53 protein-coding genes (1 of these 53 running past the window's edge) are annotated in these 56,405 nt (G+C 64.9%); 28 read left to right on the forward strand and 25 right to left on the reverse strand.

All coding sequences use genetic code 11. The features are described from left to right. From groL to ACKTEK_RS01665, 3 genes are all read right to left on the reverse strand, one after another. A partial coding sequence (gene groL / locus ACKTEK_RS01655; RefSeq protein ID WP_409163499.1) for a chaperonin GroEL occupies window positions 1-1,633 on the reverse strand: 1,633 nt, incomplete at its 3' end. A 134-nt stretch (window positions 1,634-1,767) separates the two neighbouring features. Beyond that, window positions 1,768-2,085 (reverse strand): co-chaperone GroES, encoded by a 318-nt coding sequence (groES, locus tag ACKTEK_RS01660; protein ID WP_409163500.1) that lies wholly within the window; start codon window positions 2,083-2,085, stop codon window positions 1,768-1,770. 195 nt (window positions 2,086-2,280) lie between these two features. Further along, window positions 2,281-3,735 carry a sigma-54 dependent transcriptional regulator gene (locus ACKTEK_RS01665; protein WP_409163501.1) on the reverse strand — a complete coding sequence of 485 codons (1,455 nt, stop codon included), beginning with the start codon at window positions 3,733-3,735 and terminating at the stop codon, window positions 2,281-2,283. 304 nt (window positions 3,736-4,039) lie between these two features. Between ACKTEK_RS01665 and ACKTEK_RS01670 the strand changes: the two genes are divergently transcribed. Continuing rightward, window positions 4,040-5,329 carry an EAL domain-containing protein gene (locus ACKTEK_RS01670; protein ID WP_409163502.1) on the forward strand — a complete coding sequence of 430 codons (1,290 nt, stop codon included), beginning with the start codon at window positions 4,040-4,042 and terminating at the stop codon, window positions 5,327-5,329. A 51-nt stretch (window positions 5,330-5,380) separates the two neighbouring features. Beyond that, entirely contained in the window at window positions 5,381-6,241 is an 861-nt protein-coding gene (locus ACKTEK_RS01675; RefSeq protein ID WP_409163503.1) for a TIGR01459 family HAD-type hydrolase, read from the forward strand. 13 nt (window positions 6,242-6,254) lie between these two features. On the opposite strand, the gene ACKTEK_RS01680 is transcribed toward ACKTEK_RS01675, so the two are convergent. Together ACKTEK_RS01680 and ACKTEK_RS01685 are read right to left on the reverse strand one after the other, a co-directional pair. Continuing rightward, window positions 6,255-6,839: a protein phosphatase CheZ gene (locus ACKTEK_RS01680; RefSeq protein WP_409163504.1), complete on the reverse strand. Its 585-nt coding sequence runs from the start codon at window positions 6,837-6,839 to the stop codon at window positions 6,255-6,257. Window positions 6,840-6,854: 15 nt separating this feature from the next. Further along, on the reverse strand, window positions 6,855-7,238 hold the full coding sequence (locus ACKTEK_RS01685) for a response regulator (protein ID WP_409163505.1): 384 nt from the start codon (window positions 7,236-7,238) through the stop codon (window positions 6,855-6,857). 214 nt (window positions 7,239-7,452) lie between these two features. Between ACKTEK_RS01685 and ACKTEK_RS01690 the strand changes: the two genes are divergently transcribed. From ACKTEK_RS01690 to mutL, 10 genes are all read left to right on the forward strand, one after another. Further along, window positions 7,453-7,899 (forward strand): MaoC family dehydratase, encoded by a 447-nt coding sequence (locus ACKTEK_RS01690; protein WP_409163506.1) that lies wholly within the window; start codon window positions 7,453-7,455, stop codon window positions 7,897-7,899. 87 nt (window positions 7,900-7,986) lie between these two features. Next, entirely contained in the window at window positions 7,987-8,991 is a 1,005-nt protein-coding gene (locus ACKTEK_RS01695; RefSeq protein ID WP_409163507.1) for a bifunctional riboflavin kinase/FAD synthetase, read from the forward strand. A 5-nt stretch (window positions 8,992-8,996) separates the two neighbouring features. After that, window positions 8,997-9,962: a DMT family transporter gene (locus tag ACKTEK_RS01700; RefSeq protein WP_409163508.1), complete on the forward strand. Its 966-nt coding sequence runs from the start codon at window positions 8,997-8,999 to the stop codon at window positions 9,960-9,962. A 204-nt stretch (window positions 9,963-10,166) separates the two neighbouring features. Then, window positions 10,167-13,121: an isoleucine--tRNA ligase gene (gene ileS, locus ACKTEK_RS01705; protein WP_409163509.1), complete on the forward strand. Its 2,955-nt coding sequence runs from the start codon at window positions 10,167-10,169 to the stop codon at window positions 13,119-13,121. 5 nt (window positions 13,122-13,126) lie between these two features. After that, window positions 13,127-13,645 carry a signal peptidase II gene (gene lspA / locus ACKTEK_RS01710; protein ID WP_409163510.1) on the forward strand — a complete coding sequence of 173 codons (519 nt, stop codon included), beginning with the start codon at window positions 13,127-13,129 and terminating at the stop codon, window positions 13,643-13,645. A gap of 170 nt (window positions 13,646-13,815) precedes the next feature. Then, on the forward strand, window positions 13,816-14,502 hold the full coding sequence (locus ACKTEK_RS01715; protein WP_409163511.1) for a hypothetical protein: 687 nt from the start codon (window positions 13,816-13,818) through the stop codon (window positions 14,500-14,502). A gap of 166 nt (window positions 14,503-14,668) precedes the next feature. Then, on the forward strand, window positions 14,669-16,057 hold the full coding sequence (locus ACKTEK_RS01720; protein WP_409163512.1) for a M16 family metallopeptidase: 1,389 nt from the start codon (window positions 14,669-14,671) through the stop codon (window positions 16,055-16,057). A gap of 28 nt (window positions 16,058-16,085) precedes the next feature. Then, window positions 16,086-17,420 carry a M16 family metallopeptidase gene (locus ACKTEK_RS01725; protein WP_409163513.1) on the forward strand — a complete coding sequence of 445 codons (1,335 nt, stop codon included), beginning with the start codon at window positions 16,086-16,088 and terminating at the stop codon, window positions 17,418-17,420. Between the two features lie 147 nt (window positions 17,421-17,567). Further along, complete coding sequence (locus ACKTEK_RS01730) at window positions 17,568-18,851, forward strand: glucose-6-phosphate isomerase (protein WP_409163514.1); 1,284 nt, start codon at window positions 17,568-17,570, stop codon at window positions 18,849-18,851. 2 nt (window positions 18,852-18,853) lie between these two features. Further along, the gene (gene mutL / locus ACKTEK_RS01735; protein ID WP_409163515.1) at window positions 18,854-20,689 is read left to right on the forward strand and encodes a DNA mismatch repair endonuclease MutL; all 1,836 of its coding nucleotides are present in this window, start codon (window positions 18,854-18,856) and stop codon (window positions 20,687-20,689) included. A 6-nt stretch (window positions 20,690-20,695) separates the two neighbouring features. On the opposite strand, the gene ACKTEK_RS01740 is transcribed toward mutL, so the two are convergent. The 3 genes from ACKTEK_RS01740 to ACKTEK_RS01750 all read right to left on the reverse strand — a co-directional run bounded on the left by ACKTEK_RS01740 (window position 20,696) and on the right by ACKTEK_RS01750 (window position 23,116). Next, window positions 20,696-21,298 carry a pyridoxamine 5'-phosphate oxidase family protein gene (locus ACKTEK_RS01740; RefSeq protein WP_409163516.1) on the reverse strand — a complete coding sequence of 201 codons (603 nt, stop codon included), beginning with the start codon at window positions 21,296-21,298 and terminating at the stop codon, window positions 20,696-20,698. A 98-nt stretch (window positions 21,299-21,396) separates the two neighbouring features. Next, window positions 21,397-21,954, reverse strand: coding sequence for a 16S rRNA (guanine(966)-N(2))-methyltransferase RsmD (gene rsmD, locus ACKTEK_RS01745; RefSeq protein ID WP_409163517.1), 558 nt, complete (start codon window positions 21,952-21,954; stop codon window positions 21,397-21,399). Then, window positions 21,935-23,116 (reverse strand): pseudouridine synthase, encoded by a 1,182-nt coding sequence (locus ACKTEK_RS01750; protein WP_409163518.1) that lies wholly within the window; start codon window positions 23,114-23,116, stop codon window positions 21,935-21,937. Before ACKTEK_RS01750 ends, rsmD begins: the two co-directional genes overlap by 20 nt. A gap of 42 nt (window positions 23,117-23,158) precedes the next feature. Here ACKTEK_RS01750 and ACKTEK_RS01755 point away from each other — a divergent pair, with 42 nt between their 5' ends. Next, window positions 23,159-23,602, forward strand: a complete 444-nt coding sequence (locus ACKTEK_RS01755; RefSeq protein WP_409163519.1) for a nucleoside deaminase — start codon at window positions 23,159-23,161, stop codon at window positions 23,600-23,602. Window positions 23,603-23,627: 25 nt separating this feature from the next. Next, window positions 23,628-24,263, forward strand: a complete 636-nt coding sequence (locus ACKTEK_RS01760) for a YqgE/AlgH family protein (protein ID WP_409163520.1) — start codon at window positions 23,628-23,630, stop codon at window positions 24,261-24,263. A 27-nt stretch (window positions 24,264-24,290) separates the two neighbouring features. Here the strand turns inward: ACKTEK_RS01760 and ACKTEK_RS01765 are convergent, their stop codons facing one another. From ACKTEK_RS01765 to coxB, 12 genes are all read right to left on the reverse strand, one after another. After that, window positions 24,291-27,191, reverse strand: coding sequence for an EAL domain-containing protein (locus tag ACKTEK_RS01765; protein ID WP_409163521.1), 2,901 nt, complete (start codon window positions 27,189-27,191; stop codon window positions 24,291-24,293). An 88-nt stretch (window positions 27,192-27,279) separates the two neighbouring features. After that, window positions 27,280-27,873 (reverse strand): GNAT family N-acetyltransferase, encoded by a 594-nt coding sequence (locus ACKTEK_RS01770; RefSeq protein ID WP_409163522.1) that lies wholly within the window; start codon window positions 27,871-27,873, stop codon window positions 27,280-27,282. 39 nt (window positions 27,874-27,912) lie between these two features. Next, window positions 27,913-29,190 carry a M16 family metallopeptidase gene (locus tag ACKTEK_RS01775; RefSeq protein WP_409163523.1) on the reverse strand — a complete coding sequence of 426 codons (1,278 nt, stop codon included), beginning with the start codon at window positions 29,188-29,190 and terminating at the stop codon, window positions 27,913-27,915. Beyond that, entirely contained in the window at window positions 29,187-30,590 is a 1,404-nt protein-coding gene (gene thrC / locus ACKTEK_RS01780) for a threonine synthase (RefSeq protein ID WP_409163524.1), read from the reverse strand. Before thrC ends, ACKTEK_RS01775 begins: the two co-directional genes overlap by 4 nt. Window positions 30,591-30,661: 71 nt before the next feature. Next, a complete protein-coding gene (locus ACKTEK_RS01785) occupies window positions 30,662-31,390 on the reverse strand; it encodes an SURF1 family protein (RefSeq protein WP_409163525.1) in 729 nt (242 codons plus the stop codon). A gap of 2 nt (window positions 31,391-31,392) precedes the next feature. Beyond that, the gene (locus tag ACKTEK_RS01790) at window positions 31,393-31,773 is read right to left on the reverse strand and encodes a DUF983 domain-containing protein (protein ID WP_409163526.1); all 381 of its coding nucleotides are present in this window, start codon (window positions 31,771-31,773) and stop codon (window positions 31,393-31,395) included. Between the two features lie 84 nt (window positions 31,774-31,857). Then, the gene (locus ACKTEK_RS01795; RefSeq protein ID WP_409163527.1) at window positions 31,858-32,688 is read right to left on the reverse strand and encodes a cytochrome c oxidase subunit 3; all 831 of its coding nucleotides are present in this window, start codon (window positions 32,686-32,688) and stop codon (window positions 31,858-31,860) included. Between the two features lie 59 nt (window positions 32,689-32,747). Beyond that, window positions 32,748-33,371: a cytochrome c oxidase assembly protein gene (locus tag ACKTEK_RS01800; RefSeq protein WP_409163528.1), complete on the reverse strand. Its 624-nt coding sequence runs from the start codon at window positions 33,369-33,371 to the stop codon at window positions 32,748-32,750. A 16-nt stretch (window positions 33,372-33,387) separates the two neighbouring features. Next, window positions 33,388-33,588, reverse strand: coding sequence for a hypothetical protein (locus ACKTEK_RS01805; protein ID WP_409163529.1), 201 nt, complete (start codon window positions 33,586-33,588; stop codon window positions 33,388-33,390). Between the two features lie 2 nt (window positions 33,589-33,590). After that, window positions 33,591-34,544: a heme o synthase gene (gene cyoE, locus ACKTEK_RS01810; protein WP_409163530.1), complete on the reverse strand. Its 954-nt coding sequence runs from the start codon at window positions 34,542-34,544 to the stop codon at window positions 33,591-33,593. A gap of 202 nt (window positions 34,545-34,746) precedes the next feature. Beyond that, window positions 34,747-36,342: a cytochrome c oxidase subunit I gene (gene ctaD, locus ACKTEK_RS01815; protein ID WP_409163531.1), complete on the reverse strand. Its 1,596-nt coding sequence runs from the start codon at window positions 36,340-36,342 to the stop codon at window positions 34,747-34,749. Between the two features lie 70 nt (window positions 36,343-36,412). Next, window positions 36,413-37,324: a cytochrome c oxidase subunit II gene (gene coxB / locus ACKTEK_RS01820; protein ID WP_409163532.1), complete on the reverse strand. Its 912-nt coding sequence runs from the start codon at window positions 37,322-37,324 to the stop codon at window positions 36,413-36,415. Between the two features lie 416 nt (window positions 37,325-37,740). On the opposite strand from coxB, the gene ACKTEK_RS01825 reads away from it, so the two are divergent. From ACKTEK_RS01825 to ACKTEK_RS01840, 4 genes are all read left to right on the forward strand, one after another. Beyond that, window positions 37,741-38,280: an invasion associated locus B family protein gene (locus tag ACKTEK_RS01825; protein ID WP_409164868.1), complete on the forward strand. Its 540-nt coding sequence runs from the start codon at window positions 37,741-37,743 to the stop codon at window positions 38,278-38,280. 25 nt (window positions 38,281-38,305) lie between these two features. Then, window positions 38,306-39,730, forward strand: coding sequence for a metalloprotease TldD (gene tldD / locus ACKTEK_RS01830; RefSeq protein ID WP_409163533.1), 1,425 nt, complete (start codon window positions 38,306-38,308; stop codon window positions 39,728-39,730). A gap of 680 nt (window positions 39,731-40,410) precedes the next feature. Continuing rightward, entirely contained in the window at window positions 40,411-41,094 is a 684-nt protein-coding gene (locus tag ACKTEK_RS01835; protein ID WP_409163534.1) for a DUF937 domain-containing protein, read from the forward strand. A gap of 97 nt (window positions 41,095-41,191) precedes the next feature. Next, a complete protein-coding gene (locus tag ACKTEK_RS01840; RefSeq protein WP_409163535.1) occupies window positions 41,192-42,754 on the forward strand; it encodes a putative bifunctional diguanylate cyclase/phosphodiesterase in 1,563 nt (520 codons plus the stop codon). Window positions 42,755-42,862: 108 nt separating this feature from the next. Here ACKTEK_RS01840 and ACKTEK_RS01845 read toward each other — a convergent pair whose 3' ends face one another. After that, the gene (locus ACKTEK_RS01845) at window positions 42,863-43,189 is read right to left on the reverse strand and encodes a DUF1127 domain-containing protein (RefSeq protein WP_409163536.1); all 327 of its coding nucleotides are present in this window, start codon (window positions 43,187-43,189) and stop codon (window positions 42,863-42,865) included. A 235-nt stretch (window positions 43,190-43,424) separates the two neighbouring features. Between ACKTEK_RS01845 and ACKTEK_RS01850 the strand changes: the two genes are divergently transcribed. Next, complete coding sequence (locus ACKTEK_RS01850) at window positions 43,425-44,294, forward strand: LysR substrate-binding domain-containing protein (RefSeq protein ID WP_409163537.1); 870 nt, start codon at window positions 43,425-43,427, stop codon at window positions 44,292-44,294. 26 nt (window positions 44,295-44,320) lie between these two features. Here ACKTEK_RS01850 and ACKTEK_RS01855 read toward each other — a convergent pair whose 3' ends face one another. Both ACKTEK_RS01855 and ACKTEK_RS01860 read right to left on the reverse strand, forming a co-directional pair. Continuing rightward, a complete protein-coding gene (locus ACKTEK_RS01855; RefSeq protein WP_409163538.1) occupies window positions 44,321-45,691 on the reverse strand; it encodes a glutamate--cysteine ligase in 1,371 nt (456 codons plus the stop codon). Between the two features lie 123 nt (window positions 45,692-45,814). Next, on the reverse strand, window positions 45,815-46,609 hold the full coding sequence (locus tag ACKTEK_RS01860; protein ID WP_409163539.1) for a 16S rRNA (uracil(1498)-N(3))-methyltransferase: 795 nt from the start codon (window positions 46,607-46,609) through the stop codon (window positions 45,815-45,817). Between the two features lie 17 nt (window positions 46,610-46,626). Here ACKTEK_RS01860 and ACKTEK_RS01865 point away from each other — a divergent pair, with 17 nt between their 5' ends. Together ACKTEK_RS01865 and ACKTEK_RS01870 are read left to right on the forward strand one after the other, a co-directional pair. Further along, window positions 46,627-47,088 (forward strand): GNAT family N-acetyltransferase, encoded by a 462-nt coding sequence (locus ACKTEK_RS01865; RefSeq protein ID WP_409163540.1) that lies wholly within the window; start codon window positions 46,627-46,629, stop codon window positions 47,086-47,088. 60 nt (window positions 47,089-47,148) lie between these two features. After that, window positions 47,149-47,781, forward strand: coding sequence for a hypothetical protein (locus tag ACKTEK_RS01870; protein WP_409163541.1), 633 nt, complete (start codon window positions 47,149-47,151; stop codon window positions 47,779-47,781). A 19-nt stretch (window positions 47,782-47,800) separates the two neighbouring features. Here ACKTEK_RS01870 and ACKTEK_RS01875 read toward each other — a convergent pair whose 3' ends face one another. Further along, complete coding sequence (locus tag ACKTEK_RS01875; RefSeq protein ID WP_409163542.1) at window positions 47,801-49,237, reverse strand: methyl-accepting chemotaxis protein; 1,437 nt, start codon at window positions 49,235-49,237, stop codon at window positions 47,801-47,803. A gap of 143 nt (window positions 49,238-49,380) precedes the next feature. On the opposite strand from ACKTEK_RS01875, the gene ubiA reads away from it, so the two are divergent. From ubiA to ACKTEK_RS01895, 4 genes are all read left to right on the forward strand, one after another. Further along, window positions 49,381-50,319, forward strand: a complete 939-nt coding sequence (gene ubiA / locus ACKTEK_RS01880; RefSeq protein ID WP_409163543.1) for a 4-hydroxybenzoate octaprenyltransferase — start codon at window positions 49,381-49,383, stop codon at window positions 50,317-50,319. An 83-nt stretch (window positions 50,320-50,402) separates the two neighbouring features. Continuing rightward, window positions 50,403-51,518 carry a peptidase C39 family protein gene (locus tag ACKTEK_RS01885; RefSeq protein WP_409163544.1) on the forward strand — a complete coding sequence of 372 codons (1,116 nt, stop codon included), beginning with the start codon at window positions 50,403-50,405 and terminating at the stop codon, window positions 51,516-51,518. A gap of 1 nt (window position 51,519) precedes the next feature. Further along, entirely contained in the window at window positions 51,520-52,980 is a 1,461-nt protein-coding gene (locus ACKTEK_RS01890; RefSeq protein WP_409163545.1) for a RimK family protein, read from the forward strand. Between the two features lie 32 nt (window positions 52,981-53,012). Further along, a complete protein-coding gene (locus ACKTEK_RS01895) occupies window positions 53,013-53,357 on the forward strand; it encodes an antibiotic biosynthesis monooxygenase family protein (RefSeq protein ID WP_409163546.1) in 345 nt (114 codons plus the stop codon). A 12-nt stretch (window positions 53,358-53,369) separates the two neighbouring features. On the opposite strand, the gene ACKTEK_RS01900 is transcribed toward ACKTEK_RS01895, so the two are convergent. Continuing rightward, a complete protein-coding gene (locus ACKTEK_RS01900) occupies window positions 53,370-53,939 on the reverse strand; it encodes a DUF6101 family protein (RefSeq protein ID WP_409163547.1) in 570 nt (189 codons plus the stop codon). A gap of 232 nt (window positions 53,940-54,171) precedes the next feature. Here ACKTEK_RS01900 and ACKTEK_RS01905 point away from each other — a divergent pair, with 232 nt between their 5' ends. The 3 genes in view from ACKTEK_RS01905 to ACKTEK_RS01915 are tightly spaced (at most 22 nt apart) and all read left to right on the forward strand, a layout consistent with a single transcriptional unit that may run on beyond the window. Next, window positions 54,172-55,524 carry a TldD/PmbA family protein gene (locus ACKTEK_RS01905; RefSeq protein WP_409163548.1) on the forward strand — a complete coding sequence of 451 codons (1,353 nt, stop codon included), beginning with the start codon at window positions 54,172-54,174 and terminating at the stop codon, window positions 55,522-55,524. Continuing rightward, window positions 55,511-56,323 (forward strand): 3'(2'),5'-bisphosphate nucleotidase CysQ, encoded by an 813-nt coding sequence (locus ACKTEK_RS01910; RefSeq protein ID WP_409163549.1) that lies wholly within the window; start codon window positions 55,511-55,513, stop codon window positions 56,321-56,323. Before ACKTEK_RS01905 ends, ACKTEK_RS01910 begins: the two co-directional genes overlap by 14 nt. 22 nt (window positions 56,324-56,345) lie before the next feature. Continuing rightward, a protein-coding gene (locus ACKTEK_RS01915; protein WP_409163550.1) for a DUF4170 domain-containing protein crosses the window boundary here: on the forward strand, window positions 56,346-56,405 show its start. It continues 195 nt past the right edge of the window; the window shows 60 of its 255 coding nt (coding positions 1-60); it begins with the start codon at window positions 56,346-56,348; its stop codon lies beyond the right edge, outside the window.

Consider the following 56,405-nt stretch of genomic DNA (forward strand, 5'->3'; position numbering starts at 1 on the left):
AGAAGTCCATGCCACCCATGCCACCGCCCGGCATAGACGGAGCGCCGCCATCCTTCTTCGGCACCTCTGCAACCATCGCCTCGGTGGTGATGAGCAGGCCGGCAACCGAAGCTGCGTCCTGAAGGGCAGTGCGAACGACCTTCGCCGGGTCGATGATGCCCATCTTGATCATGTCGCCATATTCGCTGGTCTGGGCGTTGTAGCCGTAGTTGGCCTTGTTCTCTGCGAGAACCTTGCCAACGACCACGGAGCCTTCGTCACCGGCGTTTTCGGCGATCTGGCGGATCGGAGCCTGCAGGGCACGGCGAACGATGTTGATGCCGGCTTCCTGGTCTTCGTTGGCGCCCTTCGACTTGATCTGGGTGGAGGCACGCAGCAGCGCGATGCCGCCGCCGGGAACCACACCTTCTTCAACGGCTGCACGCGTGGCGTTCAGCGCATCGTCGACGCGGTCCTTCTTTTCCTTCACTTCGATCTCGGTGACGCCACCCACGCGGATGACCGCAACACCGCCGGCGAGCTTCGCCAGGCGTTCCTGCAGCTTCTCGCGGTCGTAGTCCGAAGAGGTCTCTTCGATCTGCGCACGGATCTGGCCGACGCGGCCTTCGATGTCTTTCTTGGCACCATTGCCGTCGACGAGCGTGGTCTCTTCCTTGGTGATCTGCACCTTCTTGGCGCGGCCGAGCATGTCGAGCGTGACGCTCTCAAGCTTGATGCCGAGATCTTCGGAAACGACAGTGCCGCCGGTCAGGACAGCGATGTCTTCGAGCATGGCCTTGCGGCGATCGCCGAAGCCCGGAGCCTTGACGGCAGCGACCTTCAGGCCACCGCGCAGCTTGTTGACGACGAGGGTCGCCAGCGCTTCGCCTTCGACGTCTTCTGCGATGATGAGCAGCGGGCGCGAGGACTGCACGACGGACTCGAGCACCGGAAGCATGGCCTGCAGGTTCGAGAGCTTCTTCTCGTGCAGCAGGATGTACGGGTCTTCCAGCTCGCAGATCATCTTGTCGGCGTTGGTGATGAAGTACGGCGACAGGTAGCCGCGGTCGAACTGCATGCCTTCGACGACTTCCAGCTCGGTCTCGGCGGTCTTGGCTTCTTCAACCGTGATGACGCCGTCGTTGCCGACCTTCTGCATCGCCTTGGCGATCATGTCGCCGATTTCCTTCTCGCCATTGGCGGAGATGGTGCCGACCTGCGCGACTTCCTCGGAGGTCTTGATCTTGGTGGACTTCTTCTGGATTTCGGCCACGACCTCGGCAACGGCGAGATCGACGCCACGCTTCAGGTCCATCGGGTTCATGCCGGCGGCAACGGCCTTGGCACCTTCCTTGACGATGGACTGGGCCAGGACGGTTGCCGACGTGGTGCCGTCACCGGCGATGTCGTTGGTCTTGGAGGCAACCTCGCGCAGCATCTGCGCGCCCATGTTCTCGAACTTGTCTTCAAGCTCGATTTCCTTGGCGACGGTGACGCCGTCCTTGGTGGTGCGCGGTGCGCCGAACGACTTGTCGATGACAACGTTACGACCCTTCGGGCCGAGCGTCACCTTGACGGCGTTGGCGAGGATGTCGACGCCGCGCAGCATGCGGTCGCGCGCGTCGGTTGAGAATTTAACTTCTTTCGCAGCCATGTTACTGGTCTCCGTGCGTTACTTGCGGTTTCGGCTGGCGGCCATCAGGGATGTGCCGGCGTGTTCCGCAACTTGAAAGTTCGCGTAATCGTGTCAGGCGGCGGCTGATGCGCCGCGCTGTTCGTCGCGTGGCGTCAGGCGGCTTTCTTCTTGCCGGACTTCTTCGCCTCAACGACACCCATGATGTCGGACTCTTTCATGATGAGAAATTCGGTACCGTCGAGCTTCACCTCGGTGCCCGACCACTTGCCGAACAGGATGATGTCGCCGACCTTGACGTCGAGTGCGATGCGCTCGCCCTTTTCGTCACGATCGCCCGGGCCGACGGCCACGACTTCGCCCTGCTGGGGCTTTTCCTTGGCGGTGTCGGGAATGATGATGCCGCCGGCGGTCTTGGTGTCTTCGTCGGTGCGCTTGACCACCACGCGGTCATGCAGGGGACGGAAGTGCATGGGAGACGTCTCCTCTGAAACTGTCAAATAAGCCGAAATCGGATGAGAAGACTGATTAGCACTCTCTTGAGGTGAGTGCTAACAGCTGGTCGCCGATGTAAGATCGGTGCCGCAAACTGTCAAGGGATTGCAATCGGAAAAGATCGGGCCGGTTAACGCGTCACGCGCCTTAAAACGGCGGTCCGCTGCCGGTTGTCAGGCGCTCAGCGCCGGTTCGCCGTCCCATGCCATCTTCTTGCGATAGATGGTCGAGGCGCTGATTCCGAGCGCGGCTGCTGCCTGCCCCACGTGCCCGCCGCAGGCTTCGAGCGCCTGTTCTATGATGCGCTTTTCCTGCATCCAGAACGGCTCGATGGGGTCCGATGCCATTTGCGGCATGTGGCCGCTTGCCGGTCCGCCGCCGTATCCGCCGACCACCCGCAAGGGCGAAAGTTCGGCGCGGGTGGCGTCATACAGGGCAGGGGCCGATGCCGCAACACCTTCACCGGTATGGGCGAGTGCCAGCGGGATCATGTCCTCGGCCACGGTCTCCCCGTCATGCATGACGACGATGCGGTGCACGAGGTTTTCCAGCTGGCGCACGTTGCCGGGCCAGTCGTAGGAGGCCAGGAACCGTTCCGCCTGGGGCGAGAAGCCCGAGAAGTGCCGGTTTTCCTCTTGCGCAAAACGCGTCAGGAAGGCGCGCGCCAGTGTGAGGATGTCGTCGCCGCGTTCGCGCAGCGGCGGAATGTGCAGCGGCAGCACGTGCAGCCGGTAGAACAGGTCCGGCCGGAAGCGCCCGTCGCGCATCTCGGTTTCCGGGTTGCGGTTCGTGGCGCACACGATGCGCACGTTGACGGCTTCGTCCGCCGTCGCGCCGACCCGTCTCACCGCGCGGGTTTGCAGCGCGCGCAGCAGCTTGGCCTGCAGCGAGAGGTCCATCTCGCAAATTTCGTCGAGGAACAGCGTGCCGCCGTCGGCCAGCTGCATGGCGCCGGGCTTGTCGTCGCCGGCGCCGGTAAACGCACCGCGCACGTGGCCGAAAAGTTCGCTCTCCATCAGTTCGTGCGGGATGGCGGCACAGTTGATGGCGACGAACCGCTCCGGGTCGCGGCCGGAATTTTCATGCAGGGCACTGGCGCACAGTTCCTTGCCGGTGCCGCTTTCGCCGGTGATGAAGGCCGGTGCGCTGGACGGCGCGATGCGGGCGATCTGCTTGTAGAGGGAGACCATGCCCGGGGCGCCGCCGATGAAGGGATTGCGCATCTCGCCGCTGGCGCTGGCAGGACGTGCCGCCTGGTTGCGCGCCGCCGGGACGGTTTTCGGCTTGTCGCCGAGGCGCTTGAACAGGCGCTGGACGAGGGTGTCGGCCTTGGCGGGCTGGAGAATGAAGTCGCTCGCGCCGCGGCGCATGGCATCAACGGCAAGGTTCACCGATCCGCCCGCTGCAAGCGCCACCGGGCTGGTGCCGAGCTCGACGAGTTTTTCAAGCAGCAACAGGTCGCGTTCACGCCCGGCCTCGATCTGAACGAGGACGATATCGGCCTCCAGGCGCGGCAACATGGCGATATCGGCCGGGCGCACGGTCATGAGGTCGATTGAGGCAGGCGCGGTGGCAGCCTCGATCCAGCGTTCCATAGCCGGGTCCAGTGTCACCAGCGCGAGGCGCATATTTTTCGCTTGCGAAGCGGAAATCATCCGCGATCTTTCTCTCGATTATGCGCAACCCGCTGAATTCCGGGCTTTTCGCGTTGTGCTTTTGAAAGAATGACCAAACAGGGTAAAGAAACGGTTGTCTGAGCCGCATCCTGACGCGTTTTTCGTTACCGCCTGTTCCACTTGTGACTGCCGTGGTTTACTCGTGGCGCGGGTGCAGTCCGGCAGCCAAGTGCGCTAGATTGCGGCTGAGGCTCGATTCGCGGCGCACGCTCTTGCCAGCAGCGCCGGCAATTCAGGTGGGGTTCGGGACACCAACATGGCACGGTTCATGCCCTGGCTTGTCGCCATGTCGATAGTCGTCATCGCTGCATCGCTTTCGGCTGTGCTTTATACCTCCGCCGGCCTTGGCATGGTCGAGGCCGCATGGATCGGCGTCGGCGTCTTCCTCGTGCTCGTCGTCGTCCAGTTGATGGCGACCCGCAGCAAGGATGCTTCCACCCTAACCAACCGCATCGACGATATCGGCGGCGCCTCCGGCAAGGTGCTGCGCGAGATCGAGAGCCTGAGCCTGCGCATTGCCGACCTCGAGGTCGCGATGGCCCATCGCATCGACGACACCTTGCAGGAACGCCTGACCCCGGTCGTCGAGGAACTGTCCCGCGTGTCGGACCAGCTGACGATGGTCTCCGTCACCCAGCGCACCCCCGCAGACATTGCCGCCGACACGGCCGATGCCGTTGACCGCGACATCGCCGAGGCGACCCGCCCGGTGGTCGACAAGTCCAAGGCGAAAGCCCCGACGCGCTCCGCAGCCTTTGCCGGAACGTCGGACGAGGAAATGAAGTCGCTGGTGCGCGAGGCCGTCGAGGCCGGGCGCATCGAGGTGCATCTACAGCCGATCGTGACGCTGCCCCAGCGCAAGGTGCGCTACTACGAGGCGCTGGCGCGGCTACGCACTGACGACGGCGACCTGATGCTGACCGAGGACTATCTCGCCACTGCGCGCCTGCTGAACCTGATGCCGGCCATCGACTTCACCGTCTTCGTGCGTTCGGTGCAGGTGGTGCGCCGCCTCTCCGGCAAGAACCGCGAAGTCGGCCTGTTCCTCAACGTCTCGCAGACGACCTTGCACGACGAACGCTTCTCCACGCGCTACGCGGAGTTCGCCGAGCACAACAAGGCGCTGGCCGGTTCGATCATCTTCGAGTTCACCCAGAAGGAATTCGACACCATGGGGCCGGTCGAGCAGGCGACGCTGGAGCAGCTTGCCGAGCTTGGCTTCCGCTTCTCCGTCGATCACGTCCAGCGGCTCGCCATCGACGGGCGCGGGCTGTCGGAGCGCCGGGTGCGCTTCGTGAAGGCGGATTCAGGCCTGCTGCTTCAGGCCAATGGTGGCTATGCCTCAGACATTCACCCAGCCGACCTGTCGGACCTGCTGGCGCGGTCCGGAATTGACCTGATCGCCTGCCGCATCGAGCGCGAAAGCGAAGTGGTCGACCTGATCGACTATGACGTGCGATATGCGCAAGGCAACCTGTTCTCGCCACCGCGCCCGGTAAAGGCCGACGTCATGCAGGAGCGCACGCCGATGCAGGCGGCCCAGTAGTTCATCCCTCGGCGCGCACGCGCCGGTTTTCGTTATTTCGAGACGTTTTCCATGACCGCTTTCCCCCAAGGCCTTGGCGCGATCGCCGGGCGATACGACCTGTTGATCTGTGACGTGTGGGGCGTCGTCCACAACGGTCTGCGCGCCTGGCCGCTGGCCTGCGAGGCGCTGCAACGCTTCCGGGCCGAAGGCGGCACGGTTGTCCTGCTGACGAATGCGCCGCGTCCCAACGAGGCGGTCGCCGACATGTTGCGCCAGCTTGACGTTCCCCTCGACACCCGCGATGCGATCGTCACCTCCGGCGATCTGGCGCGCGAGGCGATCCGCGATGCAGGCGCCGCCATCGTCTATCACCTCGGCCCTGACCGGGACCGTGGCGTGCTGGAAGGCCTCGACCTGCAACTGGGCGTGCCGGAAGCAGCCGACATCGTTTTGAATACCGGCCTGTTCGACGACGAGACCGAGACGCCCGAAGACTACGACGAACTCATCGAGCGCATGCGCGCGCGCAACCTGCGCATGGTTTGCGCCAACCCGGATCTTGTGGTCGAGCGTGGTGACCAGCTGATCTACTGCGCTGGTGCCATTGCCGAGCGCTACGAGCAGGCAGGCGGAGACGTGTTGTGGGCGGGCAAGCCGCGCGCGCCGGTCTACGAGCGGGTGTTCGAGGCCGCGAAGGACATTTGCGGTGAGGCTGTCGATCCCTCGCGTGCGCTTGCCATCGGGGATGCGCTGCGCACCGATATCGTTGGCGGGAATGCCGCAGGCGCGGCCACGCTCTTCATCGCGCAGGGCATCCATGCCGGAGACGTGCTGGCGGACGGAACGCTCGATGAAAACGCAATCGCGCGCCTTGCGGAAACCGCAGGCGCGCGACCGGATTACGCGATGGAAATTCTGCGCTGGGCCTGACGGCCGCTGGCGATCAGAACAATTCGTCGAGCAGGCTGTCGATATCTGTCTGCTTCAGGCCGTCTGCCTCGCGAAGGGCAGGGCCTTCGAGCGGCGGATCGTCGGAGACAGCACCCGTCACCTTGGCGCGTTCCGCGCCGATGGCTTCTGCAAGCCGGACGATGCCGGATGCGTTCAGGCGATCCTCGATCAGCTTCAGCGTCTTGATGACCTTGCCGATGCGCTGGCCGGTGATGTCCTGGAATGTGCAGGCCTCGAAGATGCGCGTGGCGCTGTCCTCGACCTTCTTGGCAAATTCACCGTCCGCTTCCGCGCAGGATTCCAGTAGGACTTCGGCAGCCTGCATGATCTCGTGCGTGGCGGATTCGGTTGCAGCAACAACGGCTTCCAGTTCCTCACCCGCAGCGGGAATTCGCTGACCGGTGATTTCCTGGGGAGCCAGCTCCTGCAGGTCGGCATGAAGCGAAGAGATATCTTCGGCAATCTGTGAGAGCACCGTGCGCGCGGCTTCGTCGCATGCGCGCATGGCGGCTTCCAGCCGGCGCCCGATGTCACTATCGAGCGCGGGCGACTGGCGTGCGTCCTTGGGGAGCCCCATCCTGTCCGTTCCGCCTTATTCGCCGAAAACGGCGTCGATCTTGGCTTTGAGCGTCGCAGCGTTGAACGGTTTCACGATGTAGTTGTTCACGCCGGCCTTCTTGGCGGCGATGACGTTTTCGGTCTTGGACTCGGCCGTGACCATGATGAAGGGCGTGCGGTTCAGCTTTTCGTCGCCGCGCACGTTCTTCAGCAGTTCGTAGCCGGTCATCGGCTCCATGTTCCAGTCGGAGATGACCAGGCCGTACTTGCGGCCCTGCATCTTCTGCAGTGCTTCGGTGCCGTCGGACGCTTCGTCCACGTCGTTGAAGCCAAGCTGCTTCAGCAGGTTCCGGATGATCCGGATCATCGTCTTGTAATCGTCGACGACGAGGATCGGCATCGTGAGATCAACAGCCATATCTTGCTCCGTTGAAGAGGCACCCCCGCCAAAACCCCCCAGGGCGTTACAGGGCAAGCCGTGTACAAACATCAGGGGCAAGTCTTAGGGGCCACGAGCGAAAAAAAGGTTAACCCGCAAGGCTTCCTGCGGCCGCTAGGCCCAAAGCCTTATGGATCAAGCCGGATGCGTGTGCTTAGCGTGAACCAACGGTAAAGATTGAAGGGCTTGGGGCATGACGGCGCGACCAACGGGACTTGGCTATTACTTCGAGGATCTGGAGGTCGGCATGTCCGCGGACCTGCTGAAGACGGTCATGTCCAATGACGTGGTCGGCTTTGCCCAGTTGTCCGGCGACACCAACCCCGTCCACCTGTCCGATCACTTTGCCGCCCGCACCCCGTTTCGCGGGCGCATTGCCCACGGCCTGTATACCGCGAGCCTCATTTCCGCGCTGCTTGGTACCAAGCTGCCGGGGCCGGGCGCGATCTACCTGGAACAGTCTTTGCATTTTCGCGCGCCCGTTCGCATCGGTGACGTGATCCGGGCCTATGTCGAAGTGAAGGAACTCGACGCGGAGAAAAATCGCGTGCAGCTCGCCTGCGAATGCGTCGTCGATGCCAAGACCGTACTTGACGGGGAGGCGACCGTGCTGGTTCCTAGCAAGAACAAGCCGGCCTGATATTCAGGGCCGCGTCACCGCAGTCACACGCGCAGCGCGCCGCGCTCAAGCCGCCGCGCTCCATCGCCGCCGCATTCAAGGGCCAGCATGCAGCCTGCCGAACCGCTTCACGTTGTCCGCGACGGGCAATATGCCGGCAAGCTGGCTGGCGGCGCTATTGCCATCGGCAATTTCGACGGCGTCCATCGCGGCCACCAGGCTGTGATCGCGAAGGCCTGCGAATTCGCCAAGGCCAACGAGGCCGCCTGCGGCGTCATGACCTTCGAGCCGCACCCGCGCACCGTCTTCCAGCCAGATAGCGCTCTCTTCCGTCTCGCGCCGGAGCCGGTGAAGCTGAAGCTGCTTCAGGCCGCCGGCGTCGACGGAGTTGTCATCGCGGGCTTCGACCGTGACTTCGCCGCCAAGACAGCCGAGCAGTTCGTCGATGACCTGCTGGTCGGGTTGCTCGACGTGTCCGCCGTGGTGGTGGGCCAGGATTTCCGCTTCGGCAAGGGCCGCGAAGGCGATGTCGCCATGCTGCGCGACTTCGGCCTTGCCAAGAAATTCGAGGTCATCGCCGTCGGGCCGGAAGGGGCGGGCGATCTCGTCTTTTCATCCAGCGCGGTGCGCAAGCAACTGGGCGAGGGCGATATTGACGCAGCCGCCAACGTGCTTGGCTACCGGTGGTTCTTCGAGGCCGAGGTGGTACATGGCGAGAAGCGTGGCCGCGACCTCGGCTACCCGACCGCCAACATGGCGCTGGAGAAAGATTGCGGGCTGCGGCAGGGCGTCTATGCCGTGCGCGCGCTCATCGACGGCGAACATGTCGGCGGCGTCGCGAGCTTCGGCGTGCGCCCGCAATTCGACAACGGCGCGCCGCTCTTCGAGAGTTACTTTTTTGACTTCTCCGGCGATCTCTACGGCAAGACCATCGCTGTCACCCCGCTCGCGTTTCTGCGCGGCGAGGCGAAGTTCGACAGCGTCGACGACCTCGTCCGCCAGATGGATGCCGATGCCGATGCCGCGCGCGACATTGTCGCCAGGCTCAAGTCCGATGATCCCGTGTCCGATTTCGCCATGGCCCGCGCCCTGCGCGACCTGAAACTGGCCTGACCGCGATGCGCCGCCGCGTTCCCGTCAATCCGGCCCCCGTCGCGCCCGTCCCGACAATGGCGCACAACCGCGCCGGCGGCGGCATCGTGCTCATGGCGATCGGTGTCAGCCTGCTGCCGATCATGGACGCTCTGGCGAAATATCTCGGCGCCGCCTACGGCCCGATCCAGATCGGCATGATGCGTTTCATTGCGCAGATCGTCTTCACATTGCCGCTGGCGTTGTGGTTCGTGGGCCTTGGCGCGCTGAAGCCCAGCCCCTTCGGCCTGCAGGCGATGCGCGGCATGCTGATCGGCGGCGCGACGTGCTTCTTCTTCGGCGCCCTCAACCACATGCCGCTGGCCGATGCGCTGGCGATCTTCTTCGTGTCGCCACTGCTCGTCACTGCCATTTCCGCGCTGCTGCTGCGCGAGCAGGTCGGCATCCGCCGCTGGGGCGCGGTGCTGTGCGGGTTTGCTGGCGCAATGATCGTCATTCGCCCCGGTTCCGGAATCTTCGGCATCGCAGCCGTGCTGCCGCTCTGCGCCGCGGCGTGCTTTGCCTCCTACATGATTGTGACGCGCCAGCTGGCGGGCCGGGCCGATGCATGGTCCACGAATTTCCAGACGGCCGCCTTCGGCGCGCTGTTTCTGGCAATCGTTCTGGTCGTGGCGCAGGCGCTGGGGTTCGAGGCGCTCGCCTTCCGCCCGCTGCGTGCGGAGCATTGGGTTCACTTCGTCGGCATTGGCGTGGTCGCCACGTCCGGCCATTTCCTGGTCATTAAGGCACTGGAACGTGCCCCGGCTTCTGCCATGGCCCCCATCGGCTACCTTGAGATGTTTTCCGCAGCCATCGTTGGCTGGGTCGCGTTCGGCGATATTCCCGACATCTGGACCGTGACTGGCATCGTGCTCATCATCGCCTCGGGCCTTTACGTCTCGTGGCGCGAGGAACAGCTTTCTCGCCGCGCCAAGCGCGAAGCTGCGGCTTGAGCGCCCACGGGCTTTATCCGGCCCCGAACCCCTGATAGAACGGCGCCCATGTTGCTGACGGGCCTGAATTCCCTGCGAATTATCGGCCCGGTCACGGCCTGAACCGGCCGGGGCCGGGAACGATCCCGCATGGATGCCGGAAAAGACCGGCAACCGTGTGTTTCTCCAGCAGAAATTCAGAACCCCACCAAACGGCGGATCCCGATGACGACTGAGACCGACAACGCTGCGGCTGACAGCCAGCGCGACTATTCAAAGACCCTGTTCCTTCCCGCGACCGAATTCCCGATGCGTGCCGGGCTGCCCAAGGCCGAGCCGGAATGGCTTGCGCGCTGGGAGAAGCTCGACGTGTTCGGCAAGCTGCGTGAGCAGTCGAAGGACCGCGAGAAGTTCATCCTTCACGACGGCCCGCCCTATGCGAATGGCAACCTGCATATCGGCCACGCGCTCAACAAGATCCTGAAGGACATCATCTCCCGCTCCTTCCAGATGCTTGGCTACAACAGCCACTACGTGCCGGGCTGGGACTGCCACGGCCTGCCGATCGAGTGGAAGGTCGAGGAACAGTACCGCGCCAAGGGCAAGGACAAGGACGCGGTGCCGATCAACGAATTCCGCGCCGAATGCCGCGCCTTCGCCCAGCACTGGATGGACGTGCAGGCGGAAGAGTTCAAGCGGCTCGGCGTCGAGGGCGATTGGGACAAGCGCTACGCGACCATGGACCTGCGCTCCGAGGCACTGATCGCCGGTGAGCTGATGAAGTTCGCCTTGAACGGGCTGCTCTATCGCGGCTCCAAGCCGGTGATGTGGTCGGTGGTGGAACGCACCGCGCTGGCGGAAGCCGAGGTCGAGTACCAGGACTACCAGTCCGATACCGTGTGGGTGAAATTCCCGGTCGTTGCCGGGCCACAGGACCTTTCGGATGCCTTCATCGTCATCTGGACGACGACGCCGTGGACCATGCCGGGCAACCGGGCGATCTGCTATTCCAAGCGCGTCGGCTACGGCCTGTATGAAGTGACCGGCTCGGAAAACGACTTCGGCCCGCAGGCTGGCGAAAAGCTGGTCTTTGCCGACACGCTCGCCGCCGAGTGCTTCGAGAAGGCCAAGCTGACGTTCAACCGCGTCCGCGACGTGACCGCCGACGAGCTTGCCTCCGTTACCTGCGCCCACCCGCTGCGCGGCAAGGGTTACGAGTTCGACGTGCCGCTGCTGGAAGGCGACCACGTGACCGACGATGCCGGTACCGGATTCGTGCACACCGCCCCCGGCCACGGCCGAGAGGACTTTGAAGCCTGGATGGACGCCAAGCGCGATCTGGAAGCGCGCGGCATCGACACCACGATCCCCTACACGGTCGGCGCGGACGGTGCCTTCACCTCCGACGCGCCGGGCTTCGAAGGCGAGCAGGTCATCACCGACAAGGGCGACAAGGGCAAGGCCAACGAGGTCGTCATCAAGGCGCTGATCGAGGCGGACCGCCTGTTCGCGCGTGGCCGCCTGAAGCACACCTATCCGCACTCCTGGCGCTCCAAGAAGCCGGTCATCTTCCGCAACACGCCGCAATGGTTCATCGCGATGGATGCCGATTTCGAGGCGATGGACGGCGTCACCGGCACCCTGCGCGACCGCGCGCTGAAGGCGATCTCCGACACGCGCTTCGTTCCGGGCGGCGGCAAGACGCGCCTCAACGCCATGATCGAGCAGCGCCCGGATTGGGTCATCTCGCGTCAGCGCGCCTGGGGCGTGCCGATCAGCGTGTTCGTCAACAAGCAGAGCGGCGAAGTCATCCCCAATGCGGGCTTCAACGGGTCGGAAGAACTGGGCAAGCGCATCGTCGACACCTTCACGGCGGAAGGCGCGGACGCCTGGTTCAAGGATGGCGCGAAGGAGCGCTTCCTCGATGGCCTCGTCGCCAACCCGGACGACTGGGAGAAGGTCGACGACATTCTCGACGTGTGGTTCGAATCCGGTTCGACCCATGCCTTCGTGCTGGAAGAGCGCGACGACATGAAGTGGCCCGCCGACGTCTACCTCGAAGGCACCGACCAGCATCGCGGCTGGTTCCATTCCTCGCTGCTGGAAAGCTGCGGCACGCGCGGGCGCGCGCCCTATGACGCGGTCATCACCCATGGCTTCACCATGGACGAGGAAGGCCGCAAGATGTCGAAGTCGCTCGGCAACGTCACCGCGCCGCAGGACATCGTGAAGCAGTATGGCGCCGACATCCTGCGCATGTGGGTGTCCACGACCGACTATGCCGACGACCAGCGCATCGGGCCGGAAATCGTCAAGTCGAACGTCGATTCCTACCGCAAGCTGCGCAACACCATGCGCTGGATGCTGGGCAACCTCGCGCACCACAAGCCCGAGGAGGACGTCGATTTCGCCGACATGCCGGAGCTGGAGCGCTACGTGCTGCACCGGCTGACGGAACTCGACACGGTGGTTCAGGACGCCTACCGCGCATTCGATTTCCGTCGCATCACGCAGGCGCTGTTCAACTTCTCGATCCTTGAGCTGTCGGCCTTCTATTTCGACGTGCGCAAGGACGCGCTCTACTGCGACCCGATCTCGTCCACGCGCCGCCGAGCCTGCCTGACGGTGCTCGACAAGGTCTTCGACTGCATGTGCACGTGGCTGGCCCCGCTGCTTCCCTTCACCATGGAAGAGGCATGGCTGTCGCGGCACCCGTCGGAAACCGGTTCGGTCCATTTCGAGCTCATGCACCGCGCCAATCCGGACTGGAAGAACGAGGACCTCGCCGCCAAGTGGCGCAAGGTGCGCACCGTGCGCCGTGTCGTCACCGGCGCGTTGGAGCTTGAGCGTGCCGCCAAGACCATCGGCTCGAGCCTTGAAGCCGCGCCGAAGGTCCATGTTGCCGACGCCAATCTCTGGGCCGCAGTCCAGAGCGTCGACATGGCCGATATCTGCATCACCTCAGACATCGAGATGATCGCGGGCGAGGGACCGGCGGATGCCTTCCGTCTGGACGAGGTCGACGGCGTCTCGGTCGTCTTCGCGCGCGCGCAAGGGCGCAAGTGCGCCCGCTCGTGGAAGATCACTGGCGACATCGGCACCGATCCCGACTTCCCCGACATCAGCGCGCGCGACGCCAAGGCGATGCACGAACGCGCCGAAGCGAACCTCGGCGGCTGACACTGGTGGAGCAGCAGGCCACACACGAGACGCAATCACGCTGGTGGGGCGCGCAATCGCGCCTCGCCGCGTGGATCGTGGTGGTGGTCTTCGTGCTCGACCAGGCGCTGAAGACGTGGGTGCTGTTCGGTCTCGACCTGCCCCGGCGCGGTACGATCCCGCTGCTGCCGTTTTTCGACCTGACGATGGTCTGGAACCCCGGCATTTCCTACGGGATGCTGCAGGATTACGGCGAACTGGCCCGCTGGGGGCTGGTGGTTCTCTCGCTCATTGCTGCCGTCGCCTTGTGGCTGTGGGCGGCGCGCGTCGAGACCGCGCGGCTCGTTACGGCCATTGCGCTCATCATTGGCGGCGCTCTTGCCAACGGCCTCGACCGCATCCTCTATGGAGCAGTGGCCGATTTCGCGCATCTCTTCTGGGGTGGCTTCTCGTGGTACGTGTTTAACCTTGCCGATGCCGCGATCGTTGCCGGGGTGCTGCTCCTGCTGTATGACTCGGTCTTCGGGGACTACGGCAAGACGTGAGTTTTGCGAGGCGGCTATGCCGCCGCAATCGCGCTGCCGGACACATTCGCGCCAAACTCCGGCACTAGACAGCCGCTACGTTTGGGGTCAGTACGCAAGCGCACATGGTCCGGTTGGACCGCGTTGAGCGTCAGAGCCGGTGTTGTTTGCACTGGCAACGGGTACGGGACATGAGCATTCAGCGAGAAGTTCGAATCGGACGCGTCCGCGCCGCGCATCGCATTGCGCTCGCCGGAGCGGTCAGCGTTTTTGCGCTGGCTGCCACCGCCTGTTCCAGCGGCTCCGAGGTCGCCAGCTTCCAGCGTGACCGCTCCGTCATGCGGGGCGACCCGATGGTCGCAATCGGCCTGCGCCCGCGCCCGCAGCCGCGCATCGACTACGATCCGCGTTCGCCGCTGGTGATGCCGCCGCAGAACGAACTGCAGACCCCGAAGGAAGAACTTGCTCTTGGCGAGCAGTGGCCGGATGACCCGGACGAGCGCCGCGCCAAGCAGGAAGAAGAACGCGTGGAATACCTGCGCAAGCAGGCCGCCACCGAAGACCGCACCCGCGCCCTGTCGCGAAATGAACTCGACCAGTGGGCGCGTGACACCGGGTCCGGCCCCGAGGGCGGCTCCAGTACCGCTCTCAGCGGCAACGAAGTCCGTTCGGTCGGCATCCTGTCGCCGTTCCAGCTTCGTCGTGGCAAGCGCAAGGAGCCGGATCTGACCGCCGAGCCGGAGCGCCGCAAGCTGACCGAGCCGCCGTCCGGCTACCGCAAGGCGGTCGCCGACGACAACGGCCAGGTGGTCACCGAGTCGCAGGAAGCGGAAGCCAGCAAGCCGCGCCGCGGCATCTTCCAGCGCCTCGGCTTCTAAGACCCCGCCCGGGCGGCATCTGGGTCCCGCTCGCGGGGCAACCGAGCCACCCCTGCGCGGCCAAGCGCCTCACATCAACATTACCGATCCTTCATTGGCGGGCCTTCGTGGCCGCCTGTATGCTGCTGTGCGTGTTCTTCCCAGCAGCGAGAATGATCCCGGTCTGATGAGATACATCTCCCCCACTCTCCGGTGGCTGCGCGCCGCCTTGCCCGTCATGCTTCTTGCCATCGCAGCGCTCAGCCCGCGCAGCGCACAGGCTTTCGTGGCGGACGTCGAAACCTTCACCCTCGACAACGGCATGGAAGTCGTCGTCATCCCGGACCGGCGCGCGCCGGTCGTCACCCACATGGTCTGGTACAAGGTTGGTGCCGCGGACGAGCCGATAGGTCGCGCAGGGATCGCCCACTTCCTCGAACACCTCATGTTCAAGGGCACGCCTGACAATCCGAATGGGGCCTTCTCCAAGTTCGTCGCCTCCGTCGGCGGGCAGGAGAACGCCTTCACCTCGTCCGACTACACTGCGTATTTCCAGCGCGTCTCCAAGGAGCATCTGCCAGAAATGATGCGCCTTGAGGCCGACCGGATGGAAAACCTCGTCCTGACCGAGAATGTGGTCGCGCCGGAGCGCAACGTGGTCATCGAGGAGCGCAAGAGCCGCATCGACAACAGCCCCAGCGCCCAGCTTGGCGAGGCGCTGTCGGCCGCGCTCTGGTTCGAGCATCCTTATGGCCGTCCGGTCATCGGGTGGATGAACGAGATCGAGGACCTGACCCTCGATGACGCGATCTCCTATTACGACCGCTATTACACGCCCAACAACGCGATCCTGATCGTCGCCGGTGACGTCGATGCGCAGGAAGTGCTGCAACTCGCCAGGGAGACCTATGGCAAGCTGGAGCGCCGCGCCGAGCCGCCCGCCCGCGAACGCCCGGAAGAGCCGGAGCATCGCGGCCACCGAATGGTGCGGCTGGAAAGCCCGCTGGTGAAACAGCCGGCGCTGACGCGGACCTACGTGGTGCCGAGTTCCACCACCGCGCTGGATCGCGGTCTCGATGCCGAGCCGGAAGCCCTCGACCTCTTCGCCGACCTGCTGGCCGGCGGGTCGACGAGCGTGCTCTACCAGCGCCTCGTCGTGGAAGAGAAGATCGCAACGTCGGTGGGCGGCTACTATCGCGGGTCGGCCCTCGATGACAGCGAGATGATGATCTACGCAACGCCGGTCCCCGGCGTGTCGCTGGAAAAGCTGGAAGCCTCCATCGACAGCGAGATTGCGGCCTTCCTCGACAGCGAGATCGACGAGGAGACGCTGAAGCGCGTAAAGCGCTCGGTCATTGCCTCCAGCGTCTATGCGCAGGACAGCCAGCAGTCGCTGGCGCGTGTCTTCGGCGTCGCACTCACGACAGGTGGCAGCGTCGAGCGCGTGCTCGGCTGGCCCGACCGCATCCGCGCCGTTACCGCCGAGGAGATCCTCGCCGTCGGCCGCAAGTATCTCGACAAGAACAGCGCCGCGACCGGCTATCTCGTGCCGGCTCCCGCAGCCAGCCGGTCCTGACCGGCGCATCGAACAAGCGGAGTTCCGAATGAACCTGCCCACAACGCTCATGCGTACATTCGCCCTTGCCACAGTGCTGGCAGGCGGCCTGCTGGCGCTCCCCGCGCAAGCCGTCGAGATCCAGCGCTTCCAGACCCCCGGCGGTATCCAGGTCTGGCTGGTCGAGGAAAACACCGTCCCGCTCATCACCGTCAATTTCGCCTGGCGTGGCGGCGCGGCCCAGGACCCGTCCGGCAAGCCCGGCGTGTCGAACTTCCTGACCGTGATGATGGATGAGGGCGCCGGCACGCTGGATGCCCGCGAATTCCAGGAGCGCGAAGAACTGCTCGCCATGCGAATGAGCTTCAATGCCGGGCGCGACGCCTATTACGGCGAGTTCCGCACGCTGGTGGAAACCCGTGACGAGGCCTTCGAGATGCTGCGGCTGGCGATCAACGAGCCGCGCTTCGACGATGATGCCTTCCAGCGGATGCGCGAACAGCTGCTCAGCGGCCTGCGCGACGAGGAAACGGACCCCGGCACGATCCTGTCACGCACATGGGGCAATGCCGTCTTCGGCAACCACCCCTATGGCCAGCCGGTCGACGGGACGCTGGCGAGTGTCGGCGCGATCAGCGTTGAGGACCTGCGCGCTTTCCGCGACCGCAACTTCGCCCGCGACAACCTCGTCGTCGGTGTCGTGGGCGCCATCGACAAGGACACGCTGGCCGAGAAGATCGACAGCGTCTTCGGCGGCCTGCCGCACAATGCGCAGCTGAAGCCGATCCCCGATGCCGTGCTGCCGGACAATGCCTTCCTGCAGCTTGCCGAACTCGACGTGCCGCAGACCTCCATCCAGTTCGGTCGCCCCGGCTTGCTGCGTGACGACCCGGATTTCATCCCCGCCTACGTGCTGAACCACATCCTCGGCGGCGGCTCGTTCTCCTCGCGCCTTTACGAGGAAGTGCGTGAAAAGCGCGGGCTGGTCTACTCGGTCTATTCCTATCTCTACCCGCTCGACCATGCCGGCCTGTTCGTCGGCGGGCTCGGCACCGGCGCGGAACGCGCGCAGGAGGCCGTTGACCTCGTGCGCTCGGAAGTCGCGCGCATGGTGGAGGATGGCCCGACCGAAGACGAACTTGCCCAGGCCAAGGCCTTTCTCAAGGGCTCCTATGCCCTGCGCTTCGACACCGGCGACAAGATCGCCGGCCAGCTCGTCCAGCTCCAGCTGGAAGAGCTTGGCGCCGACTATTTCGACAAGCGCAACGACATGATCGAGGCCGTGACGATGGAAGACGTGCAGCGCGCCGCAACACGCCTGCTCGGCAATGGCGACCTGTTCTTTGTCGCCGTTGGCCGCCCGACCATCAAATCCGGTGGCTGATGCAGCGAATCGGTAAATTGTCTAACGTCTGAAACAGACGGAAAGCCGCGCGCGGCAAGGCGTTGCGGCTTTCCTTTTGCCCGGCTGGGGCACAGACGGAGGGCAGGGAAGATTTCGTACCCTTTCAAACATGATATTTCGGGCGTCATGGACGACACGATCGGCCCGCCCGGCCTGTCGCAGGAAGCCCTCGACCGGACGCTGAAGCAGGCCGAGGACGCGATCGCATGGCTGCGCGAGACCGCTGCCGAGCACGCGCTGCCGCTGCTCGACGTTCCCGCCAAGGATGATGATTTCGAGGCCATCGCCGCAACGGCGGACTGGCTGCGAGACGGCACCGACCATGTGGTGGTCTTGGGTACCGGCGGCTCCAGCCTCGGCGGGCAGGCGCTGGCGCAGGTTGCCGGCTGGCACCTGCCGGGCATCCCGGCGGCGAAGCCCGAACTGCACTTTCTCGACAATCTCGACCCGCTGACGCTGGACGCGGCACTTGCCGCCCTGCCGCTAGACAAGACGAAGTTTCTCTCCGTCTCCAAGTCTGGCGGCACCGGCGAAACCCTGATCCAGACCACGGTCGCCATCGAGGCGCTCAAGGCGGCGGACCTCGCCGTTGCCGACCATATGCGCGGCCTCTCCGAGCCCATTGAAGAAGGCGGCAAGAACGCGCTGCGCACGCTGCTCGGCGAATACGACGCGACGGTGGACGAGCACGTTCTCGGCCTCGGCGGGCGCTACGCGGCGCTCTCCAATGTCGGCCTCGTGCCCGCAGCCCTGATGGGGCTTGATCCGAAGGCCGTGCGCGAGGGTGCTGCCGCCGTGCTGCAGCCGGCGCTGGATGGCGCATCCCCGCGCGACTACGCCCCCGCCGTCGGCGCAAGTGTCGCGGTGGCGCTGGCGCGCACCAACCGCGCGCCGGTCAACGTGCTGATGGCCTATTCCGACAGGCTGGAGCGCTTCACCCGCTGGTGGGTGCAGCTCTGGGCCGAAAGCCTCGGCAAGCGCGGCCGCGGCATGACGCCGGTGGCAGCCGTTGGCCCGGTCGACCAGCACTCGCAGTTGCAGCTCTATCTCGATGGCCCGAACGACAAGCTGGTGACGTTCGTGATGGTGAAATGCGCCGGCAAGGGCGCACGGTTCAGCCAGGCGCAGGCCGATGCGGTCGGCTTCGATGCGGCAGGCCGCACCGTGGGCGACTTCGTGTGGTCGCAGCAGCGCGCCACGGCGGATACGCTGGTCAAGGGCACCCGGCTGGTGCGCCGCATCACGCTGGAAACAGTGGATGCGAAGGCCATCGGTGCGCTGATGATGCACTTCATGCTGGAGACGATCCTCGCCGCAAAGCTCCTGCGGGTCGATGCCTTCGACCAGCCCGCCGTTGAAGAGGGCAAGGTGCTGGCCAAGGAATATCTCGCCAAGGTCAAGGCGGGCTGACGATGGCTGTCCGCCGCCTTCCCGATACACTGGTCGACCGCATCGCCGCAGGCGAGGTGGTGGAACGGCCTGCAAGCGCGGTGAAGGAACTGGTGGAGAATGCGCTGGATTCCGGCGCGAGCCGCATCGACATCGCCATTGCCGATGGCGGGCGCAGCCTCATCCGCATCATCGATGATGGCTGCGGCATGGGCGAGGGCGACATCGAACTTGCTGTTGAGCGTCACGCCACCTCCAAGCTCGGCAGCGACGACCTGCTGGAAATCGAGACGCTGGGCTTTCGCGGCGAGGCGCTCCCTTCCATTGGGTCTGTGTCGCGGCTGACGATCACCTCGCGCACCAGCGGTGCCGACGCCAACACGATCCAGATCGACAACGGCCGCAAGAGTGGCCCCAAGCCCGCCGCCCTCACCTGCGGCACGGTGGTCGAGGTGCGCGACCTCTTTGCCTCCATTCCCGCGCGGCTGAAATTCCTGAAAAGCGTGACTGCCGAGACGCAGGCCGTGGCGGATGTCGTGCGCCGCCTTGCGCTGGCGCATCCCGGCATCGGCTTCTCGCTGTCGTCCGATGGGCGCACGTTGCTCGATGCACCGCCGCAGGCCGAGCCGGATCTTGCCGCCCGCATCGCCCGCGTGCTGGGGGCGGAGTTTGCCGACAATTCCGTTGCCATCGACGCCGAGCGCGAAGGGGTCCGCATCACCGGCCTTGCGGGCCTGCCGACCTATCACAAGGGGTCCGCGCGTTGGCAGTTCCTGTTCGTGAATGGCCGCCCCGTGCGCGACCGACAGCTCATCTCCGCGATCCGGGCGGGCTACATGGATGTCATGGCCCGCGACCGCTTCCCCTTCGTGTGCCTGTTCGTGTCGCTGTCGCCGCGCGAGGTGGATGTGAACGTCCATCCGGCCAAGGCGGAAGTGCGCTTCCGCGATCCCGGCCTCGTGCGCGGGCTGGTGGTCTCTGCCCTGCGGCGCACGTTCGCCGATGCCGCGCCGCAGACCGCCGCGCAGGACATGGGCGAACGCCTCGCGGCCATGGCGCTGGCAGCAGGGGCCTCGTCGGCCCAAACCCAGGCCCATGCGCCGGTCACCGGCAGCTTTGCAGGCTTTGGCGAGCCGTCGCACGGCTGGGAGCAGTCGCCAACCACTCCGGCACAAGCTCCGCCCATGACGCCCGATCAGCGGTCGTCACTGGCTGGTCTCTTTGCACCCTCGGCGGATGCGCGGGCCGATGCCACAGAGCCGGTCGAGGCCGACCTGTCGCGCCCGCTGGGTGCCGCGCGCGCGCAGTTTCACGAAACCTATATCGTGGCGCAGACGCGCGACGGCGTGGTGATCGTCGACCAGCACGCCGCCCACGAGCGTCTCGTCTACGAGCGCATGAAGGAGAGCCTCGCCCGCGATGGCGTCGCCCGCCAGGCACTGCTGGTGCCGGAAGTCGTCGACCTCGACCCGTCAGACGCGCAGCGCCTGCTTGACCGTGCCGGCGACCTCGAACGGCTCGGACTGGTGGTGGAGGATTTCGGCCCCGGCTCCGTCTGCGTGCGCGAGGTGCCGGCCATGCTGAGCAAGGGCAACATCGCCGGGCTGGTCAAGGATATCGCCGACGATCTCGCCGAGATGGACGCTTCCACGCGGCTGGAGGAGCGGCTGAACCACGTGGCGGCCACCATGGCCTGCTACGGCTCGGTGCGCGCCGGCCGTCGCCTCCGCCCGGAGGAGATGAACGCGCTGCTGCGCGATATCGAGGCGACGCCCAACGCCAGCCAGTGCAATCACGGCCGCCCGACCTTCGTGACCCTCAGCCTCGCTGACCTCGAAAAGCTTTTCGCCCGGCGCTGACGCGTCTCAGTAGAGCGTGTTGCGGTAGTGCGCCTCGACGCTCTCCTGATCCGTGGCGCCTACATCGATCTTGCCGTGGTCGCGGATGATCTCGTTCAGCGTCGGGACGGGGCGCTCTGTCGGCCACGTCTCCGGCTTCCACAGCCCGGCCCGCATCGGCGCCTTGCCGCAATGCAGGAACACCTCTTCCACCTCGATCCGCAGGACAGTCTTCGGGCTTCGCCCGTTCAGCGCGCAGCGCTCGCACAGCTCCGCGTCTTCGTGGATCGTCGCCGTCCCGTTCACGCGCAGCGTCTCGGTCACGGTCGGGATCATGAACAGCAGCGCCACCTTGGGATGGCGCAGCAGGTTCAACATGCCGTCCACGCGGTTGTTGCCGGGCCTGTCGGGCAGCAGCAGGTGCGTGTCGTCCTCGACCACGACGAACCCGGCCGGGTCGCCCTTGGGCGAGGCATCGAGGTCCTTGCCGTCAGACGTTGCCAGGACGAGGAAGGTCGAGTTGGCGATAAGAGAGCGGCAATGCTCATCCAGTGAATGGATGACCTTTACGGCCGCCCTCGGGGTCGGCTCGCCGTAAAGTTCGCGCAGGCGTTCTTCCGTCATCATCATGCGATCCTCCATTACCGTACCGTACCGTTCGGTACGCATAACACGAGACGGTGCCGGGTACATCCTATGGTCCTGCATGGGTGCTGCGCGCGAAGCGTTTAGGCCGTGAAGCGCAGGAACGTCACCTGCGTGTCGCCATAGGCGCGCGTTTCAAGCGCCTCGAAAGTGTCGGGCACGGACATCTCTGCACCCTTGGCTTCCTCCACCACGACGAGCGCGCCGTCCGCCAGCCATTGGCCGTTGGCGAGCGCGTTGAGCGCCTTGGTGCCAAGGCCCTTGTTGTAGGGCGGGTCGGCGAAGGCGAGGGTGAAGCCGCCCTGCGCGTTGGCAGGTCCGAGATGCGCCACGTCGCGCTTGGAAATGCGCGCAAGGCCCATGATGCCGAGGCTCTCCAGGTTGCGGCGGATCAGCCCGCGCGCTTCCAGCCCATCGTCCACGAACAGTGCCGACCGCGCCCCGCGCGACAGCGCCTCGATGCCGAGCGCGCCGGTTCCTGCGAAGAGATCGAGCACGCGCGCGCCATCCACCACGTCATCGTGGGCATGTTCGAGAATATTGAACACCGCCTCGCGTAGCCGGTCCGATGTCGGGCGGATGGTGTTGGAGGTTGGTGCGGCGAGTGCCTTGCCCTTGAACTTACCCCCGACGACCCGCACCGCGTCCTCCGCGTGGCTTGCCGCCAAATCCCTTGGCTCCGGGACCCTTGGCTCCGGGACCCTTGTTTCCGGGCCTGTTTGCCGGCTTGCTACCGCTGGGTCCCTTGCTGCCGGGTCCCTTGTTGTCGAAGGATTTCTTGCCGGCGTCGCGCGGCGGACGCGCAGGCCGGGACGTTGCATCCGACGCCGAAGGCTTGCCGGCTGGTGCGTTGGTCTTGCGGCCGGGCTTGGCCACAGGCGGCTTGCCGGAAGCTGGCGGATTGGACCGCTTGCTCCCGCGCTTCACGTCGGTTTTCGGCTTCGGCTTGGCCCAGCCTTCACGCTTGGCGTCCTTGTCCGTGTCTTTGTCCTTGCTCTTGTCGTCGTCCTTCCCGCCGCCGCCGCGCAGGCGAACCGGTCCCTTGCCGGTGCGTAGCGGTTCGGTCGCGGCGAGAATATCGGCCCGGCTCACTTCAACCGCCGTGCCGCGCTCAAGGTCGCCCAGCGTGAAGGGACCATAGTCGGTGCGGATCAGCCGGTTGACCTTGAGGCCGAGCGCGCCGAGCACGCGCTTCACTTCGCGGTTCTTGCCTTCCGCGAAAGTTAGTGTGATCCACGTGTTGCCGCCCTGGACGCGCTCCAGTTCCGCGTCGATCGGCCCGAAGCGTTCGCCCTTGATGGTGATGCCCTGGGCAAGGTCGTCCAGCCGCTTCTGCTCTATGCTGCCGAAGGCGCGCACGCGGTAGCGGCGCAGCCAGCCGGTGGAGGGCAGTTCCAGCGCGCGGGCAAGGCCACCGTCATTGGTCAGCAGCAGCAGCCCTTCGGTGTTGATGTCGAGCCGCCCCACGGAGATGACGCGCGGCATGTCCTTCGGCATCGCCTGGAAAACGGTCGGCCGGTTCTCCGGGTCACGCGCCGTCGTCACCAATCCCTGCGGCTTGTGATAGAGCCAAAGTCGGGTCCGGTCCGGCCTTGGCAACGGCTTGCCGTCGACAAGAATCGAGTCCTGCCGCGTCACGTTGATCGCGGGGGAGCGCTGAACTTCGCCGTTGAGCGTCACGCGCCCGGCGAGAATCATCGCCTCGGCATCGCGGCGCGAGGCGACGCCGGCATCGGCAATCGCCTTGGCGATGCGGGTGCCACGGAAGGACTTCGAGGTGTTGCGGGATTGATCGCTGGGCATGGGCGGTGTTGATAGAGCATTTCCGCAGGCGCGAGAAGCACAATGCAGTCACGCTACATGGACGAGGCGCTGATCGAGGCGCGGCTGGCAGCCGATGCTGACGAAGTGCCTGTCGGCTGCGTCATCGTGCGGGGACGGGAAATCATCGCGCGCGCCCACAACCGCACCTTGCGCGACCGGGACCCGACCGCCCATGCCGAGGTGCTGGCGATCCGTGCCGCCTGCGCTTACCTTGCCTCCGAAAGGCTGCCGGATTGCGATCTCTACGTGACGCTCGAACCCTGCGCGCTCTGTGCAGCCGCCATCTCGTTTGCCCGCATCCGGCGGCTCTACTTTGCAGCGAGCGACCCGAAAGGCGGCGGGGTCGAGCATGGACCGCGCTTCTACGGCCAGCCGACCTGCCATCACGCGCCGGAGGTCTATTCCGGCTTCGCCGAGTGCGAATCTGCGCAATTGTTGAAGACGTTTTTTGCCAAGCGACGATAATCGCGCTGTTCCTGGGCTTGCGAAGATGCCGCGCGCCGATACCATTGATGGTATGGATATCGGCAACATCAGATCTTCTGAACGCGGGTCGTTGCACGGGCGCATGCTCGTCGCGATGCCCGGCATGCCGGACCCGCGGTTCGCCCGTTCCGTGATTCTCATCTGCGCCCACTCAGCCGACGGCGCGATGGGGCTTCGCGTCGACCAGCTGGCCGAGGATATTTCCTTCCCCGAACTGCTTCAGCAGCTCGAAGTGCTGCCCGAGGGCCATGAGCGCCTCTCGGACCCCGGCGTGCGCGGCATCAAGGTCCATGCCGGCGGGCCGGTAGAATCCGGGCGCGGCTTCGTGCTGCATTCGCCCGACTACCACAACAACAACTCGACCCTTCAGATCGAGCCGGGCGTTTCGCTGACCGCAACGCTCGATATTCTCAAGGCGATTGCCAGCGGCAACGGCCCGCGCACCAAGTTCATGGCGCTCGGCTATGCCGGCTGGGGGGCAGGGCAGCTGGAAAGCGAGGTGCAGGCCAACGGCTGGCTGCATTGCGAGGCTGACCGCGAACTGATCTTTGGCTCGAAGCTGGAAGACAAGTACGAGATGGCGCTCGCCAAGATCGGCATCAGCCCCGAACACCTGTCGAGCGAGGCCGGTCACGCCTGAGGCCGCGTGTGCTGGATGCGGTCCTGTTCAGGCCCGCGCTGCGGACGCCTGCTTGGCCTGTGCCTTGGCCTGCTGCTTGGTGTTGGTGTTGTAGGTCAGCAGGCGGTGCGCTTCGTCCGCCGACATCGGCCGACCGAAGTAATAGCCCTGTGCAAACTCGCACCCGAGCGCCGCAAGCTCTGCCGCGTCGCGGTCGGATTCAGCACCTTCCGCAACCACGTCCATGCCGAGGTCATGCGCCAGCGCGACGATGGAGCGCAGGATCACGGGACGCGCGCCGGAACCGTTCTGGCGCACGAAGGATTTGTCGATCTTCACCGTGTCGAAGGGGAAACGCTGGAGGTAGCTGAGCGAGGAATAGCCCGTGCCGAAATCGTCGAGCGCGAGGCCCGCACCCGTCTCGCGCACCTTGGCGAGGATCTTGGCGGCGTGCTCCGGGTTTTCCATGACGATGGATTCGGTCAGTTCCAGCTTCAGTGATCCCCCCTGAAGGCCGTTGCGCGTCAGCACCGACTTCACGTCGTTGATGAGGTCGTTGCGCAGCAACTGCTTGGAGGACATGTTCACGCTTGCGAAGATGTCGCGGTCCTCGCCGACCGTCTTCTGCCAGATGGTGAGCTGGTGCGCGGCCTTGTCCATTGCCAGCAGGCCGATCTCGACGATCAGCCCGTTTTCCTCGGCAATCTCGATGAACTCCTGCGGGTTCAACCGCCCGAAGCGCGGATGGTCCCAGCGCGCCAGCGCCTCGAAACCGGCGATGCGTTTGTCCGACAGCCGCACGATCGGCTGGTAGACCATGTCGATCTCGCCGGCCTGGATGGAGCGGCGCAACTCGCTGGAGAGCGACAGCCGGTCCACGCCGGATGAGCGCATGATCGGGCGGTAGCTTTCCGTGCGGTCCGGTCCCAGTCGCTTGGCGTAGAACATCGCGATTTCGGCATCTTCCAGCAGTTCCTCGCGGCGGCGCTTGGAACCGTCGAACTTGGCGATGCCGATGGTCGCGGTCAGGAACAGTTCCTTTTCGGCGAAGCTCATCGGCGCGCGGACGGCCTTGCGCACGCCTTCGGCCAGCGCTTCGACGCGCGCCTGTTCGGTTTCGGAAACCAGGATCAGCCCGAACTGGTCGCCGGAAAGCCGGGCCAGCGTGTCCTGCGGCTTGAGCAGGCGTTGCAGGCGGCGCGCCAGTGTCAGCAGCACGCCGTCTCCCCCGGCGATGCCGATGGAATCGTTGATCTGGCGGAACTTGTCGATGTCGATGACGAAGACGGTCGGTTTCGACCCGTCGCTCTCGCGCGCCCGCATCATCACCACGTCCAGGCGGTCGAGGAACAGCTCGCGGTTGGGCAGGCCGGTGAGGTTGTCGTGCACCGCGTCGTGCAGCATCCGCTCTTCCGACGTCTTGGAATCCGTGACGTCCGTCAGGGTGCCGACGATGCGCTGGATTTCGCCGTCCGCGCCAAGGATCGGCCGCAGCTTGGTGCGCACCCACAGGTAGTGCCCGTCGGCGGAGCGCAGGCGCACGTCCTGCTGAACGCGGCCACGGCGAAGTTCGACGACCGTTTCCAGCGTCGCGCGGAACCGGTCCCGATCGGCGGCGTGCAACACGTCATGCCACTTGCGGATCGAGCCGACGAGTTGCTCCGGCGGAATGCCGAGGCGGTCGGCGATCTCGCTGCCGACGAACAGCCGGTCGCGCGCCACGTCCCAGTCGAAGACGTAGTCGCCCGCCCCGATCAGGGCGAGCGCCTTGCGCTGCAGGTCGGGCATGAAGCCCGAGCCAATCGTGACGCCGGCAAAGGCGTGCTGCATGACGGTGAGGCCGAGCAGCAGCACCACCATGACGAGGCCGCCATTGAGCGCGGGCGCGGCGAGATCGTTCTGGATACGGCCGGTCACCACCAGCCAGGCCCCGAAGAGCCATGCACCCAGCAGCAGCCATGTCGGTATGAGCAGTATTGCGCGGTCATACCCGCGCAACGAAAGCAGCAGCACGATCACGAGACCGGCCAGGCCGGCAGCAGCGAGGATCATGCGCGACAGGCCTGCCGCCGATGAGGGATCGATTGCCGCCAGCGCGAGGATCAGCGCGACGATGCCGCACCACACAACAACGCCCGTGAGCAGGCGCAGGCGCCAGCGCCCGAAGCCGAGATAGACGAAGTAAAACAGCACCAGCGACCCGGCAATGATCGCTTCCGCGCCTGCGCGGAACACCTGGTCATCGGCGCGGGTGGCCGAGAACAGTTTGTGCCAGAAGCCGAAATCGATGCACAGATAGGCCAGAACCGCCCATGCGAGCGCTGCGGCGGCCGGGAACATCATCGTTCCGCGCACCACGAATAGAATGGTGAGAAACAGCGCCAGAAGGCCGGAAATGCCAAGCACCATGCCCTGGTAGAGCGTCAGCGAATTGGCCTTGTCCTTGTAGGCCTGTTCTTCCCACAGGCGCAGCTGGGGCAGGCGGTCGCCGGTCAGTTCCACCACATAGGTGACGACCGAGCCGGGATCGAGCGTGATGAGGAAGATGTCCGCGTCGGGCGCTTCCTGCCGGTCGGGGCGGAACCCCTGGCTCGGCGTGATGGCGGTGATGCGCGAACTGCCGAGGTCGGGCTGGAACGTGCCCGAGCCTGCCAGCCGGAAGTGCGGCGCAACGAGGATGCGGTCCAACTGTTCGTCAGAACTGTTGCCGAGCGCGAAGACGACCCACGAGGTGCTGCGCCCCGGTTCGGTGGCACGCACCTCGATGCGGCGCACGATGCCGTCCGTGCCGGGCGCGGTGGAAATCTGGATGCGCTCACCGTGGCGGGGCCACTCGTCGAGGCTCGCGGTCAGGTCGATGGCCTGAGCTTCCGGGCGCACGTTGATCGTGTCGAGTGCATGGGCCGGGGCCGCCAGCCAGACCAGCGCCACAAGCCACGCAGCCAGCATCTGCAAGACCGCGTGAAGCGGTCTCGCCGATTGGCGCTGGATGAAATGCATGCTCCCGGGCAAACGCTGTACTCCGCCGGCGAAAACGTTACCGCGCCACGGGGCGCGGATCGTTGTGAATCATTGCGTAGAGCAGGTGGTCCTGCCAGTCGCCATTTATACACAGGTACTGTCGGGCGTAACCCTCCTGCGTGAAGCCGGACTTCTCCAGCAGCCGCGTGGAGGCTGCATTGCTCGGCAGGCATGCCGCCTCCACCCGGTGCAGCCGCAGCCGTTCGAAGGCAAACGCCACGATGGCAGGTACGACGCGGCTCATGTGGCCCTGCCGCGCGTGTGGCTCGCCGATCCAGTACCCAATCGATGCGGCCTGCGTCACGCCCCGGCGCACGTTGCCCAGCGTGATGCCGCCTAGCAACTCACCGGTCTCTTCGCTGAAGGCGAAGAATGGGTAGGAGTGGTCGTCACGGATTTCCTGCGCGTAGCGGCGGATGCGCCGTCGGAAGGCGGGTTTCGTCAGGTCGTCGGCAGGCCAGAGGGGTTCCCAAGGCACGAGAAACTTGCGGCTGCGCGCACGCAGTTCCGCCCACGCGCCGTAGTCGGCGATCTGCGGCGTGCGCAGCCGGATACCTTCCGCGAATACAAGCGGGCCGGTCTCGCTGCTGGTCGAACGCAGGAACGCCATGGACCGTCGATGTCTCCCCGTTTGCGCCGCGTCTTGCCGTCAGGCCGCGCGGCTTGCTCCAAGTCGTGCCGCCAGGTCGTCGATGCCCGCAAGCTTGCTTACCGGGCCGACAGCCGAAAGCGCAGGCCGGTTGGCCAGCGAGCGGCCCAAGAAGGCGCGCACGTCGCTCGCGCTCACCGCCTCGATCCGCTTGACGATATCAGACGTCGGCACCAGCCGCCCCAGCATCAGCAGCTGGCGGGCAAGCTGGCCCGCGCGGCTCGACGGGCTCTCCTGGCTCATCAGGATGGAGGCCTTGAGCTGCATCCGGGCGCGTTCGGTTTCGCGGTCGTCCACGTCCGCCGTCGCGCGGCCCAGTTCATCGACCGTCACGTTGACCAGTTCGTCGAGATCATCCTTGCCGGTGGCTGCGCCCACGGCGAGTACGCCGGCATCCTTGAAGGCCATCGAGAAGGCATAGATCGAATAGCACAGGCCGCGCGTCTCGCGCACTTCCTGGAACAGCCGCGAGGACATGCCGCCGCCGAGCACGCCGGAGGCCACGCGGCCGATGTAGAAATCGTCGTCGTCGATGGCCGGCGCCGGGAAGCCCAGCACGATGTTGGCCTGGTCAAGGTCGCGCACATCGCGCCGCTCGCCGCCGGTGAACGATCCGGGCTCCGCCACCGGTCCCGCGTCACCGGGGATCGCGGCGAGAACCTCTGCCGCCTGCGCCACGATGGCATCGTGATCGACCTTGCCGGCTGCCGCGACAACCATCTCAGGCCCACGGTAGTGGGTGTCGAGATAGGTCTGCAGGCCGTCTCGCGAGAACCCGCGCACGGTGTCCGGCGTGCCGAGGATCGGGCGACCGAGCGTCTGCCCGTCGAAGGCAGCTTCCTGAAACAGGTCGTGGACGATGTCGTCGGGCGTGTCATGCGCGGCGCCGATTTCCTGCACGATCACGTTCTGCTCGCGCTTCAGTTCGGTCGCGTCGAAGGTCGAGCCGGTGAGGATGTCGGCGAGAATGTCGAGGCCGAGCGGCACGTCGTCGGCCAGCATCCGCACGTAGTAGGCGGTCGTCTCGTAACCGGTCATGGCGTTGAGGTCGCCGCCAACCTGCTCGATTTCCTCGGCGATCTGCATGGCATTGCGCCGCGCGGTGCCTTTGAAGGCCATGTGTTCCAGCAGATGCGAGATGCCGTGTTCGGCGGCGGCCTCGTTGCGCGCGCCGGTCTTCACCCAGATGCCGAGCGAGGCGGTCTCCAGGTGGGGCATGGTCTCGGTGACAACACGAATGCCGTTGTCGAGGGTCGTCAGTCGAATGCGGTCGTTCATGCCGTCTCCTGTGCCGCGCGGGCGTGCCGAAGGATGTGGGCTTCGACGGCGGCTGAATCGGCGGGAAGCGGCGTCGACCATTCCGGCCGGGTGTTGAGATCGCTCAGCCATTCGGGAAGCTGCGGCCGCACGCCGGTCGCCGCCTGCGTGGCATCGGGGAACTTCGCAGGGTGGGCGGTCGAAAGCGTCACCATCGGTGACCCGCCCGAACGCGAGCGCGCGCTCGCCAGACCGACCGCCGTGTGGGGGTCTGCAAGGTAACCGCAGACTGCAAGCGTGGAGGCCTGCGTATCGGCGGTTTCCTGCTCGCTGCAACGTGCGGAATCGAAGTCGCGGCGGATCGCGGACAGCGCGCCCTGGGGAATGGTGAACATGCCCGACTGCGCCTGGCCCGCCATCATCGAGCGCACCTCGGCTGCGTCGCGGCCGGTTTCCTCAAACAGCAGGCGTTCGAAGTTGCTGGACACCTGGATGTCCATGCTGGGGCTTGCGGTGTGAACCACGTCGCGCACCTCGTAGCGGCCCGTATCGAAGGCGCGCTTGAGGATGTCGTTGACGTTGGTCGCGACCACCAGCTTGTCCACCGGCAGGCCCATACGCTTGGCGACATAGCCGGCCAGAACGTCGCCGAAATTCCCGGTCGGCACGCAGAAGCTGACCGGACGGTGCGGCGCGCCGAGGATGGCCGCCGTGCTGAAATAGTAGACCGCCTGCGCAACGATCCGGCCCCAGTTGATGGAGTTGACGCCCGACAGGGCGACCCGGTCGCGGAACTGCGAATTGACGAACATCGATTTCACGATGCGCTGGCAATCATCGAAGCTGCCGTCGATGGATAGCGCATGGACGTTGGCATCCTGCACCGTTGTCATCTGCTTGCGCTGCACGTCGGACACGCGGCCCGTGGGAAACAGGATGAAGATGTCGGTGCGCTCGCGCCCGCGGAACGCCTCGATGGCCGCGCCGCCTGTGTCGCCGGAGGTGGCACCGACGATGGTTGCGCGCTGGTCGCGCTCGGCCAGCACGTGGTCCATCATCCGCGCCAGCAGCTGCATGGCGACGTCCTTGAAGGCGAGCGTCGGCCCGTGGAACAGCTCCAGCAGCCATTGTCCGGCGCCGAGCTGCACGAGCGGCACCACCGCCGGGTGGCGGAAGGTGGCATAGGCATCGCGGATCATCTCGCGCAGCGGGCCAGCGGCGATGTCACCGCCGGTGTAGGGCGAGATCACCGCCTCCGCCACGTCCGAATAGGGCATGGTCGCGAAGGCAGAGATCTGGTCCTGGCCGAGCTGGGGATAGGTTTCCGGGACATAGAGTCCGCCGTCACGGGCAAGGCCCGCCAGCAGAACATCGGCAAAGCCGAGCGCCGGCGCTTCCCCGCGTGTACTCACATATTGCACGGTACCGTCCTGGCCTCCGTCTGTCCGCAGCGTGCAAAGCTAACCGCTTTGAGCATCAAAGAAAATCGTGATTACGCGCGCAGTTGTTGCCGTAGCCAGACGAGGTAAACGCCAAGCAGGGCGGCGGCAAGGCCGAACCATGTCAGCGCGTACTGAAAATGGTTGTTCGGAATTTCGATTCGGGTGGCTCCACCCGCCGGGAACCCGTCGCCGCGAGGCTCCTGCTCGACCACGTAGGGGAACAGGATGAGCCCGTTGCGCTGCTCCCACGTTTCGTAGGCCTTCGTCTGCATCGCCTCGTACTCGTACCAGTACCAGGCGTTTGCGTCTGGGTCGTTGTCGGGCGTGAATGTCCCACGCCGGTTGTAGGGCCGCAGCAGGCCGGTCACGGTGACCGTGCCTTCCGGACGCGCGGCTTCCTCAAGCAGGGCGTCGGGCACGTAGCCACGATTGACGAAGACCTCTTCGCGTGCCTTCGTCGTGAAGCGGGTGACGAGGTTCCAGCCGGGTCCCTGCGGACCGCTGGTGTAGATGCGGATTTCACTTCCGTGGTCGAAATGGCCCGTGAGGCGCACGCGCGCGTATTCCAGGTCCTCGCCTGCCTGCATGGCACCGTGCAGGGCATCGAGATCGACGGGTTCCGCCGTGCGGCGCGTCTCGATCTTCTCGATCACGCCGCGCTTCCAGTCCAGGCGTTCCAGTTGCCAGAAAGCCAGCGCACAGGTGAACGCGACGCCCACCAGCGTGAAGATGCTGGCAATGACGATGGCCTTGCGCGGAGACGTGGCGGCAGCGGTCAAGATCAATCCTTGTCGAGACGGCCTTCAGCGGCCTTGTGGCGATATTGCTGGGCGATCATCCAGCCCTTGAGCATGCGCAGCAGGCCAAGCCCCAGCACCAGCAGCAAAGGCAGCCAGAGTACCGCGTGCACCCAGTAGGGCGGCTGGTAGGCGATCTCCACGAACAGCGCGAGGCCGACGATGACGAAGCCGACGATCAGGATGACGAACACAGCAGGGCCGTCACCGGAGTCGGCGAAGGAATAGTCCAGCCCGCAGACCTCGCAGCGATCCTTCACGGTGAGATAGCCATCGAACATCTTTCCGCGCCCGCATTGCGGGCAGCGCCCGCTCATGCCACCGCTGCCGGGGTTATGTCCGAGATCGTGGTGGCCGTGCGACATGGAACTCTTCCGAAAGTTGCGCTCTGAAAGCAGAAAAGGGCGGCAACGCCGCCCCTTTCATCAAGTGTACCGTGCCTTGTGGCGTCAGTGTGCCGCCGGCGTACCTGCACCCCAGACGTAGATGCAGATGAACAGGAACAGCCAGACGACGTCGACGAAGTGCCAGTACCAGGCAGCTGCCTCGAAGCCGAAATGGTGCGTCGGCGTGAAGTGACCCTTCAGCGCGCGAACCAGACACACGAGCAGGAAGATCGTGCCGATAAGCACGTGGAAGCCGTGGAAGCCCGTCGCCATGAAGAAGGTCGCGCCGTAGATGTTGTCGGAGAAACCGAACGCGGCGTGGGCATATTCGTAAACCTGCACGCAGGTGAACAGCGCGCCCAGCGCGACCGTCAGGATCAGGCCCCACTTCAGGCCGTTGCGGTCGCCGTGCAGCAGCGCGTGGTGCGCCCAGGTGACGGTGGTGCCCGAGGTCAACAGGATCAGGGTGTTGATCAGCGGCAGGTGCCAGGGGTCGAACGTGGCGATGCCTTCCGGCGGCCACACGCCACCGGTGTGCTCGGTGCGCAGGACCTGGATGGCCTCGTCGGCATAGAGCGCGGCATCGAAATAGGCCCAGAACCAGGCCACGAAGAACATCACCTCGGAGGCGATGAACATGATCATGCCGTAGCGCAGGTGGATCTGGACGACCTTGGTGTGGTGACCCTGGACTTCGGCCTCGCGCACGACGTCACGCCACCACATGAACATGGTGTAGAGGACGCCGAGCAGGCCCGGAATCGGGAGGAGGGCGCTGCCGCCATGCAGGTAGGTGATCGTGCCGACAGCCATCAGGAAAGCCGACACGGCGCCCACGAAGGGCCACGGGCTTGGATCGACGAGATGGTAGTCGTGGTTCTGAGCGTGAGCCATGTTTGGTTTTCTCCCCCAGTCCGGCGCGCCCCGCACGCCGGCAATTGCGTCGTTCTGCTCTAGCCGCCCTGCGGCACGCGATCAAGCTTCGGCAGTGTTGCCGGAGCCTGCGATACCGAAGGGCTATCTTCCTTTTCGGTCGGAAAAAACGTGTAGGACAGCGTGATTTCCGGAAGTCCTGTCATGTCGGGATCATCCACGATGGCAGGGTCGATGTAATAGGCGACGGGCATGTCGACCTGTTCGCCGGCGGCAAGCGTCTGCTCGGTGAAGCAGAAGCATTCCACCTTCACGAAATACTGGCCGGCAGCCGGCGGTGTGACATTGAACGATGCCGATCCCGTCGTCTCGCGGTCGTCGTCGTTGCGCGCGACGTAGATCATCAGCGCGTTCTCGCCGACCTTCACGCGCGTCTCGCGTTTTTCGGGACGGAACGCCCAGTTGAGATCGTTGGACACGTTCGCGTCGAAGCGCACAGAAATTGTCTGGTCGAGAACCTGGCCCGACGAGGCTTCCGCACGCTGCGTGGTGCCGCCGAAGCCGGTCGTGCGGCAGAACAGGTCGTAGAGCGGGACGGCGGCAAACGCCGCGCCGGTCATGATCGCAACGACGCTCGCGCACACCAGCGCAGTGCGCGCGTTGGAGCCGCCCTTTGCCTTGGTGGTCTGGTTGTCGTTCGCCACGGTCCGTCGGTCCCTGTCAGCTGCCGTAATTCGCGGTCATCTTCACGATGGTGACCACGTAGAAAAGGATCATCATGCCCACCAGCGTCAGCGCGATCGCGATGTTGCGCGAGCGGCGCTTCTTGCGGAAGGCTTCGTCCGGCGTGAAGCCGTCTTTCGGCTCAGCCAGCTCAGACGGCTCAGCCGACGCATCGGTCTTGTTCTCGCTCTCGCTCATGCTCACAGCACACCGTGGATCAGCGAGTTGAACGGCGCGATGCCCATCATCGGCTCGGCCAGCAGCAGCGCAAACAGCAGGAACAGGTAGAGGATCGAGAAGGCGAACAGCCGGCGCGCGGCCACTTCGCCGGTGCCGGTGCGCACCTTGAAGGCGAGCGCCAAGAACAGCGCGCCAAGCACCGTCGAAACGCCAAGATAGAGCGCGCCGCCAAGGCCGACCGCAGCCGGCGCCAGGCCGAGCGGTGCCAGGATGAACGAGTACAGCAGGACCTGCTTGCGGGTCGTTTCCTCGCCCGCCACCACGGGCAGCATCGGCACGCCGGCCTTCGCGTAGTCGCCGCTCTTGTAGAGCGCCAGCGCCCAGAAGTGAGGCGGGGTCCAGAAGAAGATGATGAGGAAGAGCACGATGCTCTCCACCGACACGCCGCCGGTCACGGCGGCCCAGCCGATCATGGGCGGGAAAGCACCGGCCGCACCGCCGATGACGATGTTCTGCGGTGTCGAGCGCTTCAGCCACATCGTGTAGACGACGGCGTAGAAGAAGATGGTGAAGCCGAGCAGCGCCGCGGCAGTCCAGTTGACCAGCAGGCCGAGCGTCAGCACCGAAAAGGCCGACAGGATCAGCCCGAAGCTCAGCGCTTCCTGCGGCGAGACAGCGCCGCGCGGCACCGGGCGCAGGCGGGTGCGGCCCATGACAGCGTCGATGTCGGCGTCGTACCACATGTTCAGGGCGCCGGATGCGCCCGCGCCAATCGCGATGCAAAGCAGCGCGGTCGCGGCAAGAACAGGATGCAGGCCTCCGGGGGCGGCGACCATGCCGACCAGGGCGGTGAAGATCACCAGCGACATCACGCGCGGCTTGAGAAGCTGCACGAAGTCGCCCACAGACGCATTGCCGCCCGAAGTGCGGATGCCGGCGTCTGCCGTCGTCATTTCAAGGGTCCGGTCGCTCATTGCGGTGTCCGTGATGCGTGATCGGTTCTGGGTTCAGTGTCGGGAGGCGTTCGGTGCGTCCTGGCTTTGCGCCGGCGCTCTGCGTTGCCTCACCGTAAAATCTCGTCGGGTCTTTGCTCGTCAGGTCTTTGAGGTCTTCAGGTGGCGTTGCGGGCGGGGCGCTGGCCCCGCCCGCAGGATCGATGGTGCCGAGTGACGTGCCTTACTTGATGCGCGGCAGCGTCTCGAACTGGTGGAACGGCGGGGGCGACGTCAGCGTCCACTCCAGGGTGGTCGCGCCCACGCCCCACGGGTTCTCACCGACCTTCTGCTTTCGCGCGAAGGCGTTGAAGATGCCGTAGAAGAAGATCAGTACGGCGATGCCGGAGATGTACGAGCCGATGGACGACACGTAGTTCCAGCCGGCCAGGGCATCGGGGTAGTCCGCGTAGCGGCGCGGCATGCCGGCGAGGCCGAGGAAGTGCTGCGGGAAGAAGATCAGGTTGACGCCGATGAACGTCACCCAGAAGTGCAGCTTGCCGATGAACTCCGAGTACATGTAGCCGGTCATCTTCGGGAACCAGTAGTACCAGCCCGAGAAGATGGCGAAGACCGCGCCCAGCGACAGCACGTAGTGGAAGTGCGCCACCACGTAGTAGGTGTCGTGCAGCGAGCGGTCCATGCCGGCGTTGGCCAGAACCACGCCCGTCACGCCGCCAAGCGTGAACAGGAAGATGAAGCCGATCGCCCACAGCATCGGGGTGCGGAAGGAGATCGAGCCGCCCCACATGGTGGCGATCCACGAGAAGATCTTCACGCCGGTCGGCACCGCGATGACCATCGTGGCCGCCACGAAGTAGGCCTGTGTCGTTGTCGACAGGCCGACGGTGTACATGTGGTGCGCCCACACGATGAAGCCGACGACGCCGATGGCGACCATGGCATAGGCCATGCCGAGATAGCCGAAGATCGGCTTGCGCGAGAAGGTCGAGATCACGTGGCTGATGATGCCGAAGCCCGGCAGGATCAGGATGTACACTTCCGGGTGGCCGAAGAACCAGAACAGGTGCTGGTAGAGGATCGGGTCACCGCCGCCGGCCGCGTCGAAGAACGTCGTGCCGAAGTTGCGGTCCGTCAGCAGCATGGTGATGCCGCCGGCCAGGACCGGAAGCGACAGCAGCAGCAGGAACGCGGTGATCAGCACCGACCATGCAAACAGCGGCATCTTGTGCAGGGTCATGCCCGGCGCGCGCATGTTGAAGATGGTGGTGATGAAGTTGATGGCGCCCAGGATCGACGAGGCACCGGCGATGTGCAGCGACAGGATCGCGAAATCCATTGCCGGTCCGGGCTGGCCGGAGGTGGAAAGCGGCGGGTAGATCGTCCAGCCGCCACCCACGCCGTTGGCGCCGGGAGGTCCCTCGACGAACATCGAGATGATGAGCAGCAGGATCGCCGGCGGCAGCAGCCAGAACGAGATGTTGTTCATCCGCGGGAAGGCCATGTCCGGCGCACCGATCATGATCGGGACGAACCAGTTGCCGAAACCGCCGATCAGGGCGGGCATGACCATGAAGAAGATCATGATCAGGCCGTGCGCGGTGGTGAACACGTTGAACATGTGCGGGTCGCCGAAGATCTGCATCCCCGGCTCCTGCAGCTCGGCGCGCATGCCGATCGACAGAAGGCCGCCGAGCACGCCCGTGCACAGCGCGAAGATCAGGTACAGCGTACCGATGTCCTTGTGGTTGGTGGAATAGACCCAGCGGGTCCAGCCGGTCGGCGTACCGTGGTCGGCTGCAGCTGCTCCGTAAGCCATTGTGCTAACCCCTTGTTGAATTCTTGTCTGCGCGGCGCCGTCACTGAAGCGGCGCCAGCGAATTGTCTGTTCAGTTGGCGCTGCGTGCGTCAGCCAGCTCGCGGGCTGAGGTTGCCTCGGGTTCCGGCTTGGCCGGCTCGGCAACCTTCACAGGTGTCTCGACGGCGCCGAACTGGGCCTTGGCCTGTTCCACCCAAGCGGTGAATTCCTCTTCCGGCACGGCGCGAACCGCGATCGGCATGAAGGCATGGTCGCGGCCGCAAAGCTCCGAGCACTGGCCGTAGTAGACGCCGGGTTCATCGGCACGGAACCAGGCCTGGTTCAGGCGGCCGGGAATGGCGTCGATCTTGATGCCGAAGGCCGGCATCGCCCAGTTGTGAATAACGTCGGCACCGGTCACGAGGATTTTCACGTTCTTGCCGACGGGGACGACGACTTCGTTGTCCACGGCCAGCAGGCGCGGCTTGTCGGCGGGAAGGTCGTCACCGCGCAGCAGCAGCGAGTCGAACGACATCTCGTCCTGGTCGGGGTACTCGTAGGACCAGTACCACTGGTAGCCGGTTACCTTGATGGTCAGGTCCGGCTCGGGAATCGTCTGTTCGAAATATAGCAGGCGAAACGAGGGAATCGCGATGGCCGCCAGGATCAGCACCGGCACCAGCGTCCACACGACTTCGATCAGCGTGTTGTGGGTTGTCTTGGAGGGCTCCGGGTTGGCGCGCTCGTTGAAACGGACCATCACGTAGATCAGCAGTCCCAGAACGAACAGCGTGATCACCGTGATGATGACCAGGATGTAGTTGTGGAACCAGCTGATGAAATCCATCACCGGCGAAGCCGCGGGCTGAAGGCCGAGCTGCCATGGTTCGGGCTGGGCGGCATGGGCCGCGCCGCCGAAGGTCGCCACGGCGGCCACGACAGCCACCAGTGCGGCGAGCGCGCGGGCGCTCGGTCCGGTCAAGAACGAAAAGCGTTGCATCATCTTGTATATCCCCAGTGTGCCTCGCCTCAGGCACCCTCTTGATCTTGATTGAAGCGAACCGCCGAGCGCCGCTGTCTCTCTTCCAGTCTGCCAGATCCGACTCGTCGGATCGCCACAGGCCTCGCAGCGTCGCGGACGGTGTGCCGCCGTGGCCGCTAAAAACCACAAAGGCACGATTCCCCGCAAGTTTGATCTACCCCAAAGGTGCTGGTTTTACTCTTGGACAAACTGACACAGGCGCTTTGCCGCAAGCGTTCGCCATAAAGCGGCCCCACATCCTTGGCATCGGCTTGTTTCGCGGCCGTGCCGGATTCTTGACATCGTCGGGGCATCTGGTACCGCTCGATCCACGTTCCAACGGCTGGGCGCGTGCGTGTTCTGCGCTGTGCGGCTCCGCCGGCATTTCCGGATTGAAGATGCGATCATACCTTATTCGTTCGGGCGCTTTGACGGGGATCGGGCGTTGCGTGCCTGCCCTGCTGCTGGCAATCGCCGTTCTGGCCGGGCCTTCTGAGGCATCGGCGCAGGGCCTGCTGAAGGAAACCATCGGCGACTGGCAGTATCGCTGCGACACGCCGCCCGGCGCACCATCGGAACAGTGTGCGCTGGTGCAGAGCGTCACCGCCGAGGACCGCCAGAATGTCGGGCTCACCGTGGTGGTCCTGCAGACCGCTGACGGCAAGGACGTCATCCTGCGCGTGCTTGCCCCGCTCGGCGTGTTGCTGCCCGCAGGCCTTGGCCTCATCATCGACGAGCAGAAGATCGGTCATACTGCCTATGCCCGCTGCCAGCCCACGGGCTGCGTGGCAGAAGTGTTTTTCGATCCCGAACTGCTGAATAAGTTCAAGAGCGGCAAGAACGCGCTCTTTATAATCTTCCAGACGCCGGAAGAGGGAATCGGCATCCCCGTGTCCCTGAACGGCTTCGGCACCGGCGTCGACAAGCTGAGCCAGTAAGTCCTCGTTTTTCACCGGAGGTTTCGTGTCCGTACCACCGTCCCCGCTTGATTCCGCCGGCATCTCCACCGAGCGTGCGCGCGCCCTCGTGGCCGATGCGCTCCAGGGCGCCGACGACGGTGAACTCTTCGTCGAGTACAAGCAGAGCGAGTCGCTCGCCTTCGACAACGGACGGCTGAAGGTCGCGAATTTTGATACCTCGCAAGGCATCGGCCTGCGCGCGGTGGCAGGCGACAGCGCCGGCTACGCGCATTCCTCCGACATTTCCGAAAGCGCGATCCGCCGTCTCGGCGAGGCCGCAGGCGCAGTGCGCGCCGGCCATTCCGGCACATTTGCAGCGCCCCCGCAGGGTTCCAACGTCAAGCTCTACGACGACGTCAATCCGCTCGGCGCGCCCGACTTCAAGGACAAGGTCGCGCTGCTGAAGGAAATTGACGCCTACGCGCGCGCCAAGTCGGACAAGGTGCGGCAGGTCACGGCCTCGCTGGCGGGAAGCTGGCAGGTGGTCGAGATCGTCCGGCCCGATGGCTCGGTCTTCCGCGACGTGCGGCCGCTCGTGCGGCTCAACGTGTCCGTCGTAGCAGGCGAGGGGGACCGGCAGGAAACCGGCTCACACGGCATTGGCGGGCGCTGCGGCTACGAGACCTTCATCACGCCGGATTCGTGGAAAGCGCTCGCCGACGAGGCTGTGCGCCAGGCCGAGGTCAACCTGCGGGCCGTTCATGCGCCCGCTGGCGAACTCGACGTGGTGCTTGGGCCGGGCTGGCCCGGCGTACTCCTGCACGAGGCTGTCGGCCACGGGCTGGAAGGCGATTTCAACCGGCGCGGCGAAAGCGCCTTTGCCGGTCTCATGGGCGAGCAGGTGGCCTCCAGGGGCATCACCATCGTCGATGACGGCACGCTGCCGAACCTGCGCGGTTCCATCACCATCGACGACGAGGGCACAGCGTCTTCCTGTACCACGCTGATCGAGGACGGACGCCTCGTCGGCTACATGCAGGACCGGCAGAACGCGCGCCTGATGGGGACGAAGTCCACCGGCAACGGCCGCCGCCAGTCCTACGCGCACATTCCCATGCCACGCATGACCAACACCTACATGATGGCGGGCAAGCACGACCCGGCAGAGATCCTCGCCTCGGTGAAGAACGGGCTCTATGCCGCCTCGTTCGGCGGCGGACAGGTCGACATCACGTCGGGCAAGTTCGTGTTCCAGTGCACCGAGGCCTACCTCATCGAGGACGGCAAGATGACCCGGCCCGTGAAGGGCGCGATGCTCATCGGCAATGGCCCGGACGCGCTGATGCGCGTTCCCATGGTCGGAAACGACATGGCGCTTGATCCCGGCATCGGCACCTGCGGCAAGAACGGGCAGGGCGTTCCCGTCGGCGTCGGCCAGCCCAGCATGCGGATCGATCGAATCACGGTCGGCGGCACGCAGGCGGCCTGACCTCACCGATTCCCCGACATGTTCGATGCATCTGGTGAATCGATCGGGATTTGCAGCCGGACCTGTCGCGAAATACTTACCCGTTTCTTAATTTTCGACATGCCGAGCACCGGATTCCCTAAGGTTTCGACCCCCGCTGTGTTGCACAATTGCATCGCGCTTTCCGAAAAGGATCGATTCAGGCCGTCAGCCGGTTTTTGGGTCGTTTCCGGTGTTGCACGACCCGGCACCCGTCGATAACTTCCGACTCGTTTCGGTTCACCTCTGGGGGTACCCAATTATGACGAATCGTCTTTTCATCATTGCTGGCGTTGCAGTTGCTTCGCTCGCTCTGTCTGCTTGCAACTGGCACCACAAAGAGCCGGTTGTTGCGAAGGGTTATGCTCCGGTCGCTTCCGTTGAAGCTCCGGCGTCCGTTCAGCAGTCTGCTGACTGGAAGTAATCCAGACCATTTCGTTTTGTTTCCGTCCTTGCTTTAGGCGGGCCGGGATACAGGACGGGGGTTTTGAAGGCATCGATGGGCAACCATCGGTGCCTTTTCCTTTTGGGCGGCACGTAGCGCGCCGCCTCGGGTGACCGACCGGCAAGGTGACATCAAATTGACATCGGGCCTGCAAGCGCGGCAGGCTGACCAAAAGCGCGCCACTTGGCGGCGCAGCGAGAAAGGTCCAGGCGCTCCGATGTTCAATATGTTCGACATGCTCACTCAGGCTCACAACGGCGCGGCGATGGACAAGCTTGCGCGCCAGTTCGGCCTGCAGACCGATCAGACCCAGAAGGCCGTCGAGGCGCTCATGCCGGCCTTCAACGAGGGCATGAAGCGGCAGATCGATTCCCTCGACACGATGCAGTCCTTCTTCAAGCAGATGGGCTCCGCCAACTACGAGAAATTCTTCGAAAAGCCCGAGGAAGCCTCGACCGAGGAAATGCGCGAGAAGGGCAACGATGTGCTCGGCCAGCTGTTCGGCTCCAAGGACGTCAGCCGCGCCGTGGCCGACCAGGCCGCAGCCATGACCGGCCTGGGCGCCGACATCCTCCGCCAGATGCTGCCCGTCGTCGCGTCCATGATGATGGGCGGGCTGGCGCGCCAGAGTGCCGCCTCCAACCCGTTCCAGCAGATGATGGAACAGATGATGAGTGCGGGCATGACCGGTGGCGGTTCGAGCGGCAACCCGCTTGCCGACATGTACCAGAACATGATGAAGAACTTCGCCGGAGCCGCCATGCCCAAGGGCGGTACGGGCGCCGGTGCGTTCGACCCCTCCGAGATCATCGACGCGCTGTTCACCGCGGGACGCAAGACCCAGGACGCCAATACAGAGGCCATGCATCGCATCTTCGAGCAATTTACCTCGCGGAAATAGGCTGTACGACCGCGTTAATTTGCCGTTAGGGAAGTTAACGGCTACTCAATGCTTGTGCGGTACCACTCTCCCCAATCAAATGATTTAGGGGGGACGGATGTCCTGGTCCGAAAGAACTTCGGGCGCGCTGAAGAAATCGGCTGTCTCCGATGCGCTGATCCTGTGCGCTGGTGCGATCATTCTCGCTGCGATTTCGCATGCGCTTGATCTCGCCGAAAGATTCAACGCGTTCATGTATCTCCACGAGGAATGGGAACTCGACGAGTTCGTCTTCGTGATGAACATCGTGGGCATCGCCGGCTTCATTTATGCTTGGCGCCGCGTCCTCGACATGCGCGAGCAGATGCGCCTTCGCGACAAGGCCGAGGGCCGCGCCGCCTGGATCGCCCGCCACGATTCCCTGACCGGGCTTCCCAACCGCCACTATCTCGAGGAATTCTGCGCCGACCCGGACCGCCGCCGCTCCATTGCCTTTGCCGCGGCGATCGATCTCGACGGCTTCAAGAAGGTCAACGACCTGCTTGGCCACCACGGCGGCGACGAGCTGCTGTGCATGATCGCCTCGCGCCTCGCCAATGCCTGCCCGAAGGCCGAAATCATCCGTATGGGCGGTGACGAGTTCGTCATCCTGCTGGAACGCGCGCCGACGGACCTTATGGCGTTTGGCGTCTCGCTGGCGCGCGAACTGAGCCAGCCGGCCAACGTCTCGGGCTTCCAGGTGGAAGTCGGTGCGTCCATCGGCCTTGCGGTCACCGAGAAAAGCGATGCGAGCCTGAACGACGTCGTCCGCCGCGCGGACACCGCGATGTATGTCGCCAAGCGCCGGGGCCGAAACGCGGTAAGCCTGTTCGAACCGCACATGGCCGACCTGCTCATCAAGCGCGCCGAAACCGAGCTTGCCCTGCGCAAGGCGGTCGAGGACGAGAGCATCGTTCCCCATTACCAGCCGTTGATGGACTTGAGCACCGGCAAGGTCTGCGGGTTCGAAGCGCTGGCCCGCTGGACCGACGATTCGGGCAAGAGCATTCCGCCGAGCGAGTTCATCGAGCTTGCCGAGGACATGGGGCTGATCGTCGACCTGTCCGAACAGATCCTGCGCCGCGCCTGCCAGGACGCGCGCAAGTGGCCCTCCCACCTGATGCTGTCTTTCAACCTGTCGCCGACCCAGCTCAACGATCACCTGCTGGGCCTGCGCGTGGTGCAGATCCTTGGCGAAACGGGCCTCCCGCCACACCGGCTGGAAATCGAGATCACCGAAAGCGCGCTGGTCAGCGAACCGGAAGCGGCGAAATCGATCATCGAGGATCTTCACCTCGCCGGTATCCGCGTGGCGCTCGACGATTTCGGCACCGGCTATTCCAGCCTCGCCCAGCTGTCTCACTACGAGTTCGACAAGATCAAAATCGACCGGGGCTTCATTTCCACGTTCCGAGACAACGAAAAGCAGATGAAGATCGTCAAGGCGATCGTCGGCCTTGGCAAGGGTCTGAACATCCAGACCACCGCCGAGGGGATCGAGGACCAGGACCAGCTCGATACGCTGAAATCCATCGGCTGCGACATGGGCCAGGGCTTCCTGTTCGCCAAGGCCATGACACCGGAACAGGTGGCCGACTTCCTTCAGGTTGGCGACAAGCCGAACATCGCCCAGACGGCCTGACCAGACATCAGACGCACGAACCAAGAAAAAGGGCCCGCGGACGGCATGTCCCGGGCCCTTGATCATGATCGCCGCTTTCGCGGTAGGGTCGTCGCTTCCGCATCAGGCTCAGGATGCCTTGTGCCTGGTGCCGCTGATGTAACGCGCTTCGTTCTGGCGCCGTTCGATGGCACGTCCGCGCAGGAACCGCGTGGCGTCCTCGCCGGAAGAAAGCGTTGCGGCATCCTGCAGGTCGAAGCGCTGCAGGCCGATGTCGCACAGCATCCGGTCGTCGAGTTCGGCAAGCCGGCTCAGCATGGCACGCCGGCGGTAGAAGCCGGCAATGGCCGCAAACGGGCGGACGGCAAGTCCGGCAAGTCCGGCAAGTTCGTAGAGGCTGGCGCTACGGGAAGGGGCACGGCCCCCGGTGGTGCATTCAAAAGTTGCATTGGTCATTGTCCGGTCTCCTTTCATGGTCTCCGAGATACGGCTGCCTCCCCGGCCATCCCGGACGCACGGTTGGATGAGGGGATGTGCGTCCGGGTCTAGGCCAGTACCGGTCGTGCTGCTGTTCGCCCGGTACCTGAGAGGTGTCCGCTCGGGACAGGTTGGAAGATGGACCCTCGTCTTGCATTCGTCCAACGAATGTTATTTATTCCAAGCATCAGTTTAATTGATGAGTGAGGTGACCATGATCCCCCTCGATCACGACCAGCTTCGAACCTTCCTCGCCGTTGCGGAAACCTGCAGCTTCACGCGCGCCGCCGAGGAAGTGCATCGCACCCAGTCCGCGGTCTCCATGCAGATCAAGAAGCTCGAGGAGCGCGTCGGCTGTTCGCTGTTCACGCGCACCGGGCGCGAGATCGGGCTGACGACGGAAGGCCGCACGCTCGTCTCGTACGCGCAGAAGATCATGGCGCTCAACGAAGCCGCGCTCGGCGCCATCTCCAACGAAGAAATGACCGGGACGGTGACGCTCGGCGTTCCCGACGATTATGCCGACCGCCTGCTGCCGCGCGTGCTGGCAGCGTTCAACCGCACGCACCCGTCCGTGGAAGTCTTCGTCGACTGCCACTCCTCGAACCTCGTGGCCAAGAAGGTGCGCTCCGGTGAACTGGACCTCGGCATCGTCACCTTTGCCGATACCGGCGGCACCATCGTGCGCCGCGAGCCGCTGCACTGGGTCGCGTCTGAATCCATGGCTGCCGCGCAGCAGGACCCGATCCCTCTGGCGCTTGGCGGCGAGCACTGCATCTGGCGTCACCACGCCACCGATGCGCTGAACCGAGCAGGCCGCGACTGGCGCGTCACCTACACCTCGTCCAGCGCTGCCGCGATCAATGGCGCGGTCGCGGCAGGCCTTGCGATTTCCGTGCTGCCGGAGTCAGCCGTCCGGTCGGATGCGCGCATTCTCACGCAGGCCGACGGCTTCCCGTCATTGCCGGTGTGCGAGATCGCGATGATCCGCTCCAAGCATGCCAGCCAGCCGGTGCACAACGCGCTGGCCGAGCACATTGAACGCCGGCTCAACAACCTGATGCCGACGGCCAACGTTGCCTGATTGAAGGTGAGCGGCGGGAGCCTCGCCTAGTAGGCTTCCTCGATGAAGACACGGTCGATATTGCCGCGCCATTCGCCGTGATAGGCCTTGAGCAGGCGTTCGGCATTGGTGACGCCGGTCTCGGCGATCTCCACCAGCGGCTCGATGAAGCGCGTCTCGTCGACCTCGCCACCGTGCCCGAAGGCGCGGCGCTGTAACCCCTGCCGCGCGATCTCGACGACCTCTTTCGAAATTTCCTGCACATTGGTGTTGCGGAACGGCGTCTTCAGCGCCGTGCGCGGAACAGCATCGCGCAGGGCCTGCCGCTCCTCCGCCGTCCAGTCGGCAATCAGGTCGCTTGCGGCATCCAGCGCGGTCTCGTCGTAGAGCAGGCCAACGAACAGCGCGGGCAGGGCGCAGATCCCGCGCCACGGGCTGCCGTCCGCACCGCGCATTTCCAGGAAGCGCTTGAGGCGCACTTCCGGGAAGATCGTCGAGAGGTGGTTGACCCAGTCAGAGCGCATCGCCTTCTCGCCCGGCAGGCCTGGGAGCTTGCCGTCGAGCAGGTCGCGGAACGACTGGCCCGAAACATCGTGGTAGGTCGTACCGCGCTTGACGAAATACATCGGCACATCAAGGGCATAGTCGACGTAGCGCTCGAACCCGAACCCGTCCTCGAAGGCGAAGGGCAGCATGCCTGCGCGGTCGTTGTCGGTGTCGCGCCACACTTCGCTGCGGTAGGAGAGGAACTCGGTCGGCTCACCGTTCAGGAACGGCGAATTGGCGAACAGGGCGGTCGCGATCGGCTGCAGCGCCAGTCCGACGCGCATCTTGCGCACCATGTCGGCTTCGCTGGAGAAATCGAGGTTCACCTGCACCGTGCAGGTTCGGTACATCATGTCGAGGCCCTTGGTACCCACCTTGGGCATGTAGGCCGTCATGATCTTGTAGCGGCTCTTGGGCATCTGCGGTGTTTCCGCCAGCGTCCATTTCGGCGAGGCGCCGAGGCCGAGGAACCCGATGCCGAGGCGGTCGGCCGCTTCGCGCACCTGCGCCAGATGCGAATGCACCTCGCGACACGTCTGATGGATGGATTGCAGCGGCGCACCGGACAATTCGAACTGCCCGCCCGGCTCCAGCGAAATGGCACCGCCGCCGATGGGGTCGGTCAGGCCGATGATGCGGCCTTCATCGAGGATCGGCTCCCAGCGCAGCACCGCCTGCATGTTTTCAAGCAAGGCACGTATGCCGAATTCGCCATCATACTCGACGGGGCTCTTGTCCATCAGGCGGAAGCCGAACTTCTCGTGTTCGGTGCCGATGCGGAACGCCTCGCGCGGCTTGCAGCCGGCGGACAGCTCCGAAATCAGGTCATCGCGCGATTCTATCGGCGTCAGGTCGTCGGTATCACGCGCCATGCCCGTCTCCGTTCACATTCGTCGCGCCTTCGTTAGCCGCACTCAACCGATCGCACAAGGACCGGCGTACCGCCCGAAGGTCTCCGCGTGGCATTAGATTGGAAGTCACTTCCAAAAAACAAGTCACTCGCTGGAAGAGCCTTTGCGCCAGTCGCCGCAGATCGTCTGCACGAGGCTGAGGGCGGCCACTGCCGCGGTGTCCGCCCGCATGATGCGAGGGCCGAGCGACACCGCGCGCGCGCGGGGATGATCGCGGAGCGCGGCGCGCTCATCGCCCGAGAATCCACCCTCCGGCCCGATCAGCACGGTGACGGGCATGGCAACATTGCGCAGGGCGACCACGGGGTTCGCGACGGGCGCGGCCTCGTCGCAATGGACGAGCGTTTCGTTGCCGGGCACCGATTGCAGGAATTTTGCCAGCGGCAGCGGTTCACGCACGTCTGCCACCCACAGAACGCCGCACTGCTCGGTACCCTCGATGACGTTGGCCCGAAACTTATCGGCGTTGAAGCGCGGTGAATTGGTGTGCGCGGTGATGACAGGCTGGATGGCGGCCACGCCGAGCTCGGCGGCCTTCTGCGCGACATAGTCGAGCCGAGCGTGTTTCAGCGGAGCGAAGGCCAGCGTCAGCTGTTGCGGTTCGCCCTGGCTGCGCAGCAGGCCGGTGATATCTAGGCGGGCGGCCTTCTTCGTCACGTTGGAAAGCGTCGTCTCGAATTCCCCGTCGCGTCCGTTGAAGACGATGACATTGTCGCCTTCCCTGCGCCGCATGACCGTCACGAGTCGGTGCGCCTGCGATTTCTCCAGCGCAATCTGTTCGCCGGCGCGCAGCGGCGCGTCGAGATAGAGCCGCGGGACATGCCGCCCGGATCCGGTGTCGTGTCCGCTGTCGGAAGTGTTAGTGTCGCGCGATTTCATTGCCGGACCTCTGACCCATGACGCCTGATAATTCAAGCCTGCTGCGCCTCGCCCAGGCAAGCGACCTCGATACGCTCGTCGACATGGTCGAACGCTTTAACATCGAAGATGGTCACCCGTTGGAGAACCCGGTGCGCGAAGCCCTTGCGACGCTCATCGACGATGCCTCCTACGGTGCTGCCTTCATGATCGGGCAGGAGGAGGCAGGCGCCCCCATTGGCTACGCCGTGCTGTGCCACGGCTTCAGCATCGAGTTCGGGGGCCGCGACACGATCCTCGATGAAGTCTGGCTGGTGCCGGAAGCGCGCGGGCGCGGACTCGGCAAGCGCGTGTTGCAGGAGCTTTACGACTGGTCGCGCGAGAACGGCTTCCTTGCCATCCATCTGGAAGTGATGGGCGACAATCCGGCGATGGAGATCTACCTGCGCGACGGCTTCATCGATCGTGGCAGCCGCTTCATGAGCAAGCGGCTGACGTGATTTTGACGGCTCAGGTTCCGCAACCGCGTTGACGCGGCGCGCCCGCCCGAGCAGGCTTGTATGAAACAAGCAAATCGGGAGGCGCGGGCGATGGTGTGGCGGATATTTCAGGTGGCAGCGTTCCTGCTGGGCGTGGCGGCACTGCCGCAGCCGGTCACAGCGCAGGAGCAGGGCACCATCTTCTTCGGGCCGGATGCCGAGGTGCTGACCCTCCAGCGCGAGCGCTGGCAGGCCTGCCGCCGCCGCTGCGACAACGACGACCGCTGCGTCGGCTGGACCTATATCGAAGGCGTCAACCAGTGCCGGCTGAAGGAAGCCATCTGGCTGAAGGCCGACAACCAGTGCTGTGTCTCCGGCTACAAACAGGATTCAGGCGGGCAACCCGGCGGCCAGCCGGGCGGCGGTGGCGATGACCGGCCCAATGCATCAGCGGGCATCGACAATGCCGCAATCCTGCGCCTGCACTATAATTCGCGCGCCGACGGGCGCGGCATCTGCATCCAGACGCAACCGGCCGTGCCGCGCGCCTATCGCGGCTGGGCCTGCCTGTGGAAGGACAACCCGCTCTACGCGGAGATCGACCGGCTCCTCAACGACGCGAACGCCCGCAATCTCGCCTGCAACATCGAGTGGAACGACAGGCCGCGCGGCAGCTACGCCGAATTGCAGGTGGTTTCCTGCGTCCGACGGTAGGCCGGGAGGGCGAGCCTGTTCAGCTTGGCTTGTAGGCCAGCCGCAGCCCGCCCCAGTGCTGTCCGTTGACCATGATGGGGGCCGACACGTCCTTCATCAGCACGAAGTTGCCGCCACCCATGTCGCGCCGATAGGTCTGCAGCAGGTAGGGCGCGGTGTTCTGCCCTGCGCGCAGGCCGACCCGGTCGTTGAAGATGCGGCGGTTGCGGCAATTTCCCATGTTCCAGACCGGATCATCGCTCTGGGGCTGCGAGAACTTCTTGTTGTGCGTCGGCAGGTAGCCGTTCACGTCCACCGCCGCGCAGAACACGACGTGTTCGCTCAAGTCCAGCGCCGGCTCCTGGATTTCCGGCAGCACCGCATCGGTAGTCGCGAGGCCACGCGTAGAAACCTGCTGCGGATCGCTGCCGGCGATCGGCTGGTAGTCGCGGTCGAACAGGTCGTCCAGCGTCGTATCGCCTTCCGCAATGGCCAGTTCGAAGGCGGCCGAAACCTGTTGCGCCATGTCAATCACGGCGCGGATCATCGGTGTGTCCGCCGTGTCGGCGTCGCTAAGCGCGACATTACCGATCATGGCATCCGACCGGTCCACCGTCGCGGTGATGCGTTCCGACGCCGAACCCAGCGCGTCCACGAAACCGGACACGACGCCGTTCATGCCGCCGATCCGCTCGGCCAGCATCGAAGTGGAGCTGTCGATCCCCTCGATCCCGTCCTGGACCTGGCGGGAGGATTCCGCGATCTGGCTCATGGCCGCCCCGACATCGGCGACCACGTCGTCGAGATCGGTTGTGGACGCACGTACGGATTCAACGAATTTCACGGCGGATTCGCCATGCTCGATCAGCGCATGTGCTTCGCCGTCCAGTTCCTTCAGCGTCGCCTCGATCTTCTGCGTCGCCGTGGAGGTCTGGCTTGCGAGCGCCTTCACCTCGCCGGCAACGACCGCGAAGCCCTTGCCCGCTTCGCCTGCGCGCGCCGCCTCGATGGTGGCGTTGAGCGCCAGCAGGTTGGTCTGCCTGGCAATTGCATCGATGGTGCCGGACACGTCGCGCACGCTTTCCAGCGCGCCCTTCAAGCCGTGAAGCTGTTGGGTGATCTTGCCGACGGCATCGACCAGCGAGGCGATTTCGCTCTTCGCCTGCTGCATCCGGTCGCGCGACATCGCAGCGGTTTCGCTGGTCTGCTCGGCAATGGTGGAGGACTCGGTCACCGCGTCCCGGATCATGCCCGTCATGGTCCGCGCGTTGGCCGCCGTTTCCGATACGTCTTGGAAATCGTCGTTCAACGAGTGGGTCTGGCCGGCGGCCTGGGTGATGATTCCTGCGACTTCGGCCATGTCGAGGCCGAATTCGCTCAGTGTCTGCGCCAGTTCACCGAACTTGCGCGTGAGATCGTTGGTTTCGCCATGGCCTGACTCTGCGGCCGCAGCTCCACCTTGTACGGTCGTGGACATCCTGTCCCCTTGGTGTATGGATTGCTCGACTGCTAGAAGGTCCCACGACGTTCTTAACGTTTCGCTAACCGTGACCGGATAGCGCGCCGCATCCGACGAAAGGATGACGTAGCGGAAATTCTATCACACCCACGAGCCTGCTCTTGACCGCCACCCCAACCGATAACCTGACGCCTGCCGATGCCGTGCGCGGCCATTGGGTGACCCACTACGCACCCGACTGGCTCAAGCCCTACGCGCGCCTTGCCAGGTGGGACAGGCCGATTGGCTGGTGGTTGCTGATGTGGCCGTGCTGGTGGTCGGCTGCGATGGCAGCGGCGAACCCGCCGGCGGGCATGCCGAACCTGTGGCATCTCGTTCTGTTCATGGTCGGCGCCATCGCCATGCGCGGTGCCGGCTGCACCTACAACGACATCGTCGACCGTGAGATCGACGCGGGCGTCGAGCGAACGCGCATGCGCCCGATCCCGTCGGGCGCGGTCAGCGTGAAGCAGGCGCTGGCCTTTGCTGTCGCGCAGAGCCTCGTCGGGCTTCTCGTCCTCGTCCAGTTCAACGCCTACACCATCGCGCTTGGCATCGCCTCGCTCGCCGTGGTGGCTGTCTACCCCTTCATGAAGCGCATCACCTCCTGGCCGCAATTCGTGCTGGGCCTTGCCTTCAACTGGGGCGCGTTCCTCGGCTGGACGGCGGTCTTTGCAGCCTTCGGCTGGCCGCCGCTGCTGCTGTGGCTCGGCGGTATCGCATGGACCATCGGCTACGACACGATCTACGCCCACCAGGACCGGCGCGACGATGCGATCATCGGCGTGCGCTCCACCGCGCGCCTGTTTGCCGAGAATTCCCACCGCGGGATCGGCGCGTTCTACGTCGTGGCGATTGCCTTCTGGGGCGCGGCCTTCTGGATGGCCGACCTTGCATGGCCTGCCTTCGCGGGTCTGGCCGGGGCGGCCACCCACATGGGCTGGCAGGTCGCAACACTGCGCATCGATGATGGCTCGCGCTGCCTGATGCTGTTCCGCTCCAACCGACATTTTGGCTGGATACTTTTCGCAGGGCTCGTTGCTGCGGGGCTTGCCGGCTGACCCTGTGAATTTTTATTGCGCGGGGGTAAATTCAGGCGTATCGCGATTGTTGATTGTCGCGTTGGGCGCTGGAGGCGCCCGCCATGGATCAAGCGCTCTCTTCCACAATCGAATACCGTGACGCCCGTCTCGTTGACCTCGAGGCGCTTGTGGCGCTGGAAAAGCTTTGCTTCGAGACCGACCGCATCTCGCAGCGCTCCTTCCGCCAGTTCCTGAAATCACCCACGGCGCAGATGATCGTGGCGATTGCAGGCGGCGAACTGGCCGGTTACGCGCTCAACCTGTACCGCGAGGGCACCGCGCTGGCGCGGCTCTATTCCATCGCCGTGGAGCAGCGCTTTCGCGGTGTTGGCATCGGCCTGGAGCTTCTCAAGCGCGCCGAGAGTGCTGCCTTCCAGGCCGGACGTTTCGTCATGCGGCTGGAAGTGCGCGAGGACAACGAAACCGCGATCCGCGGATATCGCGCGCACGGCTACCGGCAGTTCGGCCAGCACGAGGATTATTACGGCGACCACGCGACCGCGCTGCGCTTTGAACGCATCCTGCGCGCCGAGAACCCGCCCAAGGCCCCGCGCTTCTATGAACAGCAGACGGATTTCACCTGCGGCGCGGCCTGTATCCTGATGGCGCGGGCCGCCTTCGATCCGGCCTTTCGCCCGACGATTGCCGAGGAAATCCGCACTTGGCGCGCCGCCACCATGATCTACATGGCATCCGGGCTTGGCGGCTGCGGACCGTATGGACTGGCCTTGCAGGCGCATGAATCCGGCCTTGAGCCGGAGGTCTGGGTGTCACGGCCCGGCAGCCTGTTCCTCGACACCGTGCGCCATCCGGACAAGCGCAAGGTGATGAAGGTTGTGCAGGAGGATTTCCGCAACCGTATCGAGCAGGAGGGCATCCTCGTGCGCCAGCAGGCGGTGAGCGTGAGCGACCTCGCGGCCGAGATTGCAGGTGGCGCAACGGCCATCGTGCTGATCTCCGGCTACCGCATGTTCGGCAAGAAGGTGCCACACTGGGTCTTCGCCTACGCCGCGCAGGACAAGCACATCTTCGTTCACGACCCGTGGATCGAGGACAAGCGCGGCGAAACCTTTTCGGATGCGGCCAATCTGCCGATCCCGTTTGCAGAATTCGACCGCATGGCGCGCTTCGGCAAGAGCCGGCTGAGCGCGGCGGTCATCCTGAGGAGAGAAAGTTGAGATGGCCGGTTGGCTGATCCTCGTCGATGTCGAAAAAGACTTCCCCAACGCAGAGACCCCGCACAAGGTGGTCTCCACCAAGGATTATCTCGGCAGGCCGCACTTGTTTCGCGGTGACCGTGCCAAGATCATCAACCTGTCGCGCAGCTTCGCCTACCAGGGGCGCGGCTACTACGCCTCGCTGCTGGGCGAGGCGCGTCGCCACCGCATCATACCGACCGTCGAGACCATGCTCGACCTGTCGACGCGCAAGGCCTACGAGAACGCGATTCCCGAACTCGAAGACGTGCTCAACTCTCTGGCGCGCAAGCACGGGTCTGCGCCTGAGCGGGTGTTGCTGTGCTTCGGCGAATGCCGCGAGCCGCAATGGGAGCGCTTCGGGCGCCTCGTCTTCGACTGGTTCCGCGCGCCGATCATCGAGGTGACCTTCGAGGCAGGCGAGTGGACGCGCATCGAGCGCATGCGCCCGTTGCCGATCAACAAGCTGGCGAAGGAGGAGCGCGCATTCTTCTGCGAAGCGCTTGACCGCTACACCCGCCGTGACTGGCGCGATACAAGGCAGAAGGCCCCGCCGCGCTTCACCTTCGCCGTGCTGCATGACCCCAACGAGGTGCTGCCGCCGTCCTCAAAGGCTTCACTCAAGCATCTCGCGCGCGTTGCCGAAAAGATGGACGTGGAAATCGACCTCGTCACCAAGAAGGACCTGCCGCGCCTGTGCGAATACGACGCGCTGTTCATCCGCGAGACGACCAGCATCCGCGACCATACGTTCCGCTTCGCCCAGCGTGCGCGCCAGGAGGGCATTCCGGTCATTGATGACCCGGTGTCGATGATCCGCTGCACCAACAAGCTCTACCTCAAGGAACTGATGGAATCGGCGGGCATCGCCATGCCGCAGAGCGTCATGCTGGCCTCTGCCGCCGACATCGCCGCCGCCGAAGCCGAACTTGGCTATCCGGTGGTGGTGAAGATCCCGGACGGGTCGTTTTCGCGCGGGGTGAAGAAGGCGGAGAACCGCGAGGAGTTCGAAGCCCTTGCAGCCGACTGGTTCAAGCAGACCGACTTGCTGATCGCGCAGAAGTTCATGCCCACCAGCTTCGACTGGCGCATCGGCGTGCTGGGCGGGGAGCCGCTCTTTGCCTGCCAGTACATGATGGCCAAGAAGCACTGGCAGATCGTCAATCACGATCGTTCAGGCAAACCCGTCGAAGGCTCGTTCAAGTCCTTTCCGCTGCACGAGGCACCAGCCGCCGTGCTGGAAACCGGCGTGCGCGCGGCCTGCCTCATCGGCAACGGGTTCTACGGCGTCGACATCAAGGAAACGCCCGACGGCGTCTTCGTCATCGAGGTCAACGACAACCCCAACCTCGATCACGGGGTGGAGGATGTCGCGGGCAAGGACGAGGTGTGGCGCAAGCTGATCGGCTGGTTTATCGATCGTATCGAGCGCCGGCGCGGTTAACGGCTCCGGCCCGATACGGGAGGACCGTCCACATGATCGCGATCATTTTCGAAGTCGAACCGCATGAAGGCCACGCCGGGGCCTATTTCGACCTTGCAGGCGAACTCAAGCCCCTGCTGGCCGATTTCGACGGGTTCATTTCGGTCGAGAGGTTCGAGGCGGTGCTGACGCCGGGGCGCTACCTGTCGCTGTCGTTCTGGCGCGACGAGGAGTCTGTGCAGCGCTGGCGCAAGGTCGCTGAGCACCGGCTGGCGCAGACGGCCGGCCGCAACAAGCATTTCGCGAAGTATCGCATCCGCGTCGCGCAGGTTCTGCGCGACTACACGATGGACGACCGCGAGCAGGCCCCGGAGGACCTGCGCGCCGTGCATGGTTGAACCGGACGTCGCCTAGTCGCGGGCGATGATTTCCGCTTCCGGGGCATGGATGCGGATGTTCTCCGCGCTACCCAAGTCGCGCTTGGCGAGGAACTTCGGACGCCGCGCGGCGAAGAACGTGTTGGCGCGCCGCGCACGCGGCCGCGATACCGTCAGACCGCCAAGCTGCGCGGTGGGGCGCCGGGAACCGGCATCCTCTCCGTCACGGGCCAGCGGGCGGCCAAGCGCCTCGCCCCAGGCCTGCCAAGCGTCCTGCAACTCGTCGGCATCGTTGGCGATGCACAGCGGCACGTTGAATTCGCTGTTCTCGTGAAAGAGCACGATACCCGGCTTGCCGTCGCCCGACGCGTTGTCGGCCAGCAGAACCGACTGGTAGCTCTTGAGCGGCACCTTCAGGAACGGGCCGTTAGCAGCTTGCGCCAGCGTCACGGAATCGTTGTCGATGACAGCAACCGGTGACCTGCGTCCCGGCACCGCCTCGCCATTGGCGGCGATGCGGGCCGGAAGCTGGGTCGGGTCGAGCCGGATATCTTCGGCCGACCATGCGGGATCGAGCCCGCTGAAAAGCGTTTGACGCCTCATTTTGCCTCTCCGTTGTCGCGGTCCGATTTGTTTTTTTGTGGCCGCCGGATCGAGGAACATCAAACCATCCCGGCATTGGGATCGGCTTAAGCAGCTCGGTAAAAAACTGGTCAATTCCGGGAAGGTTAAGCGTTAACCAGCCCTCGTGTGCACTTGCGAAATCAACGCGTGATCCATATTCAGGCGAGACACGCAATCGATCACATCACGCCGTCAGGACGCTGCCCGCCGCATGAGCGATCTTCTCGATATCTCCCCGCTTCGTGAATCTGCCGCCGATCTGGTGCAGGCGGCCCGTGCCGCCGGTGCCGACAGCGCCGACGCGGTCGCCGTGCGCGGGGTCTCGCGCGGAGTGGAAGTGCGCGGCGGCAAGGTCGAGGAGATCGAGCATTCCGAGAGCGACGATCTCGGTCTGCGCGTCTTCGTCGGCAAGCGCTCGGCCATCGTCTCCACCAGCGCGGTGGACGTCGGGGGTTTCCAGGAACTTGCCGAACGCGCGGTTGCCATGGCGCGCATCGCGCCCGAAGACGATTACGCGGGCATCGCCGATGCCTCGCTCACCGGCATCTCGGAAGAAGAGCTCGACCTGCTCGACACCACCGAGGTGGAGATCGACACCCTGCGGGAGGTGGCACTGGAAGCCGAAGATGCATGTCTTGCGGTGGACGGCGTAAAGAAGTCGGGCGGCGCCAGCGCCAGCACCGGGCTTGGCGGCGTCGTGCTTGTCTCCTCCAACGGCTTCGCCGGCGGCTACCTGCGGTCGCGCCACGGCGTGTCCGTCAGCGCCATTGCGGGCGAGGGGACGGGGATGCAGCGCGACTACGACTATGCCAGCGCGCTTCATCGCGGCGATCTTCGCTCTGCAGTCGAGATCGGCAAGCGCGCGGGCGAGCGTGCGGTCGAGCGCCTCAACCCCGACAAGATGGAAACCGGGCGCGGCGACGTGGTGTTTGATCCGCGCGTGGCGGCAACGCTGGTTTCGCACCTTGCCGGCGCGGTCAACGGTGCGGCCATCGCGCGCGGCACCTCGATGCTGAAATCGCGCATGGGCGAGCGCATCTTTTCGCCGGGCGTCGTCATCGTTGATGACCCGCTGCGCCATCGCGGCCTTGCCTCGCGCCCCTTCGACGGGGACGGAATCGTCACTGCGCCGCGCACGCTCGTGGAGGACGGTGTGCTGAAGAGCTGGCTGCTGGACCTCTCCACGGCGCGCGAACTCAAGCTCAAGACAACCGGCCATGCCGCGCGTGGCATCGGTTCCGCACCGTCACCGTCGAGCACGAACCTTGCCATGCTGCCCGGCACCGAAGCGCCGGACGCCCTGATCGCCGGCGTCAAGCACGGCATCTACGTCACCGAGCTGATCGGTCGCGGCGCCAACACCGTGACCGGCGACTACAGCCGTGGCGCGGCTGGCTTCCGCATCCGCGACGGCAAGCTGGGCGAGCCGGTCGCCGAGATCACCATTGCCGGCAACCTGATGGACATGTTCGCCCGCCTCGTTCCCGCCAATGATCTCGAATATCGCAACGCCACCAACGCACCGACCATCCTTGTCGAAGGAATGACGATTGCCGGACGCTAGCCCCGAGAAGGCAGACAGCAACTACGTCGAAGACCTGGCGCTGCTGACGCGCGCCGTCGAGGCCGCCGGCGAGATCGCGCTGCGTTACTTCCGCAACGGGGCGCGCCACTGGCTCAAGGAAGGCGATTCTCCGGTCACCGAGGCCGACATGGCGGTCGATGCCTACTTGCTGGAGCAGCTCTCCGCCGCCCGCCCGGCCTATGGCTGGCTGTCGGAGGAATCCGTCAACGACCACGCAAGGCTCGAATGCCGCCGCGTTTTCGTGGTCGATCCGATCGACGGCACGCGCGGCTTCATCAAGCGCTCGGATGAATGGACGATCTGCGCCGCTGTCGTGGAGGAGGGCCGCAGCGTCGCGGCCATCGTCCACAATCCGATGCGCGGCGAGATGTTTGCCGCCGTGCGCGGCGGCGGTGCGCGCTGCAACGACAAGCCGATTTCCGTCACCAGCGCAGGCGAACTGTCCGGCGCGCGCATCTGTGCCGCCAAGCGCGCGGTCGAACCGCTCGGCGAAGTGTCGGGTTCGCTCCGGCACCGGTACTGCCCCTCGCTTGCCTACCGTTTCGCGCTGACGGCCTGCGGCGAGGTCGACGCGACTGTATCCGCCGGCCATGCCCACGAATGGGACGTGGCTGCCGCAGGGCTTATCGTGGAAGAAGCCGGTGGCTGCGTGACGCATCTCGATGGCGCATTGCCGGTATTCAACAAGGCCACGCCCCGCGTGCCGCCCATCATCGCGGCTGGCCCGCCGCTGCATGCGGCGATGCGCGCCGCGTTCGATCAAAATGCCGATGCCTGACAGGACAGGAGATTGAAGAGCCATGTCGAGTGACGCCGAATCAAAATCAGACCAGCTTCTGCACATCGTGATCGGTGGCGAG

The organism is Tepidamorphus sp. 3E244 (assembly GCF_046159835.1).
In the GTDB taxonomy this organism is placed as follows: Bacteria; Pseudomonadota; Alphaproteobacteria; order Rhizobiales; family Tepidamorphaceae; genus JACKJK01.

Bases quoted from the DNA above. Each gene is read 5' to 3' on its own strand.
- ACKTEK_RS01845 (WP_409163536.1), bottom strand. From the start codon at position 43,189: ATGACCAATGCAACTTTTGAATGCACCACCGGGGGCCGTGCCCCTTCC.
- ACKTEK_RS01740 (WP_409163516.1), bottom strand. From the start codon at position 21,298: ATGATGATGACGGAAGAACGCCTGCGCGAACTTTACGGCGAGCCGACC.
- ACKTEK_RS01905 (WP_409163548.1), top strand. From the start codon at position 54,172: ATGAGCGATCTTCTCGATATCTCCCCGCTTCGTGAATCTGCCGCCGAT.
- ACKTEK_RS01900 (WP_409163547.1), bottom strand. From the start codon at position 53,939: ATGAGGCGTCAAACGCTTTTCAGCGGGCTCGATCCCGCATGGTCGGCC.
- ACKTEK_RS01790 (WP_409163526.1), bottom strand. From the start codon at position 31,773: ATGTCGCACGGCCACCACGATCTCGGACATAACCCCGGCAGCGGTGGC.
- ACKTEK_RS01895 (WP_409163546.1), top strand. From the start codon at position 53,013: ATGATCGCGATCATTTTCGAAGTCGAACCGCATGAAGGCCACGCCGGG.
- ACKTEK_RS01855 (WP_409163538.1), bottom strand. From the start codon at position 45,691: ATGGCGCGTGATACCGACGACCTGACGCCGATAGAATCGCGCGATGAC.
- cyoE (WP_409163530.1), bottom strand. From the start codon at position 34,544: ATGAGCGACCGGACCCTTGAAATGACGACGGCAGACGCCGGCATCCGC.
- ACKTEK_RS01775 (WP_409163523.1), bottom strand. From the start codon at position 29,190: ATGAACGACCGCATTCGACTGACGACCCTCGACAACGGCATTCGTGTT.
- coxB (WP_409163532.1), bottom strand. From the start codon at position 37,324: ATGATGCAACGCTTTTCGTTCTTGACCGGACCGAGCGCCCGCGCGCTC.
- ACKTEK_RS01850 (WP_409163537.1), top strand. From the start codon at position 43,425: ATGATCCCCCTCGATCACGACCAGCTTCGAACCTTCCTCGCCGTTGCG.
- ACKTEK_RS01770 (WP_409163522.1), bottom strand. From the start codon at position 27,873: ATGGCGTTCCTGCGTTCGACCAGCAGCGAGACCGGCCCGCTTGTATTC.
- ACKTEK_RS01825 (WP_409164868.1), top strand. From the start codon at position 37,741: ATGCGATCATACCTTATTCGTTCGGGCGCTTTGACGGGGATCGGGCGT.
- ACKTEK_RS01795 (WP_409163527.1), bottom strand. From the start codon at position 32,688: ATGGCTCACGCTCAGAACCACGACTACCATCTCGTCGATCCAAGCCCG.
- ACKTEK_RS01715 (WP_409163511.1), top strand. From the start codon at position 13,816: ATGAGCATTCAGCGAGAAGTTCGAATCGGACGCGTCCGCGCCGCGCAT.
- ACKTEK_RS01720 (WP_409163512.1), top strand. From the start codon at position 14,669: ATGAGATACATCTCCCCCACTCTCCGGTGGCTGCGCGCCGCCTTGCCC.
- ACKTEK_RS01675 (WP_409163503.1), top strand. From the start codon at position 5,381: ATGACCGCTTTCCCCCAAGGCCTTGGCGCGATCGCCGGGCGATACGAC.
- ACKTEK_RS01690 (WP_409163506.1), top strand. From the start codon at position 7,453: ATGACGGCGCGACCAACGGGACTTGGCTATTACTTCGAGGATCTGGAG.
- ctaD (WP_409163531.1), bottom strand. From the start codon at position 36,342: ATGGCTTACGGAGCAGCTGCAGCCGACCACGGTACGCCGACCGGCTGG.
- ACKTEK_RS01700 (WP_409163508.1), top strand. From the start codon at position 8,997: ATGCGCCGCCGCGTTCCCGTCAATCCGGCCCCCGTCGCGCCCGTCCCG.
- ACKTEK_RS01865 (WP_409163540.1), top strand. From the start codon at position 46,627: ATGACGCCTGATAATTCAAGCCTGCTGCGCCTCGCCCAGGCAAGCGAC.
- ACKTEK_RS01685 (WP_409163505.1), bottom strand. From the start codon at position 7,238: ATGGCTGTTGATCTCACGATGCCGATCCTCGTCGTCGACGATTACAAG.
- ACKTEK_RS01725 (WP_409163513.1), top strand. From the start codon at position 16,086: ATGAACCTGCCCACAACGCTCATGCGTACATTCGCCCTTGCCACAGTG.
- ACKTEK_RS01750 (WP_409163518.1), bottom strand. From the start codon at position 23,116: ATGCCCAGCGATCAATCCCGCAACACCTCGAAGTCCTTCCGTGGCACC.
- ACKTEK_RS01890 (WP_409163545.1), top strand. From the start codon at position 51,520: ATGGCCGGTTGGCTGATCCTCGTCGATGTCGAAAAAGACTTCCCCAAC.
- ACKTEK_RS01755 (WP_409163519.1), top strand. From the start codon at position 23,159: ATGCAGTCACGCTACATGGACGAGGCGCTGATCGAGGCGCGGCTGGCA.
- groES (WP_409163500.1), bottom strand. From the start codon at position 2,085: ATGCACTTCCGTCCCCTGCATGACCGCGTGGTGGTCAAGCGCACCGAC.
- ACKTEK_RS01875 (WP_409163542.1), bottom strand. From the start codon at position 49,237: ATGTCCACGACCGTACAAGGTGGAGCTGCGGCCGCAGAGTCAGGCCAT.
- ACKTEK_RS01670 (WP_409163502.1), top strand. From the start codon at position 4,040: ATGGCACGGTTCATGCCCTGGCTTGTCGCCATGTCGATAGTCGTCATC.
- ACKTEK_RS01765 (WP_409163521.1), bottom strand. From the start codon at position 27,191: ATGCTGGCTGCGTGGCTTGTGGCGCTGGTCTGGCTGGCGGCCCCGGCC.
- ACKTEK_RS01665 (WP_409163501.1), bottom strand. From the start codon at position 3,735: ATGCGCCTCGCGCTGGTGACACTGGACCCGGCTATGGAACGCTGGATC.
- ACKTEK_RS01870 (WP_409163541.1), top strand. From the start codon at position 47,149: ATGAAACAAGCAAATCGGGAGGCGCGGGCGATGGTGTGGCGGATATTT.
- ACKTEK_RS01695 (WP_409163507.1), top strand. From the start codon at position 7,987: ATGCAGCCTGCCGAACCGCTTCACGTTGTCCGCGACGGGCAATATGCC.
- mutL (WP_409163515.1), top strand. From the start codon at position 18,854: ATGGCTGTCCGCCGCCTTCCCGATACACTGGTCGACCGCATCGCCGCA.
- ACKTEK_RS01835 (WP_409163534.1), top strand. From the start codon at position 40,411: ATGTTCAATATGTTCGACATGCTCACTCAGGCTCACAACGGCGCGGCG.
- ACKTEK_RS01760 (WP_409163520.1), top strand. From the start codon at position 23,628: ATGCCGCGCGCCGATACCATTGATGGTATGGATATCGGCAACATCAGA.
- ACKTEK_RS01840 (WP_409163535.1), top strand. From the start codon at position 41,192: ATGTCCTGGTCCGAAAGAACTTCGGGCGCGCTGAAGAAATCGGCTGTC.
- ACKTEK_RS01805 (WP_409163529.1), bottom strand. From the start codon at position 33,588: ATGAGCGAGAGCGAGAACAAGACCGATGCGTCGGCTGAGCCGTCTGAG.
- ileS (WP_409163509.1), top strand. From the start codon at position 10,167: ATGACGACTGAGACCGACAACGCTGCGGCTGACAGCCAGCGCGACTAT.
- ACKTEK_RS01730 (WP_409163514.1), top strand. From the start codon at position 17,568: ATGGACGACACGATCGGCCCGCCCGGCCTGTCGCAGGAAGCCCTCGAC.
- ACKTEK_RS01885 (WP_409163544.1), top strand. From the start codon at position 50,403: ATGGATCAAGCGCTCTCTTCCACAATCGAATACCGTGACGCCCGTCTC.
- ACKTEK_RS01860 (WP_409163539.1), bottom strand. From the start codon at position 46,609: ATGAAATCGCGCGACACTAACACTTCCGACAGCGGACACGACACCGGA.
- ACKTEK_RS01680 (WP_409163504.1), bottom strand. From the start codon at position 6,839: ATGGGGCTCCCCAAGGACGCACGCCAGTCGCCCGCGCTCGATAGTGAC.